The following is a 54,935-nucleotide window of genomic DNA, read 5'->3' on the forward strand; positions in this document are numbered from 1 at the left end:
TGAACCCGCAACCTCCCCATTAGGAGTGGAAGTAACCCGCGCCTTCGCACCTGGGACGCTTCAGAGCGTACGCGCGGACACCACACGGCGAAACCGGTTTTACCCCCGTCGCCCGCCCCCGCGGCGGGCGGGCGACAAAGCACTTGCACCGCCCCTCCCCCGCTCAGAATCATGCCGCCATGAGCGGCGACTACACGGTGAGACAGGTACGGGCGGACGACTGGCCCGCGGTGAAGGCCCTGCGCCTTGCCGCACTGCGGGACCCGGTGGCACCCATCGCCTTCTTTGAGACGTACGACGAGGCGGTGGCCCGCCCTGACGCCTTCTGGAAGGAGCGCACACTCGGCGGCGCGGAGGGCGGCCGGAACCGCCAGTTCGTGGCGGAGGCACCGGACGGCGAGTGGCTCGGCACGGTGACGGCCCTGCTCGAACAGGCGGGCACGGTGGACTTCATGGGCGAGGCCGTCGACCGCCCCCAGGCCCATCTGGTGGGCGTGTTCGTACGCCCCGGGCACCGCGGCGGCACGGTGTCGGCGGCCCTGTTCAGGACCGCGCTGGCCTGGACGGCCCCCCGCGCCTCCCGCACCCGCCTGCTGGTCCACCGCGACAACGGGAGGGCCGAGGCGTTCTACCGCAAACTCGGCTTCATCCGCGTGCGCGAGCTGACGGAGGAGTACGAGATGGTGCACCAGGGCTGAGGACCCCCGGGAGGGGCCCGAACAACTCGGCGAGAAGCCCCGTCCCCTCGGCCGGCGCCCGAACTTCGAGATGCACCACCCCGCCGTCGAGATGCACCCGAAAGTCGAAGAAGGGGCAGCACCGCTGTTCCGCGGCGGCCAACTCCACCACCCGGCCGACACGCCCGACGGGCAACGTCACCCGCACCCCGTCCAGAACAGCCCCCCGCCCGGCCCCCTCAAGCACCCGACGCCACTCCCCAGCCCTCTCGGCCACCCCCTCACCCCCCAACGAACAGACCACCGGGGCAGACCGCCACCGCTCCCCGGGCACGGACGCGGGGGTGGATGCGGACGCGGCGTCAACGAAACCGGAACCAAAACCGCCCCCCGGGCCGGAACCGGCGGATTCCCCACCGGCCCCCGCCCCACCGGGGAACCCGCACTCCGCATCACACCTGCCCGCCCGCTCGGGCAACGAGTCGAGCCGTCCCAGGGCGGCGTGCAGCGAGGCGGCGAACGCCCCAAGCTCCGCGTTCCTCCGCTCCGCCTCCGCGAGGCGCGCCACGACCCGTGGCCGTAGCCCCGCCTTCACCCGGGCACACACCCCGCCCTCCCACACCGCGAGCAGCTCCCCGATCTCCTCCAGCGCAAGCCCGAGCCGCTTGCCGGCCCCGATGAACGCGAGCCGCTCCACCGCGTCCTCGCCGTACACCCGGTACCCACCCGGCGTCCGCCCGGCGGACAGCAACCCGGCAGCCTCGTAGAACCGCAACGTCGTCGCCGGCACACCACACCGCTCGGCAAGCTGAGAAATCCGCATACGACAACGCTAGACATTCCACCCGACTGAAAGGTCAACCCCAAACCCGCAGCCCGCCGACGCACCGCAACCACCCACCCACCACCGCACCACACAACCCCCCGCACCCCACTTCACGCCACAACACACCTCAATCCTCATGCCCGAGCTGAAGATCCCGCTCCGTGCGCCCACCCCCCGCGACCTGCAACACGGTCGCCACCGGCGGATACCCCGCCGCGATCACCGTGTACTCCCCCGACGACAGATCCACGAACCGGAACGTCCCGTCCGCCCCGGTGGTCAGCGTGTCCACCACGTTCCCGGCCGCGTCCAGCAGCGTCACCCGCGCATCCTCGACGGGCCGCCCACCCCCCGCACGCACGGTCCCCCTGAGCACCGCTCCCCCGGCCAGCTCCACATCCTGCCGGGTCTCCCGCGCCGCCTGCACACTCACCGGAAGCGCCGCGGGCCGAAACGCGGGTGCGCTCGCCGCCAGCGTGTACTCACCGGCCACCAACTCGGTGATCTGGTAGCCCCCTTCGCGTGCGCTGCGGGTGGTGGCCACCACCTCCCCGTGCACGTTGGTGAGGGTGACCGTGGCGTCGCGGACGGGTGAGCCGTCCGCGGTGAGCACGGCACCGGCGAGCCGCCCGGCCCCGCCGAGGACGACGTCGAGTTCGACGGGCCGCTCGCCCACCGTCACGGACACGGCCTGCGGCTGGTGTCCGCCCGCCGCGGCGATGAGGACGTACGAGCCGGTGCCGGGCGTGGACAGGGCGTAGCGCCCGTCGTCGCCGCTGGCGCCGCGGCCGATCTGGCGCCCCGAGACGTCGATGAGGGTGAGCGCGGCGCGCGGCACCGCGGTGCCGTCCGGGTGCACCACTCCCCCGCACACCGGCACCCCGGCCGCGTAGGAGCTGCGGGCGGCGGGGATGCCGGGCTCCGTGAGGGAGTCGGTGTCGGAGGCGCTGTGGGGCACGGCACTGGACAACAGGGGTGTCTCCTTGAGGAAGAAGGCGATGAGCAGCCCGAGGGCGAGCACGGGGACGAGGTAGAGGAAGATGCGCGGCATGGCCGCGGCGTAGCCGCCGATGTAGCCGTCGCGCAGCGCGGGCGGCAACTGGTGGACGAGCTGCGGGGTGATGGACTCCGGGTCGGGCAGGTGCGCGCCCGCGGGGAGCCTGCCGCCGAGTTCGTGGGCGAGGCGGCTCGCGAAGAGGGTGCCGAAGACGGCGGCGCCGACGCTGCCGCCGATCTGCCGGAAGTAGTTGTTGGCGCTGGTGGCGGCGCCCATGTCGGAGGGGCGCACCGAGTTCTGCACGGCGAGCACCAGGACCGGCATGACGAGCCCGATGCCCGCGCCGAGCACCGCCATCCAGATGCTGTAGTGCAGCCGTGGGGTGCCGGTCTCCAGGCGGGACAGCAGCCACATGCCGAGGGTGGAGAGGGCGCCGCCGAGGATGGGGTAGACGCGGTAGCGGCCGGTGCGGCTGATGAGCTGGCCGGAGACCACGGAGGCGATGACGACGCCGCCCATCATGGGCAGCATCAGCAGCCCCGAGCCGGTGGCGCTCGCGCCGTCGACCATCTGGAGGTACGTGGGCAGATAGCTGGCTGCGCCGAAGAGGGCGATGCCGACGACGGCGCCGACGAGGCCGGTGACGTTGAAGACGGAGTCCCTGAACAGCCGCAGCGGGATGAGGGGTTCGGCGGCGAAGCGCTCGGCGAGCAGGAAGAGCACCGTGGCGACGACCGCGCCCGCGCCGAGGCCGAGGATGACACGGGAGCCCCAGGCGTACTCGGTGCCTCCCCAACTGGTGAGGAGGACGAGGCAGGTGGAGGCCGCGGTGAGCAGCAGGGTGCCGAGGACGTCGAAGCGGGGCCTGCCCGCGGGCCGCCGCCTCGGCAGGACGACGGTGACGACGGCGAGGGTGACCAGGCCGAAGGGGACGTTGACGTAGAAGCACCAGCGCCAGCTCGTGTGGTCGGTGAAGAAGCCGCCGAGCAGGGGCCCCGCGACGGAGGCGAGTCCGAAGGCGGCGCCGATGAGGCCCATGAACCTGCCGCGGTCCCGGGGCGGCACGATGTCGCCGATGATCGCCTGGACGCCGATCATGAGGCCGCCCGCGCCGACGCCCTGGACGGCGCGGAAGATGATGAGCTGGTCCATGGTGCGCGACCAGCCGGCGAGCGCGGAGCCGAGCACGAAGCACGCGATGGCGAACTGGAAGACGCTCTTGCGGCCGAGGAGGTCGCCGAGCTTGCCGTAGACCGGGAGGCCGATGGTCGAGGTGAGCAGGTAGGCGGTGATCGCCCAGGGCATCTTGTCGAGCCCGTGCAGCTCGCCGACGATCTTCGGCAGGGCGGTGGCGACGATCATCTGGTCGAGCGCGGCGAGCAGCAGGGCGAGCATCAGCCCCACGAAGACGAGCCGCACCCGGCGGGGGCCGAGGACGGGCGCCGGTTCCGGCTGTTCGTCCTGGAGCAGTTCGGCCAGCGGCACGGTCTGCTCCGGGTCGCCGGGCAGCGCCCCCTCGTCGGCCGTGCCGCCGGGGCCGTCGGCCCGCTCCTCACCCGGGGGCTGTGGCCGCTCGTCGTAGGGTCCCGCGCCCGGCGCCGCGGCCCCCTCCGTCGGCCCGCGTCCCGACGGCCCCTTCGCCGCCGGTTCCCGTGCCGTGTCCCGGTCTGCTGTTCCCGGTGCCGCCGCGCCATCGGCCAGCGTCGTCCCGCCCACGTACTGCTCCCCTCGTCACCTGCGGCGTAATTTTTCGCATTACGCGACAATGCGGAGCAACTTGGGCGAGGCGTGGTTTTCGGGCGTCGCCGCCGGTAGGAGCGTTGCGGCGTTCAACGCGCGCCTTTTGAAACCACCCGTACGGATGACGCGGGAGGGAAGGGGGGCGGCTGCCGCGCGCGGGGTGCGGAAGCCGCCGGGGGGCGGCCGGTCAGCCGCCGCTGACCTGCTGGGTTTTGGCCGCGAGATTGGCCAGAATCGCGTCGTAGATACGGCCGAGGCCCTTGGGCGCGAAGGTCTTCTCGAAGAATCCGCCGATGCCCCCGGCGCCGTTCCAGACCGTGGTGGCGGTGACGCGCGAGGAGCCCTCCCCCGCCGGGGTCACCCGCCAGGTGGTGACCATGGAGGAGTTGCGGTCCTTCTCGACGAGTTCGCCGTCGGTGGGCTCCGTGACGTCGAGCAGGCAGTCGCGGACCCGCTTGCTGGTGGCCTGGAGCCGCCAGTGCACGACGGTGCCCTCGCCGTCGCCGCCCTCGCGCACCTCGTACTCGCTGAACTGGCCGGGCAGCAGTCCCTGGCGGGTGCCGCTGTAGTCGGCGAGGGCGTCGAAGACCTCGTCGGGTGCGGCGGCGATCGTCCGTTCTGTGACTGCCTCGACCTGCGCCATGGCGCTTCCTCTCGCTTCTGGGGGCCCTGCGGGACAGGGCACAGCCAACCACCCCGCGCCGCGCCCGCCAAACCAGGGGTCGCACGATCAAGGGAACATGTGTTCTATTCTTTTGGGAGTACCACCGAGGAGGCGTCATGCGCTGGGAGAATCTGAGGGACCGGCCAGGTCAGGACGGTGCCGCGCTGTTCGGGACGGACGCGGTGACCACCCGCACGTACGACAGCCCGGAGTTCCGCGGCGTCACGTTCCACGAGATCCGGGCCAGATCCGTGCTGAACCGGGTGCCGGGCACGTCCCGGATGTCGTTCGAGTGGACGGTCAACCCGTACCGCGGCTGCACCCACGCGTGCGTGTACTGCTTCGCGCGCAGGACGCACAGCTATCTCGACCTGGACACGGGCCACGGGTTCGACTCCCAGATCGTGGTGAAGGTGAACGCGCCCGAGGTGCTGCGCCGCCAGTTGGCGTCGCCGCGCTGGGAGGGCCGGCACATAGCGATGGGTACCAACGTCGACTGCTACCAGCGCGCGGAGGGCAAGTACGCGCTGATGCCGGGGATCATCCGGGCGCTCACCGAGCGGGAGAATCCTTTCTCCATCCTCACCAAGGGCACCCTGGTGCTGCGCGACCTCGCTCTGCTGGAGCGCGCCTCGCGGGTCACGGACATCGGCGTCGCGGTCTCGGTGGGCTTCACCGACCCCGGGCTGTGGCGCAGCGTGGAGCCGGGCACGCCCGCGCCGCAGCGCCGCCTCGACGTGGTGCGGGCGCTCGGGGAGCGCGGCATCGGGTGCGGGGTGCTGATGGCGCCGGTGCTGCCGTTCCTCAGCGACGGGCCCGGGCAGTTGCGCGCGACGGTGCGGGAGATCGCGGCGGCGGGGGCGGCCTCGGTGACACCGCTGGTGCTGCACCTGCGGCCGGGTGCCAGGGAGTGGTTCATGGCGTGGCTCGGCCGTGAGCACCCGCACCTGGTGCGGCGTTACGAGCGGCTGTACGCGGGCGGCTCGTACTGCCCGCGCTGGTACCAGCGGCGGGTCACCCGCCAGGTGCACGAGCTGGCCGCCGAGTACGGGATGGGTCCTGCGCGCGCGGGCGAGAGCAGGGGCCTGGCGCCCGCGCAGGACGCGGGGCCCGCGGCGGGGGCGGCGGAGCCGACCCAGCTCACGCTGCTCTGAGGCGGGCGCCCGGTGGGTCCCCCGGGTGGGAGTGCCGGGGCATTCGGGTGGGCGGTGCGGCCGCTCGCTTGGCGGGGCCGGCTCCCCGGGGACGATGCGGGCTTGAACGTCCGGGCAGAACGCCCTCTAGCCCCGCCGGGAGGCCCCATGAAGAAACGCGCAGCCGCCCTCTGTTCGGTCGCGGCGGCCCTCGCCGCGGCGGTGAGCGCAGGGCCGCCCGCCGCGAGCGACGCCGGGCCCCTCACCCGCCCCGCCGCGCTCGCCTGGAAGGACTGCGGCACCGAGGACTCGCCCACGATGCAGTGCGCCTCGCTGCGGGTGCCGCTCGACCACCAGAGCCCGCGCGGCCGCCAGATCACCCTGGCGCTCTCCCGGGTGCCGCACACCGGCAAGGAGTTCCAGGGCCCGCTGCTGGTGAACCCGGGCGGGCCAGGCGGCAGCGGGCTCTCGCTCGCCGGTGTGGTGGCCGGGTCGCTGCCCGACGACATCACCTCGCAGTACGACGTGATCGGCTTCGACCCGCGCGGGGTGGGGCGCAGCAGGCCCGCGCTCGACTGTGTGCCCGGGCACTTCGACCCGGTGCGCCCGGCGAGCGTGCCGGAGGGCTACGAGACGGCGCGCGAGAACGTGCAGCGGGCCAGGGACTTCGCCGAGGCGTGCGGCAGCGAGTACGCGGGGCTGCTGCCGTTCATGGACACCGACAGCTCGGCGCGGGACATGGACGACATCAGGCACGCGCTCGGTGCGCAGCGCATCAGCTACTTCGGCTACTCGTACGGCACGTACCTCGGCGCGGTGTACGGGAAGCTGTTCCCGCACCGGGTGCACCGGATGGCGCTGGACTCGGTGGTGACGCCGCAGGGCGTCTGGTACCGCGACAACCTGGACCAGAACATCGCGTTCAACGCCCGCCACCAGGCGTTCCTCGCATGGGTGGCCAAGCACGACGCCGCGTACCACCTGGGCGCCGACCCGGCGCGGGTCGAGGACGAGTGGTACGCGATGCGGCGCGCGGTGACCGCCGAGCCCGCGGGCGGCACGGTGGGCGGCGCGGAGCTGGAGGACACGTTCCTGCCGGGCGGCTACTCCAACCTCTACTGGCCGAGGCTGGCGCAGGCGTTCTCGGCGTACGTGAAGGAGAAGGACACGGCGCCGCTGCTGCGCGCGTACCGTGCGCTCGGCGCGCAGGACGCGACGGGCGACAACAACTACAGCGTGTACACCGCGGTGCAGTGCAGGGACGCGCCCTGGCCGCGGGACTGGCAGACATGGGTGCGCGACGCCCGGCGCTCGGACCACAAGGCGCCGTTCAGCAGTTGGAACAACACCTGGTACAACGCGCCGTGCGCGTTCTGGCCCGTCAGGGGGCGCGAGCCGGTCGACGTGTCGACGAACGCGCTGCCGCCGGTGCTGCTCTTCCAGGCCACCGGGGACGCCGCGACGCCGTACGAGGGCGGTGTGGCGGTGCACCGTGCGCTGCGGGACTCCAGCCTGGTGGTGGAGGAGGGCGGCGGCAACCACGGCGTCACCCTCAGCGGCAACGCGTGCCTCGACGAGCGGCTCGCCGCGTATCTGCGGGACGGGACCGTGCCGCGCGGCGAGGGGACGGTGGACGCGGTGTGCCCCGCGCTGCCCGATCCCGAACCGGCGGGGACGCGGCGGGCGCTGCGGCCGGTGGACCGGCTGCACGAGGCGCTCGGCCCACGGGGGCACGGGCCCGGGGTCTGACGCCGCGGCCCGGCGGTCATAATCGGCCCATGGCTGAGCGACTGACCCGTGTCCACGCGCCCGAGGGCGTCTTCCCCGCGGCCCAGTACACGCACGTGGTGCACGGCACCGGGCGGCTCGTGGCGGTCTCGGGGCAGCTCCCGCTCGACGGGGACGGGAGGCTGGTGGGGGCCGGGGACCCGGCGGCGCAGGCCCGGCAGGTGTTCGAGAACCTGCGGCGGTGCCTCGCGGCGGCGGGGGCCGGCTTCGACGACGTGGTGAAGCTGACGTACTTCGTCACGGACATGGCGTACATGCCGGCGATCAGGGAGGCCAGGGACGCCGTGCTCGACCCGGCGCGGCTGCCGGCGAGTTCGGCGCTCCAGGTGGCCGCGCTCGTGGGTCCCGGGTTCCTGATGGAGGTGGAGGCGCTGGCGCTGGTGGACGGCTGACGGGGGGTCAGCCGGGCAGCCGGGCCAGCGCCGCCTCGGCGGCGGGGGCGAGCCTGGGCATCCCGGCGGCGGCCGTGAGGACGGGGCGCGCCCTGCGGTCGCCGAGGGCGCCGAGGCCCTCCACGCAGGCGAGGGCGACCCGCCAGTAGGGGTCGCGCGGCCTGAGGCGGCGCTCCAGCGCGGTGATCAGGGCGGGCGCCGACTCGGGGGCGCGCAGCTCGGTGAGCAGCCGTACCGGGTGCAGCGCGTAGGCGACACGCAGTTCGTTGGTGGCGAGGGCGGCGGCGGCGCGCGCGGTGCGGGGGTCGCGCAGCCGGGCGAGGGCGCGGGCCGCGGACGCGCAGCGCTGCGGGTCGCGGTGGTTGAGCAGCAGCACCAGGGCCTCGAAGGCGCGGCGGTCGCCCGCGGTGCCGAGCCGGAACGCGGCCAGCTCCCTCGCCCACAGGGGGCGTCCCGGGCCGGTCAGTACGGCGACGAGTTCGTCCTTGTCCCGGGTGGTCGCCATGCGGTCGAACTCGTGGTCGCCCGCGGCTTCCCGCCGTAAGCGCTCGGTGAGCGCCCGCAGCTCTTCGTCCATGGCGCGAGGGTAGTCGCGTGCGGATCACCGGGACAGACCGCGGACCGGATCACTCGGCGGCGGCGCCCGGCGGGCGCGGCGCGGGCGGGCGCTCGCGCAGGGCCCGTTCGATGGTGCGCATGATCTCGGGCAGCGGGGTGTCGGTGCGGGCGACGGTGACCAGCACCTCGCCGCCCTCGCCCGTGGGCGCGGCGGCGGCCTGCGGGCCGCGGCCCGCCCCCGCGCCGAAGGTGGCCCGTACGATCGCGAAGGCGTGGTCGAGTTGGGCCTCGACGTCGCCCTGGCCGTTGGCGCGCAGCCAGCGGCGCAGGACGTGGTTGTGGGCGGTGACGACGGCGGAGGCGGCGACCTCGGCGAGCAGCGGGTCGTCGAAGCCGGTGTCGTGGTGCGCGTGCTCGTCGTAGTGCCCGAGGAGGTAGCGGGTGAACAGCCGTTCGTAGCGGGCGACGGAGGCGATCTCGGCCTCGCGGAGGGTGGGGACCTCGCGGGTGAGGCGGTAGCGGGCGACGGAGATCTCGGGCTGCGCCGCGTACATCTTCATGACCTCCTTGATGCCGCGGCAGATCGTGTCGAGCGGGGGCTCGTGGGCGGGGGCGGCGTTCAGTACGGCCTCGGCGCGCACCAGGGTGTCGTCGTGGTCCGGGAAGATCGCCTCCTCCTTGGACCTGAAGTGGCGGAAGAAGGTGCGGCGGGCGACGCCTGCGGCGCCCGCGATCTCGTCGACGGTGGTGGCCTCGTAGCCCTTGGTGGCGAACAGCTCCATGGCGGCGGCGGCGAGTTCGCGGCGCATCTTCAGCCGCTGGGCCGCGGCCCGGCCGCTCGCGGTGCCCGCGGACGGGGTGCCCGGGGCCTCCGGTGCGTCGGTCGCCTGGCTGGTGCGGGAGGGCTTGGCGGGCTGCGGCATGACCCCGAACGTACTGCATGTGCGCACCCCGCCGTACACCGTGCCGGGGCCCGGGGCGGCGGCGCGTGTCCCGCGCGGCCCGGAACCGGATCTTCCTCCGCACCCGCGAGCGAGGATCGCTCGTCCGAGGCAGCCGCTGCCCGCAAGAGCGGCCCGGTCGGCGGCCGGGAGGGGGCGGCGGGCGCGCCCGCGAAGGGCGTGGGACCGCCCGCGACCGGCGGCCGTATCGTCGACGGGGCCGGGCACACCGCACGGCCCGACCCCGGGAGGTCCCCCGTATGAACGCGCCCGCAGCCCGCCCCGTGCGCCCGCGCCGCTCCGTGCTCGCGGTGCCGGGCTCCAACCCCCGCTTCCTGGAGAAGGCGCAGGGGCTTGACGTGGACGCCGTCTTCCTCGACCTGGAGGACGCCTGCGCGCCGTCGGCGAAGCCCGGCGCGCGGCACACCGTCGTGAAGTTCCTCAACGAGGGCGACTGGGGCCGCAAGACGCGGGTGGTCAGGGTCAACGACTGGTCCACCGAGTGGACCTACCGCGATGTGGTGACGGTGGTGGAAGGCGCGGGGGAGCACGTCGACTGCCTGTTGCTGCCGAAGGTGCGGGACGCCGGCCAGATCGGGGCGCTCGACCTGCTGCTGAGCCAGATCGAGCGGGCCATGGGCCTGCCGGTCGGCGGGATCGGCATCGAGGCGCAGATCGAGGACGCCACGGGGCTGGTGAACGTGGACGCGATCGCCGCCGCGTCGCCGCGCGTCGAGACCGTGGTGTTCGGGCCCGCGGACTTCATGGCGTCCCTCAACATGCGCTCGCTCGTGGTGGGCGAGCAGCCGCCGGGCTACCCGGCCGACGCCTACCACTACGTCCTGATGCGGATTCTGATGGCGGCCCGCAGCAACGGTGTGCAGGCCATCGACGGGCCCTACCTCCAGATCAGGAACGCCGAGGGGTTCCGCGAGGTGGCAGGCCGCTCCGCCGCGCTCGGCTTCGACGGGAAGTGGGTGCTGCACCCGGACCAGGTGGCCGCCGCCAACGAGGTGTACTCCCCCGCGCAGGAGGACTACGACCACGCGGAACTCATCCTGGACGCCTACGCGTACCACACCTCGGAGGCGGGCGGCGCCAGGGGAGCCGCGATGCTCGGCGACGAGATGATCGACGAGGCCAGCCGCAAGATGGCGCTGGTCGTCGCGGGAAAGGGGCGCGCCGCGGGCCTGCGGCGCACCACCTCCTTCGAACCTCCTCGGGCGTGACGCGCTCCGGTCACACTCCCGGACGAGGGTTTTACCAAATGATGGACGGAGCGGAGTGCGGCAGATGTGCGCGGCCGCGGTGTGCCCGCACACCCCCGCACACCCACGGACCGGACGTCGGCCACGCCGGGCGCCGTCAAACTTTCGGCAAACCCGCCGCGCACCACCAGGCGTTTCGGCGCACGCCCCGGGGATGGCCGCCACCGCGGAGGCGGCCCGTGCCATGATGGAGAGCGCGGCACACAAAAAGGACTCCGGGCGACGAAACGGCCCGGGGGTGCCGCTGCCGCCGATCGGCGAAGGCACCGCGGAGATCCAGAAGACGGTCATCGGGCGCAGGTGGCCCGACGAGTGTCGAAGTCCGGGGTAACTCCCGGAGTTGGGGGGACACACGGGAGGGAAACCCTGAGGCCCGGTCCACGCGCCCGGGGCGCCGACTCGGCTTCCCGGCTTGCCCAGTTGCGGCTCGTAACCGATACGATCGCCGCTAAGCCGCCGTCCCCTTCACTGCGCGGCATCATCTGCTACGAAGGTCATCCATGCCCCACAGCCAAACCTCTGCATCTCGCGGCCGGGTCCGCCTGGCCCGCGGAGCATCGCCGTGGCTCCTGCCGACCGTCGCCACCGCGGCCCTGAGCCTGGCCCGCTCCCGCAGCTCCCGGCGGGCCGCCGCGCTCGCCGTGCCCGCCACCGCTCTCGCGGCGGGCATGCTGTGGTTCTTCCGCGACCCCGACCGTGAGATCACCGAGGGCCGTGTGGTGGCGCCCGCGGACGGTGTGGTGCAGAGCATCATGCCGTGGCACGGCGGACGCACCCGCGTCGCGATCTTCATGAGTCCGTTGAACGTGCACGTCAACCGCGCCCCGCTGGCCGGGACGGTGACCTCGGTCGAGCACATCCCCGGGGGGTTCGTACCGGCGTTCAACAAGGAGAGCGAGAACAACGAGCGGGTCGTCTGGCACCTCGACACCGAACTCGGCGACATCGAGATGGTGCAGATCGCGGGCGCGGTGGCCCGGCGCATCGTGCCCTACCTGCCGAGGGGCAGCAAGGTGGAGCAGGGCGACCGCATCGGACTCATCCGCTTCGGCTCGCGGGTCGACCTGTACCTGCCCGAGGGTGTCGACGTGGCGCTGGAGGTCGGCCAGAAGACGGTGGCTGGGGTGACTCGCGTTGACCGTGGCTGACACCGAGACATCGGCGGACCCCGCGAACCCGGTCCGCTGGGCTCCCGAGACCGAGGCGGACGACGACGAGGGCGGCGACGACATCCCGCTGTCGCTGCGCCTCTCGATAGCGGACACCCTCACCCTCGGCAACGCGACCTGCGGCTTCATGGCGGTGTACTTCACCACCACGGGCATCCTGATCCCGCACCTCACCGGCAGTGACGAGTCGGGCATGGCGCGTCACTCGGCGGCGACCGCAGTGATCCTGATGCTCTGCGCGGCCGTGTTCGACCTCTTCGACGGGCTGGTGGCGCGCAAGCTGCGCAGCTCCCCGATGGGCGCGGAACTCGACAACCTCTCCGACCTGATCAGCTTCGGGCTGGCGCCCGCCTACTTCGTCCTCGTATACGGGATGGTGGCCGACGACGCGCACCAGCGGGTCGCCGCGGCGGGGGCGATCCTGGTGCTGCTCGCGGTGGTGCTGAGACTGGCCAGATTCTCCTGTGTGACGTTGAAGGACGGCATGTTCCAGGGCATGCCGAGCCCCTTCGGGGCGCTCACAGTGGTCTCCATCGTGCTGTTGGAGCTGCCGTTCGTGGCGACCCTGCTCGCCATCGTCGGCACCGCGTGGCTGATGGTGAGCCGGGTCGAGTACCCGAAGCCGCGCGGCAGGCTCGCGGTGGCGATGCTGGGCTGGATCGTGCTCAGCATGGGGCTGCTGGCGTCCTGGGCCTTCGAGGCGCCCGGCGGGCAGCTCCTGCTCCAGACCGGGTGTGCGCTGCAACTGGTGATGGGCGCCGTGATCCCGCTGTTCGCCACGGCCCGCCGGGTGAACAACTTCCGCGACAACCGCCGGGAGGCCAGGGCACAGCCCTGAGCACGCGGCCCGTACGACGCGGGGACGGGGCGGGACCGGAGGCCGGTTCCGCCCCGTCGGCGTCTCCCGCCCCGCCCCACGGCCGCGTTGTCCGCAGGACAGGGCCTAGGCCGGTGCCAGCCAGTCGTGGGCGATGCGCCCGGCGAGCCGCTCCAGCAGGGGGCCCGCCTCCGCGAGGCACCGGGACACGTCGGACTCCAGGTCGGTGAGCGCGTAGGCGCGCCGGATGCCCGCACCGGCCAGCTCCCCCGGGGTCAGCGCCAGCCGCCCGCAGACCGCGACGACGGGCGTGCCCACCGCGGTCGCCGCCGCCGCGACCCCCGCGGGGGCCTTGCCGTGCAGGGTCTGCGCGTCGAGCGAGCCCTCGCCGGTGACGACCAGGGTGGCGCGCTCAAGCTCGGGTGCGAACCCGAGGACATCGAGCATGATCTCGATGCCGGGGCGGAAGCCCGCGCCGAGCCCCACCAGCGCCCCGTACCCGATACCGCCCGCCGCGCCCGCCCCGGGCGCCGACGCGCACTCGCCCGCCCTCGGCCCGACGGCGTCCTCAAGGACGCGCGCGTAGTGCGCGAGCGCGGCGTCGAGGGCGGCCACGTCCTCGGGTCCCGCGCCCTTCTGCGGCCCGTACACGGCGGCCGCGCCCTTGGGCCCGGTCAGCGGGTTGTCGACGTCGCTCGCGAGCACCACGGTGGCGTGCGCGAGCCGGGGGTCGAGCCCGGAGAGGTCCGCGGTGGCGAGCCCGGCGAGGGCACCCCCGCCGGGGCCGACCGGGTCGCCCGCCGCGTCGAGGAAGCGGGCGCCGAGCGCCGCCAGCATGCCCGCGCCGCCGTCGGTGGTGGCGCTGCCGCCGACCCCGAAGACGACGGCCCCCGCGCCCGCGTCGAGTGCGGCGCGCAGCACCTCGCCCGTGCCGTACGTGGTCGCGGTCAGCGGGGCGAACTCGCCGGGCGGCAGCAGGTGCAGCCCCGACGCCTCCGCCATCTCCACCACCGCCGTGCCGTCCCGCAGCGCGAACGCGGCCGTGACCGGCTCGCCCAGCGGGCCCGTGACCCTGACCTCGCGGCGCTCGAAGCCCGCGGCCACCGCGGCGGCCACCGTGCCGTCGCCGCCGTCGGCCACCGGGAGCGCCGCCACCGCGAGGCCGGGGACCACGCGACGCAGCCCGGCCGTGACCCGCTCGGCGACCTGCACGGCCGTCAGCGAGCCCTTGAACTTGTCCGCGGCGATCAGCACCCGGGCCGCCTCCGGCGTGGCCGCGTTCCGTGCGGTCCCCGTCGCTCCAGCGTCCGCCACCTTGCACTCCCCTTGCTTCCGGCCTTGATCCCCAAGGCAGTCGCGCCACCGCGACCCTAACCGGAAGGGGCGCCCAGTGCCCATGCCGCCTCACGGGAGCCGTCGCACCCTCCGCACCGGGGCCCTGCGGTCCGCTGGCTACGCTGGGCGCGATGACTACTCCTTCCGACTACGCCACGTACATCGCCGGGCTGCCCCGCGTGCTCTCGGGAGCCGCCGTGCTGCTGCGGGACGCCGAGGGCCGGGTGCTGCTCGTCGAGCCGAACTACCGGCCCGGCTGGGGGCTGCCAGGCGGCACCGTGGAGTCGGAGGACGGCGAGACGCCGCGGCAGGGTGCCCGCAGGGAGACGGCGGAGGAGCTGGGCCTCGACCGGCCGGTGGGGCGGCTGCTCGCGGTGGACTGGGTGCCGGGCGCCGGGCGGCCGCCGCTGGTGGCGTACCTCTACGACGGCGGGGTGCTGGCGCCCGGCGAGGCGGAGCGCATCAGGCTCCAGGAGGAGGAGCTGCTGTCGTGGCGGTTCTTCGCCCCGGACGAGATCCCCGCGGCGCTGCCGGGCGCGACGGGCCGCAGGGTGCTGGCGGGGCTGCGGGCGCTCGCGGAGGACGCGGGCCCCTACGAGCTGGAGGACGGCCACCGCGCCGACGGGGGCTGAGCCGCCCGCCCGGCCGGTCGGCCGGCGGGGGCGATCCGCTTCTCGAACCAGTGGTGGGCGTAGGGCTCGTCGTTGAAGGCGGGCACCTCCTCGAAACCGTACGAGCGGTAGAGGGCGACGGCGGCGTCGAGGGTGCGGTTGGTGTCGAGGCGGAGCAGGCCGCGGCCGTGCGCCGCCGCGTGTGCCTCCAGTTCTGCGAGGAACCTGCGGCCGAGGCCGAGCCTCCTTGCGGCGGGCGCCACCCACATGCGCTTGATCTCGGCGGGCGCGTCCACGGGCAGTTTCAGACCGGCGCAGCCGACCGGTTCGCCGCGCAGCCGTGCCACGAGGAAGAGTCCGGCGGGCGGGCGCAGCGCCCCGGGGTCGGGCAGCAGGCTGCGCGCCGGGTCGAAGCCGGTGTCGAAGCTGTCGGCCAGCTCGGCGAAGTAGGCCCGCAGACAGCTCTCGGCGTCGGGGTGTGCCGGGTCCTCGGTGTCGAGGGTGACGGCGGTCGCCGTCAGCAGCCGCTCGACCTCGGCCATCGCCGCCACAAGACTGGCCCGCCCGGCGGTGTCGAGCGGGGCGAGCAGGGAGCCGGCGAGTTCGTCACTGCGGGCGTCGAGCGCGGCGTGCTCGGCCTCGCCCGCGGGGGTGAGCCGTACGGTGCGCACCCTGCGGTCGCCCGGCAGCGGCTCCACGGTGACGAGCCCGTCGGCCTCCAGGGCGCGCAGCAGCCTGCTGAGGTACCCGGAGTCGAGGCCGAGGCGCTCGCGCAGCCGCCGCAGGTCCTGGCCCTGCGGGCCGGTCTCCCACAGCAGCCGGGCCTCCCCGATGGGCCGGTCGAGGCCCAGGTAGCGGTCGCTCAGCACACCGACCCGCTCGGTGACGGTGCGGTGGAAGCTCCGCACCGTGGCGATCTCCCCGGGGTCGGCGGGGCCGGGCCGCCCGGCGGGTGTGACGTGTCCCTCTGGCTCTCGCGCACGCATCCTCTGACTTTAGTCAGGCAATACGGCGGGGGTCCAGCCGCCTCCGTGGCTCCCGCACGGCCCCGTGCCCGGCGGGCCGCTCAGTCCTCGGGGTCCGGCCGCCGTGTGTCGAAGGTGAGGGTGTCGCCCGACACGGCGACGCGGAGCCGGCTGCCGCGCGGGACGGTGCCGTCGAGGAGCATCCGGGACACGGGGGTGTCCACCTCGCGCTGGATGGTGCGGCGCAGCGGGCGGGCGCCGTACTCCGGCTCGTGGCCGCGGCGCGCCAGCCAGTCGACGGCCTCGGGGCTGAACTCGACCGCGATGTCCTGGGCGTGCAGCCGCCTGCGGGTCTCCTCCAGGAGCAGGTCGGTGATGCGCCTGAGCTGGTCGGCGGTGAGCGGCCGGAAGACGACGATCTCGTCGATACGGTTCAGGAACTCGGGCCTGAAGTGCTCGCGCAGCGGGCGCAGCACCCGCTCGCGGCGGTCCTGTTCGTCGGCCTCGCCGCCGCCCGCGCCGAAGCCGGGCGGTGGCCCGCCGGAGACCCGCTCGGAGCCCAGGTTGCTCGTCATCACCACGACGGTGTTCGAGAAGTCCACGGTGCGGCCCTGGGCGTCGGTCAGCCGCCCGTCGTCGAGCACCTGGAGCAGCGTGTTGAACACGTCGGGGTGCGCCTTCTCGATCTCGTCGAAGAGCAGCAGCGAGTACGGGTGGCGGCGCACCGACTCGGTGAGCTGGCCCGCCTCCTCGTGGCCCACATAGCCGGGCGGCGAGCCGACCAGGCGGCTGACGGTGTGCCGCTCCTGGTACTCGCTCATGTCGAGGCGCACCATCCGGTCGTCGCTGCCGAACAGCGCCTGCGCGAGCGCCCTGGCCAGCTCCGTCTTGCCGACGCCTGTGGGGCCGAGGAAGAGGAAGCTGCCGGTCGGGCGCTCGGGGCTGGACAGTCCCGCGCGGGAGCGCAGCACCGCGTCGGCGACCACGCCGACCGCCTCGTCCTGGCCGACGACCCGCTCGTGCAGATGGGCCTCAAGGCCGAGGAGGCGGTCCTTCTCCTCCTCGGTGAGGGTGCTGACGGGGATGCCGGTCTGCCGCGACACGATGTCGGCGATGTCCTCCGCCGTCACCTTGACGACATGGCTCTCGCCGCCCGCCGCGTCGCCCGACTCCCCGGACTCCTCGTCGATCCGCCCGGTCAGCTCGGCGACGAGGTCGCGCAGCTCGCCCGCCCGCTCGTACTGCTCGGCGGCGACGGCCTGGTCCTTGTCCCGGGTCAGCCGCTCCACCTCGCGCTCCAGGGCGCGCACGTCGGTGCCCTTGGTGCGGGTGCGCAGCCGCACCCGGGCCCCGGCCTGGTCCATCAGGTCGATGGCCTTGTCGGGCAGGTAGCGGTCGGTGAGGTAGCGGTCGGACAGTTCGACGGCGCCGAGCAGCGCGTCGTCGGTGTACCTGACCTGGTGGTGTGCCTCGTAGGCGTCCCGGAGGCCGCGCAGGATCTGCACGGCGTCCGCGGTGGTGGGCTCGGGGACGAGCACCGGCTGGAAGCGGCGGGCGAGCGCGGCGTCCTTCTCGATGGAGCGGCGGTACTCGTCGAGGGTGGTGGCGCCGATGACGTGGAGTTCGCCGCGGGCGAGCGCGGGCTTGAGGATGTTGCCCGCGTCCATGGAGCCGCCCTCGCCGCCGCCTCCCGCGCCGACGACGGTGTGGAGTTCGTCGATGAAGACGACGAGCCGGTCGGAGTGGTCGCGGATCTCCGCGACGATGCTGTTCAGACGCTCCTCGAAGTCGCCGCGGTAGCGGGTGCCCGCGACGACGCCGGTGAGGTCGAGGGCGACGACGCGGCGCCCGGTGAGGATGTCGGGCACGTCGTCGTCGGCGATGCGCTGGGCGAGGCCCTCGACGATCGCGGTCTTGCCGACCCCGGCCTCGCCGATGAGGACGGGGTTGTTCTTGCCGCGGCGGGAGAGGATCTCGATGGTCTGCTCGATCTCGCCGTCCCTGCCGATGACGGGGTCGATACGGCCCTGTGCGGCCAGCGCCGTGAGGTCGCGCCCGTAGCGGTCGAGGGTGGGGGTGGCCGAGCCGCCCGCGCCCCGGGCGGTCCGCTGCTCGGGCCCCGCGCCCTGCATGCCGCCCGCGGCTCCTGCGCCCTGCGGCGGTGCCTGGCCGGGGGCGAAGTGCGCGGAGCCGAGGATGTGCCCGGCCGCCGAGTCGGGGTTGGCGGCGAGCGCGGCCAGTACGTGCTCGGGGCCGATGTAGCCCGCGCCGCCCGCCCTGGCGAGTTCCCTGGCGTCCAGCAGGGCGCGCTTGACGGCAGGTGTCACCGCCAGGGACGTCTGGGGGCCGCCGGGCCCGGGGCCCGCGGGGCCCGCGCGCTGGTCGATGTCCTCGGCGATGCGGTCCGGGTCGGCGCCCGAGCGCTCCAGCAAATCGCGCGTGGGCTCGGCGGCGAGGGCGGCCCGCAGCAGGTGCTCCGTGTCGAGGTCGGTGCTGCCGTGCTCGGCGGCGTAGCTGGCGGCCTGCGCCACGAGCTGGCGCGCGGGCTCGCTCATGAGCCGCCCGAGGTCGATGGGCTGCGGCCCCCGCTGGGGGCCGCCCCCGAAGAAGCGCGAGAGGAAATCCCCGAACGGGTCAGGACCGTACCCTTCAGGACCCGAGAAACCGTTGCTCATGGCCGTCCCATCCGTCGTCTGCGGTGTGTGCCGCGCGCCCCGGCGGGCGACGGGCACCGGCTACGCGTTCCCTGGAATGGGGCGTGCATACCCGCCGATACCGGCCGGCGGGTGTGCGGGCGGTATCGGCGGGTGACGGGGCGGGGCGCGGGCGGGGTCAGGCCGGGGCGTCCCAGTCGATGAGGTGGCGCTGGGTGGGTCCGAACGCCTTCTCCGGCCGCATCGCCGTCCGCATCAGCAGCCGCATCAGCAGGGGCAGCACGGCGCTGGTGAGGGGCCCGGGCGCCTTGACCTGGTTGATCCTCCCGGCGCGCGCCGCGATCTCCTCCGTACGGGCGCGGCGGCGCCGCTCGTAGGCGGTGAAGGCGGCCTCGGGGGTCGGGTGGTCGCGCAGCGCCCTGGCGAGTTCGACGGCGCTCTCGACGGCCAGCGAGGCGCCCTGCCCCGAGCTGTTGGAGGGCGCGTGGACGGCGTCGCCCACCAGGGCCATGCGGCCGCGGTGCCAGTGCGGCACCGGCGGCATGATGTACAGGGCGCCGGTGGTCGCGAGCCCGTCCGGGTCGATGTGGCGGACCAGGTCGCCCGCGGGGTCGTCGTCCCCGTAGGTCGCGCGCAGTTCGCGCAGCCACTCCCCGGGCGGCACCGCGCGCGCCTCGGTGAGCGTCATCGGCCGGGGGCGCGGCAGGTTGGCGCCCCAGTGGGTACGGCCGTCGGGGCGCCGCCAGTACAGGTAGTAGGCGCGCCTGCCGAAGGCGAAGTGCATGACGCCGGTGTCGCCGGGCACCGGCCGGTCCACGACGGCCTCGAAGCCGAGCAGGCCGGTGTAGTCGGGGCCCGGGGCGGCCGGGTCGATCATGGTGCGGACCGTGGAGTGGATGCCGTCGGCGCCGATGAGGACGTCGGCGGTGGCGGTGGTGCCGTCGGCGAAGCGGGCGGTGACGGTGTCGGGGCCCTCGTCGGCGCCGACGAGCCGCTTGCCGTGCTCGACGCGGATACCCCGCGCCACCGCGATGTCGTGCAGCGCGCGGTGCACGTCCGCGCGGTGCAGCAGGCGCATCGGCGGCAGCCCGGCGAGCTGCGGGAGTTCGACGTTCCTGGCGCCGAACGACATCACCGTGCGCGGGATCGGCAGGGTGTCGGCCACCACGGCCTCGCGGGCGCCGACCACGTCGAGGGCGGCCTGCCCGTTGGGCGCGAGCGCGAGGCTGCCCCCGATGCCGTCCGCGGTGCCCGGGTAGGACTCGTACACGGTCGCCTCGATGCCGGCCCGGTGCAGCGCGAGGGCGGTGACCGGGCCCGCTATCCCGCCGCCGATGACCAGTGCGGTGCGTACTGCTGTCATGGTTCTCCCTGGGAACGTGGCACCGGAGGGGTCCGGTGCCGGCTGTCGCACCCGGTGCGGGGTGCGGTGAACCGTTCCGTGCGGGGAGCCCGGCTATCCTTGTGCTCGCCATCTCGTGGCCGGATTCGCCCGTCATGGGTGTCGGTTCGAGGTCACGGCCCCGGCGGCGGTGCGGCAACACCCCGCCGGGGCCTTCTCAGTCCGTGCTTCCGCGCTCCGCGAGATCGGCCAGCTCGCCCGGCATCTCGCCGGTGGCGTGCCACTGCCGCCACAGCGCCAGGTCGGGGAAGGTGCCGTCGGCGAGTTCGCCGAGCAGCGTGCGCAGCCATGCCGACTCGGCGTCGCGGACGGCGAGTTCGTACTCGTCCTCGATGAGGAACAGCCGCGGGACGTCGGCCGCGTCGCGCGCCAGTGAGGTGCGCAGCGCGACCGTGGCGCGCTCCAGCGCTTCGAGGCGGTGCCGCAGCAGGGCCGCGGTCTCCTCGGGCGACAGGATCGCGAGCACCGAGAGGCCCGCCTTGAACTTCGGGTGCTCGGGCTGCGGGGTGGAGACGAGTTCGCGCACCCAGTCGACCAGTTCCGCGCGCCCCGCGTCGGTGATCCGGTAGACGGTCCGCTCGGGGCGCGCGCCCTCCCGCGCGGTGTCGGCGACTTGGAGGAAGCCGTGCTTCACCAGGTTGCGCACCACGGTGTAGAGGGAGCCCCACTTGATCTCCATGTCGTCCTCCTTGCCGCGCGACCGCAGCAGGGAGGCCATCTCGTAGGGGTGCATGGGCCGTTGGACGACGGTGGAGAGCACCGCCAGGGCGAGCAGGTTGCCCACCTTGCGCCGTTTGGCCATAACCCGCCTTCTCCCCTCCGTCGCCGCGCGCCGGGCACCGTCTCCGCCCGCCGCAATACTCGTTTACGAGTACTCGTGTACGAGCATAGCGCATGCGGTGGCGCTCACTCGGGGGCCGGGCGCCAGGCGGTGGGCAGGACGTCGTCGAGCGGACCGCGGCGCACCGGGCGGCCGCCTTCGAGGAACAGGGCCTCCTCGGTGAGGGCGCGGACCGCCGGCAGGTCGTGGCTGATGAACAGCAGGGCCGTGCGCCCGGGTGCGAGCAGCCGCGGCAGGGCGTCGAGCATCCGGGCCCTGGAGACGGTGTCGAGGGCCGACGTCACCTCGTCGCACACCAGGAGCGCCGGGTGCGCGGTGAGCGCCCGTACCAGGGCGCAGCGCTGGAGCTGGCCGCCGGAGAGTGTGCCGGCGGTGCGGTGCAGCAGCTCCTCGTCGAGCCCGAGGGCGGCGGCCGCCGCGATCGCCCCCGCGGCCGAGGCGTCTGGGGACAGGCCGCGCAACAGTCTTGCGGTGTCAGCGAGTTGGTCGAGCAGGGGGCGATGGCGTTCGAAGGTCCCCGCGCTGCTCTGGTGCACGTACTGGACGGCGCGGCGCTGGGCGGGGGTGCGGCGGCCGACGCGGTGCGGCAGCGGTCGGCCGTCGAGGTGTGTCCCGCCCCCGGTCGGGGTGGTGAGCCCGGCCAGCACGCGCGCGAACGTCGTCTTGCCCGAGCCTGAGGGGCCGAGCAGGGCGGTCCTGCTGCCGGGCGGGAAGGCGGCCGACACCGGCACCGGGAGCGGGTCACCCGCGCGTCGGCGCACGACGATGCCCCGGGCCGCCACCCCGGTTCCCGACGCGTCGGGGGCGGCGGTGTGCGGGGCGGGGTCGCCGGTGCCGGGTACGGGACCGGTGGCGGGGCCACTGACGAGGCCGGTGCGCGTCGGGGCCCGGTGTTCCGCGGCCAGCAGTTCCCGGGTCGCGCGGTGGCGGTCCGCCGCGGTGTCCTTGCGGGGCGGTCCTGGGCCTAGCAGGTGCCCGGTGGGCCCGTGGTCCACGGCCCTGCCGTGTTCGAGCACGGTGACACGGTCGGCGGTGGCGCGGACCAGGGGCAGGTCGTGGCTGAGCAGCAGTACGCTCGCGCCGCCGTCCGCGAGGGCCCGCACGGTGCGGCCGAGGGCGTGGGCGAGCGCCGGGTCGAGGCCGCTCGTCGGCTCGTCCAGCACCAGCAGGCGCGCCCCCGTCACCAGCGCAGACGCCAGCGCGAGGCGCTGCTGCTGGCCGCCGGAGAGCTGGTGGGGGAAGCGGCGGCGCACGGTGTCCGGGTCGAGGCCCGCCAGGGGCAGCGCACGCGCCGCGGCGGCGTGCCGCGCGGTGCGCGCCGCCCCTCCGAGGGCCGCGAGTTCCGCGAGCGCGCCGCCGATCCTGCGGACGGGGTCGAGCACGGTCTCCGGGTGCTGGGGCAGATGTGCGGCCCGGCCGCGGCGCAGCGCGGCCCGCTCGGCGGGGGCGGCCCGCAGCAGGTCGGTGCCGTCGAGGAGCACCTGTCCGCTCAGCCGTACGCCCCGGGCGGCGGCGCCGAGCGCGGCCAGGCCCAGGGTCGTCTTGCCGCTTCCCGAGGGGCCGACGACGGCCGTCACGGTGCCGGGCGGCGCGGTGAGCCCGACCCCGTCGAGCAGGGGCCGCGCGGCCCCCTCGGCGTGTGCGCGGAGCCCCGTCAGACGCAGCGCCGGGACGCCTGGCCCGGTCACGGCGCCGTCCGGCGTCGGGCGAGCGCCCGGTCGACGAGCAGGTTGCCGCCGACGCAGAGGGAGGTCAGCAGCCCGGCGGGCACCAGCACCACGGCGGGCTGGGTGAACAGGGCGTCACGGTTGCGTTCGATGAGCACCGCCCAGTCGGGCGAGGAGGCGGGCAGCCCGAGGCCGAGGAAGTTGGCGGACGCGAGCAGGTACAGCACGACGGGCAGCCGCCCGCCCGCGTCGGTGGCCAGCGGCGCCGCCAACTCCCGCGCCAGGTGCCGCAGATGGACGTACGCCCAGCCGTGTCCCTGCATCCGCAGGGCCTCGACGACGGTACGGGAGCCGGGCGCGAGCGCGGCGGCGCGCACCAGGCGGGCGACGGCGGGGACCTGGAGCACACCGGCGACCGCGACCAGCCACAGCCGGTCGCGGTGTCCCGTGGCGGCCAGGGTCATCAGGACCAGCAGGCCGGGGAAGGCGAGGAAGAGGTCGAGGGTGCGCATGACGGCCTCGTCGACACCGTGCCGCGCGCCCGCGGCGAGCAGCCCCAGCGGAACCCCGGCGGCGAGGCCGACCGCGAGCGCGGCCAGGGCGCTGCCGACCACGGAGGCGCCGCCGTGCAGCACGAGCGCGAGCACGTCGCGCCCCAGCACGTCCGTGCCGAGCGGGTGGCCGCCCCCGGGCGGCCTTGAGGGCAGCGCGCCCTCCCCCGGCCCGTCGTCCCCCGCCGTCCACGGCCCGGCCAGGGCGGTGAGCAGCGGCACGCCGAGCAGCACCAGGGCGGCCCAGGGGCGCCACCGCCGTGCGGTGGCGGCGGTGCTGGCGGGCGTGGCGGTACGTCGCGGGGTCACGCGGCCGGCTCCCTGCGGGGTGCCAGGCGGTGCGCGACGAGGTCGCCCGCGAGGTTCACGGCGATCGCGGTGCCGGTGAACAGCAGCGCGTACGCCTGCACTTCGGGCAGGTCCCGGTTCTGCACGGCGGTGACGAAGCCGTCGCCGAGGCCGCGGAACCCGAACACCGCCTCCACCAGGACGGCGCCGCCGAGCAGCCCCTCCACACACCGCGCGTACTGCTGCGCCGCCGGTCCGAGGGCGTTCGGCAGCACATGGCGCAGTACCACCGTCCGCCGCCGCATGCCGAGGAGTTCGAGGTGCGCGGCGACGGGACCGTGCCGCTCCGCCGCCACCCCGGCGCGTATCTGCCGTGCCAGATCGCACATATGACGGGCCGTCAGCACGGTGACGGGCAGTACGAGCACGGACGGGCGGGCGAGCAGCGCGGCGGTGTCCATGCCGACGGCGGTGGCGGGGAGCAGCCCGGCGGCCAGTGACACGGAGGCGACGAGCAGCAGTCCGAGGACGAACTCCGGTACGGCGTGCAGCACCACGGCCGCCGTGGTCAGCAGCCGGTCGGCGCGGCTGCCCTCGCGCAGGCCCGCGGCGGTGCCGAGCAGCGGGGCGAGCACGGTGACGAGCAGCAGCGCGGGGGCGCCGAGGAGCAGGGTCACGCCGACGCGGCGGCCGATGTCGTCGGCGACGGGCAGCCCGGTGGTGAGGGAGGTGCCGGGGTCGCCGGTGAGCAGGTGCCCGAGCCAGTGCCAGAAGCGGGGCCATGCGGGCCGGTCGAGGCCCAGCCGGGTGCGCAGCGCGCTGACCTGCTGCGGTGTGCCCAGTTCGCCGCGGAGCACGTCGGCGGTGTCGCCGGGCAGCAGTGAGCCGACGGCGAACACCGCGACGAGCACGACCAGGCACTGGACGAGGGCGAGCAGGCAGCGCCGCAGGACGTAGCGGCGCACGTCAGGAGAGGCGGGCGCGGTCGAAGCGGGCCCAGGCGTGTGAGTTCGGGGGTGCCGCGCGCAGCCCCGTCACACCGCTCGCGACGGCGTCGGTGGCGTCGGAGAAGGCCCACACCAGCAGGCCCGACTCGTCGCGTGCGAGCTTCTGGGCGCGGCCGAGCAGGGCGAGGCGGTCCTTCTCGTCGCGTGCGGTACGGGCCCGGTCGAGCAGGGTGTCGAACTCCTTGGAGGCGTACTGGGTCTGGTTGCGGGCGGCGCCGCCACGGACGCGCTGCTGGAGGAAGTCGGAGACGGGCAGGGTGGAGGTGGTGTTGAAGGCGGCGACGCCCTGGGTCCTGATCTCGCTGAAGTAGGTGCTGGAGGCGCGGGTGTTGACGGTCATCCGCAGCCCCACGTCCCGCAGTTGACGGGCCATCAGGTCGGCCGCGGGCTCCCAGGCGGCGTCGACGGAGCTGGTCTCCACGGTGAAGTGCAGCCCCTCGGCGCCCGCCTCGCGCACCAGCCTGCGTGCCTCGTCGACGTCGCGCTCGCGCGGTGGCAGGCCCTCGGGGTAGCCGCGCAGGCCCCTTCCGAAGAGGTCGTCGCCGGTCTCGCCGTGGCCGGCGAGCGCGATCCTCACCAGTGCGGCACGGTCGATGCCGCACTGCACGGCGCGCACGAGGCGGTGGTCGTCGAAGGGGGTGCGGCCGGTGCGCAGCAGGAGCTGCTGGGCGGTGGCGCGCCTGCTGGTGAGCAGCCGGGTGGCCCGGTTGCCCTTCAGCCGCTCCACGGAGGCTCCGGCCATGTCGGCGGCGTAGTGGACCTGCCCGGAGAGCAGGGCGTCGAGGCGGGCGGACTCCTCGTCGGCGGGGACGATCTCCAGCTCGGCGATGTGCGGGGCGCCGTCCCAGTGGTCGGCCCAGCGCCGGTAGCGGGCGGTGCCGCCCGGGGTGAACGACACGTAGGTGAAGGGGCCGGAGCCGACCGGTTTCCTGAAGTCCGTGGTCCCGTCCGGGACGATCTCGGTGCCGGGGCCCGCGAAGACGGTGGGGAACTCGAAGTTGGGCGCCTTCAGCCGCAGCACCAGGGACCGGGCGCCGTCGGCCCTGCTGGCCTCGTAGTCGATGGCGGAGAGCAGGACCTGTGAGGGCGATCCGGTCTCCGGGTCGGCGGCGCGGCGGTAGCTGTAGAGGACGTCCTTTGCGGTGACGGGGCTGCCGTCGTGGAAGTGCGCCTCGCGCAGGCGTATGCGCCACCGGGTGCCCGAGGCGTCGCTCTCCCAGGAGAGGGCGAGCCGGGGGCGGACGGACATGTCGTCGGCGTAGGTGGCGAGGGTGTCGTAGAGGGCCTTGGCGCGTGCCTGGTCGACGAAGTTCGGTGCGACGTGCGGGTCCAGGGTCTCCTGGGAGCCGCCGGAGGTGAAGGCGGCCCTGAACCGGTCGCCGTCTCCTCCGTCGCGGGTGTCGCCGCCGCAGCCGGCGAGCAGTCCCGACGCGGAGAGCGCCAGGGCTCCCCCCGCGGCAAGTACGCCGCGTCTGCCGGGCTCCGGGCGGCGCGGTGTCCCCTTTCGGGCATGCGTCGTCACGTCGATCCTCTCCGGGGTGTCCTCGCCCCTGCTGTTGGACCGGCGACGGGTCAGTCTCCTGGCTCCCGGCTCTTCGCTCGCCTCCGCCTTCCCGGCCGCGGGCAGCGGTCGGTGGCGTGCGGGAGGGTCGCTCCCCGGTCACAGTGGCGGGACCGCGCCGGATTCGCACCGGCTTCCTGGTCCCCGTCGCCTCGTGCACTCATTGTGGCGCACGGGGCGACGGGCGCGTGACCCCGGCCCGTGGCCGCGCCCGCGCGCCGCGGCGCCGCCGGAAATATCCGCCGCACGCCTCTTCCGTTGACTTTGGTCCGTGTACAACGATGTGAACAAACATCAAGCGACAGAATCGCTCATAACCCTGCGGTCTGCTCCAGCAATGCGAACGCCTCTGCACAGCTCCGGATAGCCGGTGCCGCGACAGGCGGCACCCACCCCCCATGAGTAGGGAGCCGCCATGCATCCGAGACCGTCCGCACCCTCGCCCCTGCGCTCTTTGGGCGCGCTGCTCGCCGCCCTCGCCCTGCTGGCCTTCGGGGCCGTGACGCTGGGCGCGGGGAGCGCGCGGGCCGCCACCGGCACGCCGCTGCGCGACGAGGGCCTGTACCCGCGCGCCGTACGCCTGGAGCACAACGGCGCCGCCGACGGCCGCATCCTGACCTCCGTGGTGACCTTCGACGCAGGTGACGGGGTCGGGACCATCCAGGAGTCCACCGACGACGGCGCCACCTTCACCGAGGTCGGGCAGGTGCGGGCGCCCGACGCCGCCGCCGGCAGGGGCCTGTGCTGCTCGACCCTGTTCGAACTCCCCCAGCAGGTCGGCGACCTGCCGGAGGGCACCCTGCTGTGGTCCGCGTCCATCGGGCAGGACAGCTCGCCCCGCCGGATGGCGGTCGAGGTCTTCAGGAGCAACGACGTGGGCCGCACCTGGCAGTACCTCTCCACGGTGGCCACGGCCGCCAACGACCTCGGCCTGTGGGAGCCCGAGCTGTCGGTGGCCGCCGACGGGCAGCTCGTCGCGCACTACTCCGACGAGACGGACGGGGTGCACAGCCAGAAGCTGGTGGCCGCCAGGTCCGCCGACGGCGTCCAGTGGAGCGGCCACCACGACACCGTCGCCAGCGGCCTCGGCACGGACCGCCCCGGGATGGCGGTGGTCCGCAGGCTGCCGAGCGGCACGTACGTCATGACGTACGAGATCTGCACACCGGGCGGCCAGTACTCCTGCGTGGTGCACTACCGCACGTCGCCGGACGGCTGGGACTGGGGCGACCCCGCCTACCTCGGCATCCGCCCGGAGACCGCCGACGGCCAGTACTTCCGGCACACCCCCACGCTGGCCTGGTCGCCGCTGGCCGGATCGCCCGAGGGGCGGCTGTTCCTCGTCGGGCAGGAGCTGGCGAACGCCGACGGCTCACGCGCCGCGGGCTCCGGGCGCACGGTGTGGGTCAACGACGCCGGGGGCACGGGGGCCTGGCGCGCGGTGAACGCCCCGGTCGCGGTGGACTCGACGGAGCTGGACTTCTGCCCCAACTACAGCTCGGCCCTGCTGCCCTCCACCGACGGCACCTCGCTGTTCGAGATCGCCACCGACTGGGACGGCGACGTCTGCCGCCCCTACTACGCCCACGGCGCCGTATAGCGCGGCCGTCCGCCACACCGCACCGCGGCGCCCGCCCCGCGCGGGCCGGGCGCCGCGGCACCCCGAAGGTCCGCCCCGCGGGGGGCGCCAACGGGAGCCCCGCACCGCCGTATTGACATGTCCAGGACCGAACCGGAAGCTGAAGAAGGTCGTTTGCAACGATGCACAACGCAGGGAGGAAAGGATGACGATGGGAATCCTGCGAAGACGAGCCCGCGGCCTGGCGCTCGCGGCGGCGGCGCTGCTCGCCGCCGTGTTCTCCGTGCTGTCGACCGGGCCCGCGCAGGCCGGCGAGACACCGCTGCGCGCGGCGGACCCGAGCGTCCTGCGGGTCGGCGGCACCTATGTGGGGGTGCAGTCGACGGGCGGCGGGATCGTCGTGCGGCAGGCGTCGTCGCCGGACGGGCTCGCCACGGCGACGGCGCGGCAGGTGTGGTCGGACACGGCGGGGCGCGGCGAGGTGTGGGCCCCCGAGATCGTGACGGACGGCGGCCGCTACTACATCTACTTCTCGTCGGGCACCGGCGCCGCCCACCGGATGTACGTGATCAGCTCCGCGAGCCCGGACAGCGGGTACGGCGCGGAGACCCGGCTCGCGCTGCCCGACGACAAGTGGGCGATCGACGGGACGATGTTCACGTTCAACGGGCAGCGCTGGTTCGTCTGGTCGGGCTGGGCCGGGGACACCAACGTGGAGCAGAACCTCTACATCGCCCGGATGAGCAGCCCCACCACACCCACGGGGGCGCGCTACGTCATCTCTCAGCCGCGGGAGAGCTGGGAGCGCGTGGTGGGCGACCCGTACATCAACGAGGGTCCCGAGGCCATCATGGACCCGAACGGGCAACTGCACATCGTCTACTCCGCCAACGGGAGCTGGAGCGAGCAGTACTGCCTGGGGGACCTGCGGCTGCGCGCGGGCGGCGACCCCACCTACGTATGGGACTGGTACAAGTCCAACGGCTGCCTGTTCGGCTCCAACCAGGCCACGATGATGCCCGGTTGGGACGCCACGCTCTATGCCGACGGTCCCGGCCACCACACCTTCGTGCTGCTCGACGGCGACATCGCGACAAGTCCGCCGGCCGGGCCCACGTTCCCGTTCATGTACCACGCGGTCGCGAAGGGGACGCCGTACTCGTGGGAGAACCGCCACTGGTACACGGGCACGTTCTGCTGGTGGGGCGACACCACCTACAGCCGGGCGAACGTGCCGGGTCCGAACACCGACACCGGGTGGAGCCTGAAGTTCTTCGAGTAGCGCCACGGCGTCCGGCCGGGGCCGGGCGGCGCCGTCCCGTCGGCGGCCCCCGGCCGGGCGCTCAGGCGATGCGCACCACGGTCCCGGCCGCGTCCACCGGGAAGCGTTCGAGCACCCGTGCGTCGTGTCCTGGGACCACCACCGCGTCCCGGCCGCGCCCGCGCAGCCACCGCAGCCCCTCGTACATGTCGGGGAGGCTTGAGGCGATATGGAACGGACGCTCCTTCTCGAACTCCTCGTAGAGGTGGGAGGCGTCGGACGCGAGGAGGACGGGACGGCCCGCCGTCCCGACCTCGACCACGAGCTGCCCCGGGGTGTGTCCCGGCACCTCGTGGAACACGACGCCGGGGATGCCGGGGTCCCGCTCGGGCACCAGGGTGAGCCGGTGCTCGGCCTCCGCCCTGCGGACCGCGTCGACCTCGGCGGCCTCGACCGCGGTGCTGAAGAGGGGCTGGCGGGCCGTCTCCCCCGTCCAGAACCGGTACTCGCGGCCGCCCGCGACGAGTTGGGCGCGCGGGAAGAGGTCCACATTGCCGATGTGGTCGTAGTGGAAGTGCGTCAGCACCACGTGGCCGACCGCGTCCGGGTCCACACCGGCGCGCCGCAGCGCCTCGGGCACCGGGGTCAGCAGCTCCCGGCCGCGGCGCTCGGCCACCTCGGGGCGGAACCCGGTGTCGACGACGACCGTGCGCAGGGCGTTGCGCAGGACCCAGAAGAAGTAGTCGATGCGCAGGGGCTCGTTCTCCTCCCCGTACACCTCGAAGGAGTGGTACGCCTTCCTCTTGTCCGTGTGCCAGGTGCCGTACCGCACGGCGAGCACCTCGTAGGCGTGCGACGCCGGTCCTTCCTGTCCTGTCACGGGGCCGGCTCCCTTTCCTCGGCCTCGGCGGCCTTCCGCATCGTCAGCGCCACGTCGACGATCATGTCCTCCTGGCCGCCGATGAGCTTGCGTTTGCCCACCTCGACGATGAGGTCGCGCATGTCGACGCCGTAGTCGCGGGCCGCGCGCTCGGTGTGCCGCAGGAAGCTGGAGTAGACGCCCGTGTAGCCCAGGGTCAGGGTCTCGCGGTCGACCCGGATCGGCCGGTCCTGGATGGGGCGCACCAGGTCGTCCGCCGCGTCCATGAGGGCGAACAGGTCGCAGCCGTGCTCCCAGTCCTGGAGGTCGGCCACCGCGACGAACGCTTCGAGGGGGGTGTTGCCCGCGCCCGCGCCGTGGCCTGCCAGCGAGGCGTCGACCCGCAGCACCCCCTCCTCGACGGCCGCCACCGAGTTGGCGACGGACAGCGACAGGTTCTCGTGCGCGTGGATGCCGATCTCCGTGCCGGGGTCGAGCACTTCCCGGTAGGCCCGCACCCGGTCGCGCACCCCGTCCATGGTCAGCCGTCCCGCGGAGTCGGTGACGTAGACGCAGTGCGCGCCCGCGCTCTCCATGAGCTTGGCCTGCGCGGCCAGTTCCGCCGGGGTCAGGTAGTGCGACATCATCAGGAACCCGGAGACGTCCATCCCCATGGCGCGGGCCCGCTCGATGTGCTGGGGTGCCACGTCCGCCTCGGTGCAGTGGGTGGCCACCCGTACCGACCTGACGCCGAGTTCGTGGGCGCGCTCCAGGTCCTGGACGGTGCCGATGCCGGGCAGCAGCAGGGTGGTCAGCCTGGCCCGCTTCACCACGGAGGCGACGGCGGCGATCCACTCGTCGTCGGTGTGGCTGGCGGGCCCGTACGTCAAAGTGGAGGCGGCGAGCCCGTCGCCGTGGGCTATCTCGATGCCGTCGACTCCCGCGGCGTCGAGCGCGGCGGCGATCTCGACGAGCCGGTCCATGCCGATACGGTGCCTGATGGCGTGCATGCCGTCGCGGAGTGTGACGTCCTGGATGAAGACCTTGGTCATGTCAGGCCACCTCGCTGCGGGCGGGGGCCGCGGCGCCCGCGGCCAGCCGGTCGGCGACTTCGAGCGCCGCGGACGTCATGATGTCGAGGTTGCCCGCGTAGGCGGGCAAGTAGTGTGCGGCGCCCTCCACTTCGAGGAAGACGGACACCTTCCAGCGCCGCTCCGGCCCGTCGGGGACCAGGGTGCGCAGGGGTTCGTCGGGTTCGATCGCGGTGAACTGCACGTCCTGCTTGAGGCGGTAGCCGGGCACGTACCGTGCGACCTCGGCGACCATCGACTCCACCGACTCGGTGATACGGGCGCGCAGTTCGTCGTCCAGGTTCTCGATCACGCAGAACACGGAGTCGCGCATCAGCATCGGGGGCTCGGCGGGGTTGAGGACGATGACGGCCTTGCCGCGCACCGCGCCGCCGACGACCTCGATGGCCTTGGAGGTGGTCTCGGTGAACTCGTCGACGTTGGCGCGGGTGCCGGGGCCCGCCGACTTCGAGGCGATGGACGCCACGATCTCCGCGTAGAGCACGGGGGTCGTCCTGGACACGGCGTGCACGACGGGGATGGTGGCCTGCCCGCCGCACGTCACCATGTTGATGTTCGGGGCGTTCAGATGCTCGTCGGCGTTGACGACCGGTATCACGTACGGGCCGATCGCGGCCGGGGTCAGGTCGATGAGGCGTTTGCCGTACGGTGCCAGGGCCTCGGCGTTGGCGAGGTGCGCCCTGGCCGAGGTGGCGTCGAAGACGATGTCCGTCTCGTCGAAGTCCGCCATCCCGATCAGCCCCGCCACTCCGCGGTCGGTGGCGGCGACCCCGAGGCGGCGGGCGCGCGCGAGGCCGTCGGAGGCGGGGTCGATGCCCACCAGGGCGGCGGGTTCCAGCTCCGGGTGGCCGCGCAGGCATTTGATGAGGAGGTCGGTTCCGATGTTTCCCGACCCGATGATCGCGACTTTCGTCGTCATGAGGGCTCCTTGTGCGTCGCTGGGGAGGGCGGGGGGACGGCCTCAGCCGCGGCCCATGAACGGCATGTGGGTCGCCATGAGGGTCATGAAGGGCACGCTGACGGTGGGGGGCATCGCCGCGATGAAGGCGATGGTCTCGGCGACATGGGCGACGTCGATGGAGGCTTCCGGTCTCACCGAGCCGTCGGGCTGGAGGGCGCCGGTCTCGTGCACCCGGCTCATGGGGGTGGAGGCGTTGCCGATGTCGAGCTGGCCGACGGCGACGTCGACGTCGCGGCCTTCGAGGGCGAAGGAGCGTGTCAGGCCGGTGAGGGCGGCCTTGCTCGCGGTATAGGCGGCGGCGTGCGGGCGCGGCACCTGGGCGGACACGGAGCCGAGGTTCACTATGCGTCCGCCGCGTGGCCGCCCCGCCGCCATGACGCGCAGGGCGGCGCGCGAGGCCAGGAAGGTGCCGGTGAGGTTGACGTCGAGGATGAGTTTCCACTCGTCGGGCGGGGTGTCGGGGATGGGCCGCTGCACGCCGAAGAGCCCCGCGCAGTTGACGAGGAGGTCCACCCGGCCGCGTTCGCCGTGGACCGCGTCGAAGACGGCGTCCACCTCGTCCGCGTCCGTGACGTCCATCGCGCGTGCCTCGCCCGAGCGTGCCTCGGCCGCGGCCTCGTCGAGCGGGTCCTCGGCCCGTCCGGTGAACACGACGTGGAAGCCGCGCTCCGCCAGCAGTGCCGACGTCCTGCGGCCGATGCCGCTGCCCGCTCCGGTGACGATGGCGACCGGTGGTTCAGTGACCGGCACGGGGTACCTCCGATCCGCGCTTGCCGCGCAGGAAGTCCAGGTCGGCGCCGGTGTCGGCCTGGGTGACGTGGTGCAGGTAGAGCTGTAGGTAGCCGCCGGTCGCCGGGGCCTGCGGTGTGCCGAGCGCCGCGCGGCGCCGGTCGAGTTCCGCGTCGGCGACCTCCAGGTTCAACCGGCGGCCCGGTACGTCGAGTTCGATGACGTCGCCGGTCTCGACGAGGGCGAGGGGGCCGCCCGCGGCCGACTCGGGGACGACGTGCAGGACGACCGTGCCGAACGCCGTGCCGCTCATCCGGGCGTCGGAGATGCGCACCATGTCGGTGACCCCGGCCCGCAGCAGCTTGGCGGGGATGGGCAGGTTCCCCATCTCGGGCATGCCCGGATAGCCCTTGGGGCCCGCGCCCTTGAGGACCAGCACCGAGTCGGCCTCGACGTCGAGTGCGGGGTCGTCGATGCGAGCGCGCAGGTCGTCGATGTCCTCGAAGACCACGGCCCGTCCGCGGTGGGTGAGCAGTTCGGGGGTGGCCGCCGACGGTTTGACGAGGGCGCCGCCCGGGGCCAGGTTGCCCCGCAGGACGGCGATGCCGGCGTCCTCCTGCAACGGGTCCGCCAGGGTGCGGATGACGGGTGAGCCCCAGCCCTTCAGCCCCTCGATGTTCTCGCCGAGGGTGCGTCCTGTGACCGTGAGGGCGTCCCGGTGCAGCAGGTCGCCGAGTTCGCCGGCGACGACGGGCACGCCTCCGGCGTCGAAGAAGTCCTCCATCAGGTACCTGCCCGAGGGGACCAGGTCGACGAGCAGCGGGACTCCCGCGGCGACCCGGTCGAAGTCCTCCAGTGTCAGGTCGACTTCGGCGCGGCCCGCGAGCGCGAGCAGGTGGACCACGGCGTTGGTGGAGCCGCCGATGGCGGCGTTGGTGCGGATGGCGTTCTCGAACGCCTCCCGGGTGACGACCTTCGACATCAGCAGGTTCTCGCGGACGAGTTCGACCGCCCGGAAGCCGGTGTCGTGGGCGAGGGTGCGGCGGCGGGCGTCGACGGCGGGGATGGCGCCGTTGCCGGGCAGCGCCATGCCCATGACCTCGACGAGGGAGGCCATCGTGGAGGCGGTGCCCATAGTGTTGCAACTGCCGTTGGAGCGCCACATGCACGCCTCGGCGCCCACGAAGTCCTCGGGCGTCATCGTCCCCGCGCGCACCTGGTCGTACATCTCGTACGTGCCGGTGCCCGAGGGGAGTTGCCTGCCCTCGCGCCGCCCGGTGAGGGTCGGGCCGCCGGAGAGCATGATGCTGGGCAGGTCGACGCTGGCCGCGCCCATCAGCAGGGCGGGGGTGGTCTTGTCGCAGCCGGCGAGGAGGACAACACCGTCGAGGGGGTTGGCCCGCAGCGCCTCCTCGACGTCCATGCTCGCGAGGTTGCGGTACATCATGGTGGACGGCCGCATCAGGGTCTCGCCGAGCGAGGACACCGGGAACTCCAGGGGCAGCCCCCCGGCCTCGTACACGCCTCGGCTGACGTACTCGGCGAGTTCTCTCAAGTGGGCGTTGCACGGCGCCAGTTGGGACCAGGTGTTGCAGATCCCGATGACGGGCCTGCCGTCGAACATGCGGTCGGGCACGCCCATCGCCTTGATGCCCGAGCGGTGGAAGAAGCCGGTCTTGTCGGTGCCGCCGAACCAGGTGCCCGAGCGGCTTCGTGCGGCACCGCCGTGCGGTGTGTGGCCGTCCATCAGAACATCACCATCGATTCGCTGATCGCGCGCGCGGTCTCGATCACGGCCTGGACGATCTGGTCGCCCGACTTGGCGAAGGTGCTGCGGATGGTCGTCACGGAGACGGCGGCCACGGCGTTGCCGTCCCCGCCGATGACGGGGGCCGCGGCGCAGCACACCTCCTCGACGAGTTCGCCGTCGTCGAGGGCGTAGCCGTCGGCCCTGGCGCGGTCGAGGCGCTGCCGCAGCTCCGCCACGCTGGTCGCGGTGAAGCGGGTGAAGGGGACGGGGCGGACGTCGCGCAGGTACCGGTCGCGCTCGGCCTCCGGGGAGTGCGCGAGGACGGCCTTGCCGAGCGCGGTGGCGTAGGCGGGGACCTCGGAGCCCGGCACCGGCTCGATGCGGAAGAGCTGCTGGGAGGGGATGGTGGCGGCGTACACGATGGAGCCCTGGTGGAGGGTGCCGAGGTTCACCGTCTCGTGGAACGCCTCGGCCAGCTCCGCCAGCCGGGGCCTGGCCAGCTCGATCAGTCCTGTGCGGTCCTTCACGGAGTTGGCGATGGCCACCAGCTTCATGGTCAGGTGGTAGCGGCGGGTCTGCTCGTCCTGCTCCACGTAGCCGGAGCTCATCAGGGTGCTGAGGAGCCGGTCGACGGCGGGCTTTGACAGCGCGAGGTCCCGTGCCAGGTCGGAGACGCCGCCCGTCGGCTGCCTCCCGAGCGCTTCTATGAGGCGCATCGCGTTGGCGACCGAGGTGATCTCACGGTCACTGCGGGCGGATGCCAGCCCGCTGCCGGGCGACTCGGACGGCATGGTTTCCCCTTCATCGACACCAGTGCTTCGCTATACGAGAAGTCGTTTCGCTGGAAAATTAGCTCCGCGCTCCTGACGCCGTCAAGGTCATCAGACCCCGGTCCAGGATCGGGCAACCGGACTGCACCACTCCGGATCAGCGTTTCGCACTGCGAACTTATCACTCACCCTACACAGGAAGAGCGCCGCCCCGGGGAACCCGCCGACACCCGCTCGACAGCGGGTATATCCCCGCTCGCCGCCCTTCGGACGGCCGGACGGCGGCGGAGTCCAGACCTCACAAGCGACTCACGCTGGCGAACCTCAAGTTCGCCATACGATACATTTACCCTCAGCGGTTCACTCACCGGCATTGACTTCCCCAACGCCACGCCTTAGCTTGACTCGCCATACGAACTGCTGTTTCGCTGATCGAGTGGACAGGGTTCGGCACCGGCCCCCAGGGGCCCGGTGGACTCGGAAGTACGGCACATGTGTGCGGAGGGAGATGTGGTGAAGTACGAGATCGCCACGCTGCGCGGCGACGGAATCGGTCCCGAGATCGTCGACGAGGGCGTGAAGGTGCTTCGGGCGGCGGCCGCCGCCGTCCCCGGCCTCGACCTGGAGTTCAACCAGCTCGCGGGCGGCGCGAACCACTACGCGGAGCACGGTGAACTCGCCCCGGAGAGCACCTGGAAGACCATGGAGAGCGCGCACGCGATCCTCCTCGGCTCCATGGGGCACCCCGACATCCGGATGCCGGACGGCACCGAGGCCCAGGGGCACTTCATCGTGAACGCGCGCAAGAAGCTCGGCCTCTACGCCGGGGTGCGCCCGATCAAGCTCTATCCGGGGGCGAGGGGCGTCGACCCCGAGCAGACCCAGGTGGACCTCGTCCTGGTCAGGGAGAGCACGGAGGGGCTGTTCGCCTCCTTCGGCGGCGGCGCCGAGATCCCCGGCGAGGTCTACGCCGACACCATGATCGTCACGCGGAAGGGCACGGAGCGGGTCGCCCGCCACGCCTTCGACCTCGCGCGCACCCGCCCGGGGCGGCCGCTGGACGGCGAGCGCCGGGTGACCTGCGTGGACAAGGCGAACATCTTCCGCTCGCTGGCGTTCTTCCGCGAGGTGTACGACGGGGTCGCCGCCGAGTACCCGGACATCACCGCCGACCACGCCCTGGTCGACTCGTTCGCGATGCTGCTCGTCCAGCATCCGGAGCGCTATGACGTGCTGGTCACCGAGAACATGTTCGGCGACATCCTGTCCGACCTGGCCGCCGCGCTCGTCGGCGGGCTCGGGCTGGCACCGTCCGGGGACATCGGCGACGACCACGCGATGTTCCAGCCCGCCCACGGCTCGGCACCGGACATCGCGGGGCGCGACCTGGCCAACCCGGTGGCCACCATCGTCTCCGGCCGGATGATGCTGGACTGGCTGGCGCGGCGGCACCGGGACGACAGCCTGCACGCCGCGGCCGACCTGGTCGAGCGCGCCGTCGTACGGACCATGGAGTCCGGCGCGCTCACCGCCGACCTCGGGGGCGACCTGAGCTGCTCGCGGTTCGGCGACGAGGTCGCGGCCACCGTACGGCGGCTCGCGGCAGCGGCCGGCTGACGCACCTCACGGCCGCGGTGGCGGCCCGGGAGAGGGATTTCGATGGGTATGCAGGACAGGGTGGTCGTGGTGACCGGCGGCGCGGGCGGCATCGGCCGGGCGTGCGTCGAGGCGGTGGCCGCCGCGGGCGGCGTCCCCGTGGTGGTCGACGCGGCCGAGGGCGGCCCGGGGCAGGACGCGGTGCCGTACCACCGGGCCGACGTCACCGACGCGGAACGGCTCGCCGAGGTGATGGCGGACATCGCCGCCCGGCACGGCCGGATCGACGTCCTCGTGAACAACGCCGCGGTCGTCAGGGCGGGCGGGATCGAGGAGACGACGCTCGACGAGTGGGCCCTGCTCTGGGACGTCAACGTGCTCGGCTATGTGCGGTCGATCAGGGCCGCCCTGCCGTATCTGCGGGCGTCACCCGCGCCCGCCGTCGTCAACATGTCGTCGTTCACCGCGGGCGCGGGCTTCGGACGGCGGGTGGCCTACGCGACGACCAAGGGCGCGATCGAGGCCATGACCAGGGCACTCGCCGCCGACTTCGCCGTCGAGGGGATCACGGTCAACGCCGTACGCCCCGGTACGGTGGACACCGCGCTGCTGGCCTCACTCGCGGCCAGGGCGCCCGACCGGGACGCCGCCCGCGCCACCTACGCCGCCCGGCAGCCCACCGGGCGCATGGTCGGGGCGGCCGAGATCGCGCACACCGTGCTCTTTCTCGCCGACTCGGTCAACCGCTCCACCACCGGGACGGTCATCGCCGTCGACGGGGGCATCACGGGCACCCGCAGCACCCCGATGGACTGACCGGCAGACCGGACAGCCGGGCGCCACCGGCAGGCCTACCGGGCGGGGAAGAACTCCAGAGCGATACGGCCCGTGTAGCCGCGGGCACGCAGCCGGGACAGGTGCCGGGCGAAGTCGATCCGGCCCGTCCCCGGCTCATGGCGGCCCGGGTGGTCGGCGAGCTGGACGTGCACGATCCGGCCGCCGTGGGCGTCGATGTCCGCGTCGATGTCGGAGCCGACCGCCGCCAGGTGGTAGAGGTCGGCCAGCAGGCCGACGGAGCCGGGGACCCCGGTCACCCCGTCGACCTCCTCGATCACGGCGACCGCGTCCGCCGCCGTCACCAGCGGGTAGGACGGCAGCCCGCTGAGGGGTTCGAGCATCGGGACCCCGCCGAGGGGCCGGAGCCGCCGGTGCGCGTGCGCCAGGTTCGCCACCGCGGTGGCGCGCTGGTCCCGCTCCGCCAGACCGGGACGGCGGTCCCCGAAGGGCACGCAGAACAACCGCACACCGAGCCGCAGCGCAAGACGGCGTACAACCTCGACGTGGTCATGGAACTCTGCGGCACGTTCCGGATGGGAGAGGATTCCCCGTTCACCGGCGGCGGGGTCACCGAGGAAGAAATTCAGGGCGACCAGTTCCACACCCGCCGCCTCGATGGAACCGGCAAATTCGTCGATTTCCGTCCCGGACGGCACCGGCCGCTCGAAAGGCCACCAGGATTCCACGGCCCGATAACCGTCACGGGCCGCGGCACCCGGCCGATCGCCCACCGGGAGCGCCGAGTAGAGGGTCGAGAGATTGGCGACCGCCGTGAGCGGATCGAGCACGTCGAGCACGGAGACTCCTCGGACGGAAACGGAACTGCTCGCCAAATCAAAGAGGCGCGCCGGTCACACAATGCCATACGCGTACGGGAAAAGGCAGGGCCTATTCTTCGGCCCTCACCATTCCACTCCCTCCAACCCCATTCCGCCGACACAAACTCCACGGTGAAGTCAGCTTCGCCATTCGAAACACTTACGGAGCCTCAATGAGGAAGCTACGTCTCGCTTGTCTCGGTCTCGCGGCGCTCGGGGCCGTGGTGTTGGTCGTCGGCCTCGCCATGGGGGCACCGTCCGTCTGGCAGCCCGCCCTGGTGGTCACCGGCTTCGGGATCTCCATCGGACTCGGCGCCGTGCCCGCGCTGGCCGGCTACCAGTACACCGGCTGGGTCATCGCCTGCGCCTGTGTCGCGCTGGTCTACCCCCGCGGGTTCACAAGCTGGGGCGGTGTCGAGCTGACCGACAAGCTCCTGATCAACACCATCATCCAACTGGTCATGTTCGGCATGGCGATCCATATGCGGATCACCGACTTCAGGGGGGTGGCGCGCCAGCCCCGCGGGGTGCTCGTGGGCCTGCTCGGCCACTACCTGGTCATGCCGACCATGGCGTTCGTCCTCATCCACATCTTCGACCTGCCGTCCGGGGTGGCGCTGGGCGTCCTGCTGTACGGCAGCGTCTCCAGCGGGCTCGCGTCCAATGTGATGAGCCTGCTCGCCCGTGCCAACCTGGGGCTCGCCGTCACCATCACCGCCATGTCGACCATCCTCGCGCCACTGGCCACCCCGGCCCTGATGAAGCTGTTCGCGGGGCGCATCGTCGAGGTCGGCTTCGTGAGCACCATGTTCGACGTCATCCAGATCACCCTGGTGCCGGTGGGCGCCGCCCTGCTCGTCGACTTCCTGCGCAACGCCACCCCGCGCGGCACCAGGGTCGTCGACTGCACGGCGCTGACCGCCGCGGCCTGGCTCGTGGTCGCCGCGGCCCTCTGGGACCCGCTGACCTCCGGCATCTCCGCCAACGGGACCCGCGCGCTCCAGCAGGTCTGCTATGTGGCAGGCGCCGTCATCCTGGCCCGTGTCTACTACGCAGGGGAGCGGCGGTACGGGGCCGTGGGCCGCGCCATGCCCTATGTGTCCATGTTCGGCATCATGTACTACAACACGGTGGTCACCGCGGCGGCCCGGGACACCGTGCTCGCGGTGGGCGGGGTGCTGCTGCTGATCGGCCTCATCCACAATCTGACGGGCTTCACGTTCGGCTACTGGGGGGCGCGCGCCTCCCGTCTCGACGTGGCCTCGTCGCGCTCTGTCGCCTTCGAGATCGGTATGCAGAACGGCGGCGCGGCCAGCGGTCTCGCCGCCTCCATGGGCATGATCGCCACCGCCGGGGTTCCCGCCGCGGTCTTCAGCCCGCTGGGGAACGTCACCGGCTCCCTCCTGGCCAACTACTGGTCGCGGCGCCCCGTGGAGGAGGGGCAGGAGGAGGAGCGGGACCGTGAGGAGCCCGCGAGCGCCCAGGAGCCGGAACCAGCCGCCCGGGAGAGGGCCGCGGGATGACGCCGCCGGGCGGGCCCGGGTCGCGGGGCCTCGCCCCGGCCGTAGAACCGCCTCTTTAGGCCGTGTCGGCAGGATGCCGGGGACCCCCGACTCCCGGGCAGACGAAGGGCCGATGCCTCGTGAGGACCTTGTTCGACCAAGTGGCACTGGGTGGCCTGTGCCTGTCCAACCGCATGGTGATGGCGCCGATGATCCGCGGCAGGGCCGACGACGACGGTGTGCCGGGACCCGCGGTGGCCACGTACTACGGCCAGCGGGCCTCGGCGGGGCTGATCGTCACGGAGGGCACCTGCCCGAGCCCGACAGGACGCGGCTACCGCTTCATGGCGGGGCTGCACTCCGAGCCCCAGGTCACCGCCTGGCGCGAGGTCACGGACCGGGTGCACTCGGCGGGCGGAAGGATCTTCGCCCAGTTGATGCACGGCGGCCGCATCAGCCACCAGGACCTGCACGGCGGCGCGCTGCCGGTCGCGCCCTCGGCGGTACGGGCGGCGCGGGCGGTGCTGGACTACGAGGGCCGCAGGGAGTTCCCCACGCCACGGGCGCTGGCCACCGGCGAGATCGCCGGCACGGTGGAGGAGTTCGCTGCCGCCGCGCGGTGCGCCGTGCGGGCGGGCTTCGACGGCGTGGAGATCCACGGTGCCAACGGCTATCTGCTGCACCAGTTCCTGGCCGAGAACACCAACCGGCGCACGGACGCGTACGGCGGCACCGTGCCCCGCCGCGTCCGGCTGGTGGTGGAGGTCGCCGAGGCGGTGGCGGCGGCGATCGGCCCGCGGCGGGTCGGGCTGCGCCTCTCCCCCGGCAGCGTCTTCAACGACATCACCGAGGGCGACTCCGCCGCCCTCTACCGGGAGTTGCTCGGCGCCCTGGCCCCCCTGGGCCTGGCCTACGTCCACACCATGGAGAACGGCGGCCGGCCGCTGACCCGGATGCTGCGCGAGCTGTGGCACGGGCCCCTGGTCGTCAGCCCGCGCGGCGGCCAGCTCGTGCATCCGCGTACCGGGGAGCTGGCCCCGCCGGTCGGCCGCGAGGCCGCCGACGAGGTGATCGGCGAGGGCGTCGCCGACCTCGTCGCCTTCGGCCGCAACTTCCTCGCCAACCCGGACCTGCCGCACCGACTGGCCACCGGCGCCCCCCTCAACACACTCGACCCGGCCACCTACTACCCCGGCGGCGCCCCCGGCTACACCGACTACCCGACGCTCGCGGAGGCGGTGGGCCCCGTAGAGGCGTCGGGTTCCGTCTAGGTCGTGTCGTTTGGATCTTCGTGGGTCAGGGTGCGGCGTCAGATGCTGGGGGTACCTCCCACGCCCTTCGGGCTGTGGGGGAGCATCGCAAGGCGGAGGATCGTCCTCGTACTGGGCGTACGTGGACGTTCCGACAACGCGGCGTGGGGGTACCTCCCGGCCGAAGGCTGGGGGAGTGCCGTAGCTGGCGTCGCACCCCCGCGAAGATCCAAACGACACGGCCTAGCCGCCGGGCGGCCGGTGCGGGCCGAAGGGGCGTTCAGCCGGGTCGCGCATGGGTGTCCTCGTGGCCGCCCGTGCCGAGCAGGCCGGTCGGCTCGAAGCGGGTGCGGCGGGCGAGGCGGGGCAGTTCGCGCGCGGAGAGCCGGGTGACCAGCGGGGGCAGGGCGGCCCTGGCGGCCTGGGCGGCGCGCAGCCAGCGGGGCACATAGATCGCGCGGGAGCGCCGCTCCACCGCGGTGGCCAGGCGTGCCGCCACCCACGGCGCCGAGTACACCCCGCGGGCCGGGCGCGGCATGTGGCCGCGCAGTTCGCGCAGGACGGCGTGCCGGTCCAGATCGCGGATCATGTCCGTCTCGATCCAGTTGAGGTACGCGATGCCGACGGCGGTCCCCCGGGGCGCCATTTCCGCCTGCAACGCGTGCGCGAAGGACTCCACGCCCGCCTTCGAGGCGCAGTAGGCGCTCATCAGCGGCGCCGCGCCGATGGAGGCGAGCGAGGCGATCTGCAGGAAGTAGCCGCGCGTGGCGAGGAGGTCGGGCAGGAAGGCGCGGGCGGTGACCGCGCTGCCCACGAGATTCACCTCGACGACCCGGCGCCAGAGGGCGGGGGCGGACTCCTCGAAGGGGCCGCCCTCGGCGACGCCCGCGTTGGCGACGACGACCGCCACCGGCCCGAGCCGGTCGCGTACCGCGTCCGCGGTGCGTGCCATCGCGGCGTCGTCGGTGATGTCGGCCTCCCACCAGGCCGCCGGGCCCGGCAGCGCCGCGGCCCGCGCGGCGAGCGCGTCGGGCCCGTGCCCGACCAGCGCCACGGTCGCACCGCGCCGGGACAGCTCGGCCGCGACGGCCGCGCCGATTCCCCGCGCCGCGCCGGTGACGACGGCGACCCGGCCCGCAAGGACCCCGCGTGTGGCAGCACCCATGCGCTCCACGGTACGCAGCCCACCGCCGCGGCGCCGCCCGGCGAGTACGGGGGGGGCGGGGCTCAGCGGCCGAGGAGGGTGCCCAGGGGGCCGAGGTCGAGGTTGAGGTCGTCGCGGGTGAGGCCGTGCCGCTCGCACAGCTCGTCCATGCACGCGTCGAGCCGCATCAGCGTCGTACCGATCTGCTCCACCTGGGTGTCGTCGAGGTCGTCCTGCTCGCAGCGGCGCAGCGCCTGGCGCTCCATGAGCTGGCGCAGCAGCTCCACCACCGTCAGCACCAGGCCGACCAGGTCGCGGCCGACGTGGTCGGCGTCGAGGTCGAGCCTGCCCTCGGGGGCGGGCCGGGGCACGGGCTCGCCGCTCACAGCGGGCCGCCGTCCGCCCAGGGGGCAGGGACCCGTTCGTTGACGGAGGACAGCAGGGCGTTGAGCGAGAGCCGTACGAGCGGCACCTCGGCGACGGCGATGACCAGGTCGCCGCTGACGACCACCCCGGCCGCGAGCACCCGGTCCAGCAGGTCGACGAGCGGCACCCCGAGCGGTGCGCCGCTCTCCCCGCCCTCCCAGGCGACGGTGTCGCCGACGTGCTCACCGACCGGCATCGGGCGCCTCCTCCTCCACGAACGAGTACGGCACCCACGGCCCCGTGACCCGCATCTCCACCCCCCGGCACGCGTCGCTCCCGCGCAGCCGCTCCACCAGCGCGGCCAGTTCCTCCTGGCGCTCCCTCGGCACCAGATAGGCCGCGTTGAGCAACTGGGCGCCCAGCTCCGGGTGCCGCGACGTGTCATGGGTGCGCAGCCTGCGGCAGGCGACCGCGACGGCGCGCAGCGCGCGGTCCACCGTCTCGGCGGCGCGCACCCCGGCCTCCTGCCGCCGCTCGCGCTCCTGGCGCGCCCCGCGCAGCCGCTCCAGGTAGGCGTGGCCGGGACGCGCCTCCCGGCCGGCGGCCGGGGCCGTCGCGGGTACGGGTCCCGGGGTGCGGAGGGCGTGGAGCTTGACGCCCCACTCGACGCGGTCGGCGATGCGCTCAAGCGCGCCGCGGAAGCGGTCCTCCTCGCCGCCGAGCGCCGCCGCGGCGCGCGCGTCGCCCAGGTAGAGCGTGGCGAGCGGCAGCGGCAGCGTGGGAGCGACCGCGGCCGCCGCCGTGACGACGGCGTGGTGGGCGCGGGCGCACTCTTCGAGTCGGGCGGGGTCGGCCAGCCGCTCCGGTAGCGCCCGCTCCCCGAAGCCGTCCGCGGGAACGTCCTGGACGACCGCCGCGAGGCCCCCGAACGGGAGCAGCCGCAGGTGCCCTCCCCCGGGCTGGCCCGCGGTGGCGGCGAGGGCGGCGGGGTCGCAGCCGCGGCAGACGGCGAACACATAGGTGGCGGTGGGCGCGTCGGTGCCGGGCGCCGGTGTGTGCCGCGGCAGGGTCCTGGTCATCGGGGGTGCGCCTCCTTCACATGGCGCCAGGGCCCCGGCATGCCCCGGTCGCCGTCCGCGCCGCCGTCCCCGGCCGCCTCAAGCTCGGCCAGGCGTCGACGCAGCCGCTGGTTCTCCTCGTCGACGGCCTCCCGGTGGGCGCGGGTGGACAGCGCGGGGTCGGTCTCCCACCAGTCGATCCCGGCCCTCTTCGCGGTCTCCACGGAGGAGACGAACAGCCGGAGCCTGATGGTCAGCAGCTCGATGTCCAGCAGGTCGATCTTGATGTCCCCCGCGATGACGATGCCCTTGTCCAGCACCCGTTCGAGGATGTCGGCGAGGTTCGCGGGCCCCGAGGGGGTGGAGGGGGCGTGGCCGAGGGGACGCTCGGCGAGGTGGTCGCTCACCGCCGTCCCCTCTTCGGGCCACGGACCGCGCCTCCGGAGCGCTCCGCCCCGGCTTCCGCCCCGTCCTCGTCCTGCGCGTCCTCGTCCTCTCCGTCCTCTCCGTCCTCTTCTTCGCCCTCGCCGTCGTCCCGGTCGCCTCGGTCGTCCTCGCCGTCCGGGTCGTCGCCGCGCTCGTCCTCGTACCCGCCCTCCCCGTCCTCGCGTTCCTCCTCGCGCGCCCGCTCCTCCTCGACCGCCTCGTCGTGGCCGCGTACCACCTCGCCGTCGCGGATCTCGCCGCGCCAGCCGTCCACCTCGTCCTCCTGGAGGGTGACGTAGCGCTGGAAGTGCTTCAGGTCCAGGCGCAGGCGCCGTCCCTGGGCGCGCCAGATGTTGCCGGTCTTCTCGACGAAGCCGGACGGGTAGTACTCGACCACCACCGTCACGCGCGTCAGGCACTCGTCGAGGTAGTGGAAGCTGACGACGCCGTTCGTGGTGCCCTTGGAGCCCTCGGAGGTCCAGGCGATCCGCTCGTCGGGAAGCTGCTCGTAAACGGTGGCGTCGTAGCTGCGTGTGGAGGGCCAGACCCGGACCTTCCAGGTGGACTTGGTCTCGTCCTCGTCGTCGCGGCTGACGCTGCTGACGCCGTTCATGAAGCTGCCGAACTCCTCGAACTCCGTGAAGTGGTCGTAGACCCACCGCAGCGGCCTGCCGATGTCGACATGCTCGATGATGTTGATCGCCTTGAGGTCGCCCGCCTTGCCGCCGCTGTCCATGCCGACGGCTCCCTTCACGGCGCCGACCGCCTTGTCGCGCGCGTCCTTCGCCTTGCCCTTGGCGAAGGCCGCGACCGGGTTCTCGCCCTGGGCGCTGCGCTTCAGCGCCTCGCCCACGCCACCGCCGCTCCCGCCGTCGCCCGGCAGCAGCTTGCCGGGGTCGGCGAGGCTGCCGAGCCGGTCGGTGGCCTTGCCGACGACATGCCTGCCGAGCGAACCCAGGTACTCAAGAAGCTCGCTGCGCAGGTCCTCCAGGGGGGACGCGGCCTCCGCCGCCTTCTTCCGCTCAGGCATGGCGGCCGCCCTTGTGTCCGGCGCGCTCGGCGGGCTTCCCGCTCTTGCCGCCCGGGGACTTCTTCCTGCCGTTCCCGCGGTGCGCGGACGAGGGCCGCCGTGAGGCGCCCTTCTCCCTGCGCGCCGCGTGTGCGTCGCGGGGCTCGTCCCCGTCGCCGCCGTCGCCGTCATCGGTGTCGCCACCGCCGTGCCCGTCTCCCCCGTCGTCGGCGCCGTACTCGTCGGCGGCGTCCTCCCGACCGTTCTGGTCGTCCGCGCTGTCCTCGCCGCCCTCGCCGTTACGGCCGTTCTCGCCATTGAGCCGGGCCGAGCGCTGGCGGAGGGAGTCGGTGAACGTGTCGATACGGCGGTCGGCGACCGCCCTGACGGCGCTGCGCGCGGCCGTCACGAGTTCGTCCCTGATCTGTTCCGACAGCTCCTCGAACTGCGGTGTCTCCGCGACCTTCTGCGCGCCCTTGCGGAGCAGTTCCTGGGGGTCGAGGCCGATCCTGCGGCCGGCCAGGAGCGAGCCGAGGACCAGGGCGAGCTTGGCCTTCTTCGTCCGGCCCAGCAGATATCCGCCCGCCACTGCGACGAGCACGGCGGTCTTACAGCTTTCCTTCATCACTTGCCCCTCGGACTCGCTGTTCCTGGTCGTCGTGTCCTTCGTCGGCGCCGCGCGCCGTGTCGGCCGTGGTGGACGCGGTGTACGCGGTGTACGCGGTGTACGCTGCCGCGGCCGTCGGCGTTCCGCGCTCCAGCAGGTCGAGCAGGTGCTCTTCCTCCCGTTCGAAGTCCTCCTCGGAGATCTCCCCCTGCTCGTAGGCGTGGTTGAGCGCCGCGAGCCTGGTCCGCAGCACCGCGGGGTCGCAGGTCTCGCGTTCCGCCACGTCGAGCAGCCGCTCCCCGATCCAGCCCACCCCGCGGACCGGGGCGAGCGGCAGCAGCAACAGGCCGGTGAAGAGCCCCATGTCAGGCCCCCGGGGTCCCGGAGGCGACGGCGGTGCGGCCCGGCTCGGCGGCGCCCGCCTCCCGTGCCGCGTCGCCGGTGAAGCTGTAGCAGGGCAGCGGACCCGTCAGCCGCAGCTCGACGCGGTCCCGGTGCGCGGCGGCGAGCCGGTCGGCGGTGGCGCGGAAGCGTTCGAGCCGGCCCTCCCTGACGAGGAACGACACATTGAGCACACAGCCGGGCACCTCGGGCCCCCGGGTGGACTCCACCGCCTCGGCGGCGAGCGCGGGCAGCGCCTCCCGCGCCGCCTCGGCCGCCCTGCGGTCCAGGCCCTCGGCCACCGCCCGGCCGAGGCGGATGTTGCCGTCGTACGAAGGGCGGCGCCGCACCGCCGCGAACAGGTGCCGTACGTCGGCGTCCTCACGCATCAGCGCCGCCACCCCGGACTCCACCGGGGCGGCCTTGACGTTCATCTCCACCCGGCGCCCGAGGCGGTCGAGCGCCGCGCGGTGCGCCGTCGCCGCGGCGCCGACCGCGTGCCGTACCGCCGCCTCGTCCTCGGCGACCATGCCGAAGCGCATCGGCAGCACCGGGCCGCGCGAGCCCAGGGCCAGCAGCAGGTCCTGATGGGCCGTCAGATCGCGGCGCCTGGCGCGCAGATCGCGCGGGACGTCGCTGACCACGGCCGCCAGTTCGCCGACGGGCAGCAGCCGTACGGGGAGCGGGGGACGGCCGACTCCCCCGGTGCGCGGCGGGAGTTCGCGGCCCGCGTGGACGACGCCGTAGACGTAGACCCGGCCGCTCATGTGTCGCGCTCCCGGGTGCGCCGGGACCGTGCCCCGACACCCCGTCCCGCGGCGCGGGAGGCGGGGGCCGCGCGGCGGCGCGGCGCGGGCTCGCGCTCGCCGCGCTCGTCGTCGGTGTCCGCGTCGTCGGCGGCACTGTCGTCGTCGGCGGCGTCGTCGTCCATCCCGACGGCCTCCTTGATCTTGCCACCCACCGAGCGCGCCGTCCGCTTCGCGCCGTGCCCGGCGAGCCTGCCCGCCGCGCCGCTCGACGCGCCGAAGAACAGCTCGGGCACGGTCCTGCTGCTCGCGTCCTCGTTGAGGTCGAGCCGGTTGCAGACCTCGGCGAACCGCAGATAGGTGTCGACGCTGGCGACCACGATGCGCGCGTCCACCTTCAGGATCTCGATGCCGACGAGGGACACCCGGACGAACACGTCGATGACCATGCCGCGGTCGAGGATCAGTTCGAGGACGTCGTAGAGGGTTCCGGCGCGCGGCACACAGACGGCGGCCTCGTTGTACGTGGTGGTCGTCATGGTCGACTCTCTCTGGCGGGCGGCGGCAGCGGCCGCGCCGGGAAGGGGAGGGCGCGGTCAGTCATCGCTCGCGCCCCGCCGGTAACGCCTGACCCTGCGGTACTGCACCAACTCGCCCTCGTCGTCGAGGTCCACCTCGTAGGTGGCGAGCAGGCTCGTGGTGTCGGGGATGCGTGCGACCTCCAGGACGTCCACGTGGACGCGCCAGCCCGCCTCGGTCCTGCACACGGCGGACACACCCTCCGTGTCATGGCGGATCAGCGCGCCGAGGCCGCGGCAGGCGCGCCGTGCCGCCTCCTGCGGGCCGTCCCCGCGGACCGCGGAGGACTTCGCCGCCCCGGAACCGTCCTTCTTGGAACCGGTCCTGCCGGAACGGGTCTTCGTGGCGGCCTTGGAGCTTCCCGAACGTGACTCAGGCATGCCGCCAGTCTGTCCAGGCACCGCGCGCACGGCATGCGGAGGTGAGCCGTTCGGGCGCCCTGCCGTGGGCCGCCCCTTAGCCTGGGGCCATGCAGGTGACCAGGGAGCTTCCGGTCCTCGCCGCGGGCGAGGTGGACGTGCCTTTCGTGATCAAGGGGTACGGGGAGGTCGTCGCGACCGACACGGTGTGGAACGAGCACTCCCACTCGTGGCACGAACTGCTGTGGAACGAGGAGGGCGCTTCCATGGCGGTGGTGGGGCCGCGGGCGTGGTGCATCACACCGGCGCTCGGGCTGTGGATGCCGGCGGGGCAGTTGCACTCGGCGTCCGCGGTGGCGGGCACCACCTACCGCGCCCACTTCTTCCGGCACGGCACCACGTCGGCGCTGCCCGACGTGCCGGTGGCCGTGGAGATCACCCCGCTGCTGCGGCTGCTCCTCGACCGCCTGGAGGAGCCCGGTCTGCCGCCGGGCTCCCGGGCCGTGACCGAGGCGATGGTGCTCGACGTCCTGCGGCCCTCGCCGCGGGCGCTGCTTGTACAGCTCCCCACCTCAAGCCTGTTGCGGCCGATCGTGGAAGCGGTGCGCGCCGACCCCGCCGACCAGCGCACCCTGACCGGCTGGGCCGCCCTGCTCGGATGCAGCGCGCGCACCCTCACCAGGGCGTTCCGGGCCGAGACCGGCACCAGTTTCGCCCGCTGGGTCGCCTCGGTCCGCGCCCAGCACGCCGTGCGGCTGCTCTCCCGCGGCCTGGAGGTCGACGTGGTGGCCCCCGCGGTCGGCTACCGCTCGGCGAGCGCCTTCGGGGCGGCCTTCCGGCGCACGACGGGGCTGACCCCTGGCACCTTCCGGACCCACTGAGGGTCCGGCCCCGCACCCCCGTGCCGCAGGGCCGGGTGTCCCGATCGCTACACCCGCTGTCAAAAAGGCTCGATTGATACGCGGGCACTCTCTGCATAAGCTGCGAAGGTAAGCCTTACCTAACTTGCCAACGCAAGTGTGGTGCCCGCTCCACGCTTCGTACCCCACGGCCCCCGGCCCGCGGTCCCGGCGTGTGAGTCACCGGCGCCCCGAACCGAAAGTGAAACACGGGTCGATGAGAACCCCACGTCTTCGTGTGCTCGCCCTCGTGGCGGCCCTCCTGTTCGGGCTCGCCGCCTGCGGCGGCCAGTCCGGCGACAAGGACGACAGCGGTACCGCCGGCGCCGGCGGGTCCGAGCAGTTCCCCGTCACGGTCAAGCACGCGCTCGGTACCACCACCATCCCCTCCAAACCCCGGCGCGTCGCCACCGTGAACTGGGCCAACGAGGAGGTGCCGCTCGCCCTGGGCGTCGTCCCCGTCGGCATGGCCAAGGCCAACTTCGGCGACGACGACGGGGACGGCGTACTGCCCTGGACCGAGAAACGCCTGAAGGAACTGCACGCCAAGACGCCCGTCCTCTTCGACGAGACCGACGGCATCGACTTCGAGGCCGTCGCCGACACCAGGCCCGACGTCATCCTCGCCGCGTACTCGGGCCTGACCAAGCAGGACTACGAGACCCTGAGCGAGATCGCCCCCGTGGTCGCCTACCCGGAGGCCGCCTGGGCGACCCCCTGGCGCGACATCATCCGCGTCAACAGCAAGGCCATCGGGCTCGCCGACAAGGGCGACCGGCTCATCGGCGACCTGGAGACCCGAATCGCCAAGACCGTCGCCAAGTATCCCCAGTTGAAGGGAAAGTCGGCGATGTTCCTGACACACGTGTCGTCCAAGGACGTCAGCCAGGTCGGCTTCTACACCACCCATGACACCCGTACGCAGTTCTTCACCGACCTCGGCCTGAAGATCCCCGACAGCATCTCCCAACCGTCCGCGTCGACCGAGAAGTTCGTCCTCACCAAGAGCGCGGAACGCATCGACGACTTCAACGACGTCGACATCATCACCGGCTACGGGGACGACAAGGGCGAACTGCTCAAGGCGCTCAGGAGCGACCCCCTCACCTCCAAGCTGGCCGCCGTCAAGCGGGGCTCCATCTACCTGCTGCCCGGCAGCGCCCCGCTGGCCACCGCGGCCAACCCGACCCCGCTGTCCATCCCGTACGTCCTGGACGACTACGTGGCGGCGCTCGCCAAGGCCGCGGACAAGGCCGCGTGACCGTCACCACCGCCCCGCACGCGCCGGAAGCCGCCCCGCCACGGCGCCCGGCGCGTGCGCGCATGGCCTGGCTGCTCGTCCTCGCCGCGGTGCTGGTCGCGGTCGCCGCCGCCTCCCTCGCCTTCGGCTCCCGCGACGTCGCCTGGAGCGACGTGTGGTCGGCGCTCGGCGGTGCCGACCACACCCTGGGCGAGGCGGCGGTCGCCAAGCGCGTCCCGCGCACCCTGCTCGCCGTCGCCGTGGGCGCGTCGCTGGGGCTCTCCGGCGCGGTCATGCAGGGTGTGACCCGCAACCCGCTGGCGGACCCCGGCATCCTCGGCGTCAACATGGGCGCCTCGCTCGCCGTGGTCACCGCCATCACCTACTTCGGCCTCGCCTCCGCGTCCGGGTACATCTGGGTGGCGCTGGGCGGGGCGGGCCTGACCGCGGGGTTCGTGTACGCCGTCGGCTCGCTCGGGCGCGGCGGCGCCACCCCGCTGAAGCTGGCGCTCGCCGGTGCCGCGATCTCCGCCGCCATCGCGTCACTGGTGAGCGCCGTCGTCCTGCCGCGCAACGACATCGCCGACACCTTCAGGCTGTGGCAGATCGGCGGCGTCGGCGGCGCCTCCTACGGGCAGCTCGGCAGCGTCGCGCCGTTCCTCTGCGCCGGCCTGGTGATCTGTCTGGCCTCCGCCCGCTCCCTCAACTCCCTCGCGCTGGGCGATGAACTGGCCGCGGGGCTCGGGGAGCGGGTGGCCCTGGTGCGGGCCACCGCCGCGCTCGGCGCGGTCGTGCTGTGCGGCGCCTCCACCGCCGTCGCGGGCCCGATCGGCTTCGTCGGCCTCGTCGTACCGCACGCGTGCAGGCTGCTGGTGGGGGTGGACCACCGCTGGCTGCTGCCGTTCTCCGCGCTCGGCGGCGGGGCCCTGCTGACCGCGGCCGACGTGGTGGGGCGGGTCGTGGCGCGGCCGTCCGAGATCGACGTGGGCATCGTGACCGCGCTGGTCGGCGCCCCGTTCTTCCTCCACATCGTCCGCCGTCAGAAGGTCAGGTCCCTGTGAGCGCCCCCGCGGCCCCCGCCCCGTCCGCGCTGCGGACCGTGACCCGTGCGCGGGTACGGCGCGCGTACCGGCGGCGGCTGACCGTGCTGGTGCTGCTGCTCCTGGTCGTCGCAGCGTTCCTGACGACGCTGATGGCGGGGCACACCTACTATCCGGCGCGTGACGTGCTGCGCGTCATCGTGGGCGAGCAGGTGCCCGGGGCGTCGTTCACGGTGGGCAGGCTGCGGCTGCCGAGGGCGGTACTCGCGCTGACCTCGGGGTTCAGCTTCGGCATGGCCGGTGTCACCTTCCAGACGATGCTGCGCAACCCGCTCGCGAGCCCCGACGTCATCGGCATCAGCACCGGCGCGAGCGCGGCCGCCGCCGTCGCCATCGTGACCCTCTCGCTGAGCGGGACCGCCGTCTCGGCCCTCGCGATCGCCGCCGCGCTCGGGGTGGCGCTGCTCGTGTACACGCTGGCGTTCCGCGACGGTGTCGCCGGCACCAGGATCATCCTGATCGGCATCGGGGTGGCCGCGCTGCTCGACAGCGTCACGTCGTACGTGCTGTCGCAGGCGGGCGAGTGGGACCTCCAGGAGGCGATGCGCTGGCTCACGGGCAGCCTCAACGGCGCCACCTGGGAGGAGACCGCGCCCACCGCGCTCGCGCTGCTCGTGCTCGGCCCCGTACTGCTGTGGCGGGCCCGCGCGCTCAGCGCCCTGGGCCTCGGCGACGACACCGCGTCCGCGCTCGGCGTCCGCGTGGAGCGCACTCGTATCACGGTGCTCGTCGCGGCCGTCGGCCTCGTCGCGTTCGCGACGGCCGCCGCGGGTCCGATCGCCTTCGTCGCGTTCCTCTCCGGGCCCATCGCCGCCCGCCTCGTGGGGACCGGGGTCTCGCTGCTGGTGCCGGCGGGCCTGGTCGGCGCGCTGCTGGTGCTCGCCGCCGACTTCACCGGGCAGTACGCCTTCGGCACCCGCTATCCGGTGGGTGTCGTCACCGGCGTCCTGGGGGCGCCGTACCTCGTCTATCTGATCGTCCGCACGAACCGGGCCGGAGGCTCACTGTGACCGCGTCCCACACCCTCGCCACCGAAAGCCTGACGCTCGGATACGGCGACCGCACCGTCATCGAGGGCCTCGACCTGACGCTGGCGGCCGGGCGTATCACGGTGATCGTCGGCGCCAACGCGTGCGGCAAGTCGACGCTGCTGCGCTCGATGTCGCGGCTGCTCGCGCCGCGTGGCGGCCGGGTCACCCTGGACGGCAGGGAGATCCACCGCACCCCCGCGAGGGAACTCGCCCGCACCCTGGGCCTGCTGCCGCAGTCGCCGGTCACCCCGGAGGGCATCACCGTCCTCGACCTGGTGGGCCGCGGGCGCCACCCCCACCAGCGGGCCTTCTCCCGCTGGACGGCGCGCGACGACGCCGCGGTGGCCGCCGCGCTCGAAGCCACCGGAACCACCGACCTCGTGGACAGGTCGGTCGACGAACTCTCCGGCGGCCAGCGCCAGCGGGTGTGGATCGCGATGGCACTCGCCCAGCGGACCGATCTGCTGCTGCTCGACGAGCCCACCACGTTCCTCGACGTCAGCCACCAGGTCGAGGTGCTCGACCTGCTGACCGACCTCAACCGGAACCGGGGCACCACCATCGTGATGGTGCTGCACGACCTGAACCTGGCCGCGCGCTACGCGGACCGGCTCGTCGCCCTGGCGTCCGGGCGGCTGCACGCCGCAGGCACCCCCGAGGAGGTGATGACCGAGGAGACGGTCCTGGCCCTCTACGGCATGGAGAGCCGTGTCGTCGAGGACCCCGTCTCCGGCAAGCCCCTCGTGCTGCCGATCGGCCGCCACCACTCGCCGGGCGGGGCCACGGGTGCCGGGGCCGCGGTGGCGTCCGCTGCCGCGCGGGAGGCCGTCGGCGAGTGAGGCGACACCCTCCCGCCCCTCCCCCGGGCCGCGCGTTGTTATGGTGCGGCGATGTCACCGATCAAGCAGTTCCAGGTCACCTTCGACTGCGCGGAGCCCGAGCGCGTGGCGCGCTTCTGGTGCGAGGTGCTTGGGTACGTCGTACCGCCGCCGCCACCGGGGTTCGCCTCGTGGGACGAGTTCAACCGCTCCCTGCCCCCCGAGGACCAGGGCTCCGCGTTCGCCTGCGTCGACCCCTCGGGAGTCGGGCCGCGGCTCTTCTTCCAGCGCGTCCCCGAGGGGAAGGTCGTCAAGAACCGGGTGCACCTCGATGTGCGGGTCGGCACAGGACTCGTCGGCGACGAGCGCCTGGCGGCCCTCGAAGCCGAGTGCGCACGCCTCGTCGCCCTCGGCGCGGTCCATGTGCAGACGATGGTCGCGGACGGGTTCAACGAGTCCTGCATCGCGATGCAGGACATCGAGGGCAACGAGTTCTGCGTCGACTGAGCATCCGCCGTCCCCTGGCCCGCCTCCCTTCCGGCAGGCGGGTGGACGCTCTCCGTCCTGGTTTACCGCCGCCGCGGCCGGGATATCCGTCGTCGCATCGGGCCGCACGAGCGGTCCCGAACCGCCCCTGGATGGATCGGGCACGATCGTCACTCAGGGCAAGGGAGCGCGATGCGGCGGAACGTCCCGGCCGGGGCCGCACAGGCGCCCACCCGCACACCCGCGTCCCGCGCCCCCTTCCCCGGTGTGCCGTCGTCCTCGGCCCTCCAGAGCGTCCCGGAAAGGGTCGAACGGGTACTCGACGGCTTTCTCTCGGAGCGCAGGGCGGCGGGCGAGGCCCTCGCCCCCGCCTTCGCCGACGAGATCGTGGAGCGGCTGTCCCTGCTGGTGCTCGGGGGAGGCAAGCGCCTGCGGCCCGCGTTCCTGTGGTGCGGCTGGCGCGCTGCGGGCGGCCACGGCGCCGACGAGGCGGCCGTCTTCCGGGTCGGCGGGGCGCTGGAACTGCTCCAGGGCTGCGCGCTCGTCCACGACGACCTGATGGACGCGTCGCCGTCCCGCCGCGGCAGGCCCGCCGTGCACATCGCCTTCCGCGACCTGTACCGCGACTGGCCGGGCGGCGACACCGCCGCGTCGCTCGGCTCGTCCGCCGCCCTGCTCGTCGGTGACCTGGCGCTGGCGTGGGCCGAGGACCTGTGGGAGGAGGCGGAGCTGCCGCCCGACGCCAGGGGCCGCGCGCGGCCCCTGTGGCAGGCGATGCGCACCGAGATGGTGGCCGGGCAGTACCTGGAGCTGCGCGCGCAGGCCACCGGCGGCTGCTCGCCCCGTGAGGCGCTGCGCGTCGCCCATCTGAAGGCCGGTCTCTATACGGTGCAGCGCCCCCTCACCCTCGGCGCGGCGCTCGGCGGGTCGTGCTCGCGGGTGCGGAAGGGCCTTGAGCGTGCCGGGCGGTGCGCGGGTCTTGCGTTCCAGCTCCGCGACGACCTCCTCGACGTGTTCGGCTCGCCCGCCCGCCTCGGCAAGCCCGTGGGAGAGGACGTCAGGCAGGGCAAGCCGACCTACCTCATGACGGTGGGCCTCGACAGGGCGCGCCTGGGCGGCCACCGGACGGCGGAGGAGGTGCTGGCCGGCGCGCAGGGCGACCGGGCGCTGACGGACGAGGGCCTGCGGCGGGTACGGGACGCGCTCGGGGAGGCGGGTGCCCGTGGGCACGTCGAGGATCTGATCGGGGAGCTGGCGGGGAAGGCCGCGCGGGCGGTGGCGGACTCGGGCATGGACGGCGCGGCGGCCGACGACCTCACCGCCCTGATCGGCGGCGCCCTCGCCCTCGACCCGGCTGCGCCCCTGCGCCCGCCGCCGGGTGCGCCTGCCGGGCGGGAGGTACCGGAATGAGGACGGTGCCGGGCCGCAGCGACCATGTCGTGGTGGTGGGAGCGGGGCTCTCCGGGCTGTCGGCCGCGCTCCATCTGCTGGGCGCCGGGCGGTCGGTGACGGTGGTGGAACGGGAGCGGGTGCCGGGCGGCAGGGCGGGCTTGGAGCTGGCGGGTGGCTACCGCATCGACACCGGGCCCACCGTGCTCACCATGCCCGACCTCGTCGAGGAGGCCCTGGGGAGCGTGGGCGCCCGGATGGGCGACCACCTCGACCTGGTACGCCTCGACCCGGCCTACCGGGCGTGGTTCGCGGACGGCAGCCGCATCGAGGTGCACACCGACCCCGCCGCCATGGAGGCCGAGATCGAGCGGGTGGCCGACGCCCGCGAGGCGGCAGGGTACCGGCGGCTGCGCGGCTGGCTCGAACGGCTGTACCGGGT

General features: G+C 73.6%; 54 protein-coding genes, 1 tRNA gene and 1 riboswitch (2 of these 56 only partly in view). Of the genes, 22 read left to right on the top strand and 33 right to left on the bottom strand.

The window, feature by feature from the left end; all coding sequences use genetic code 11:
- A tRNA-Leu gene (locus ACIBIW_RS21750) sits at positions 1–54 on the bottom strand; it reaches 16 nt to the left of the window's first position.
- 125 nt (positions 55–179) lie between these two features.
- On the opposite strand from ACIBIW_RS21750, the gene ACIBIW_RS21755 reads away from it, so the two are divergent.
- Positions 180–698 (top strand): GNAT family N-acetyltransferase, encoded by a 519-nt coding sequence (locus ACIBIW_RS21755; protein WP_399338587.1) that lies wholly within the window; start codon positions 180–182, stop codon positions 696–698.
- Here ACIBIW_RS21755 and ACIBIW_RS21760 read toward each other — a convergent pair.
- The 3 genes from ACIBIW_RS21760 to ACIBIW_RS21770 all read right to left on the bottom strand — a co-directional run bounded on the left by ACIBIW_RS21760 (position 646) and on the right by ACIBIW_RS21770 (position 4,883).
- Complete coding sequence (locus ACIBIW_RS21760; protein WP_399338588.1) at positions 646–1,500, bottom strand: MerR family transcriptional regulator; 855 nt, start codon at positions 1,498–1,500, stop codon at positions 646–648. The genes ACIBIW_RS21755 and ACIBIW_RS21760 overlap by 53 nt on opposite strands.
- 130 nt (positions 1,501–1,630) lie before the next feature.
- A complete protein-coding gene (locus tag ACIBIW_RS21765) occupies positions 1,631–3,985 on the bottom strand; it encodes an MFS transporter (protein WP_399338879.1) in 2,355 nt (784 codons plus the stop codon).
- Between the two features lie 442 nt (positions 3,986–4,427).
- Complete coding sequence (locus ACIBIW_RS21770) at positions 4,428–4,883, bottom strand: SRPBCC family protein (RefSeq protein ID WP_399338589.1); 456 nt, start codon at positions 4,881–4,883, stop codon at positions 4,428–4,430.
- 137 nt (positions 4,884–5,020) lie between these two features.
- Between ACIBIW_RS21770 and ACIBIW_RS21775 the strand changes: the two genes are divergently transcribed.
- The 3 genes from ACIBIW_RS21775 (at position 5,021) to ACIBIW_RS21785 (ending at position 8,217) form a co-directional block, all read left to right on the top strand.
- Positions 5,021–6,058 (top strand): Rv2578c family radical SAM protein, encoded by a 1,038-nt coding sequence (locus tag ACIBIW_RS21775; protein ID WP_399338590.1) that lies wholly within the window; start codon positions 5,021–5,023, stop codon positions 6,056–6,058.
- Between the two features lie 147 nt (positions 6,059–6,205).
- The gene (locus ACIBIW_RS21780) at positions 6,206–7,786 is read left to right on the top strand and encodes an alpha/beta hydrolase (protein WP_399338591.1); all 1,581 of its coding nucleotides are present in this window, start codon (positions 6,206–6,208) and stop codon (positions 7,784–7,786) included.
- 29 nt (positions 7,787–7,815) lie between these two features.
- Complete coding sequence (locus tag ACIBIW_RS21785) at positions 7,816–8,217, top strand: RidA family protein (protein ID WP_399338592.1); 402 nt, start codon at positions 7,816–7,818, stop codon at positions 8,215–8,217.
- A 7-nt stretch (positions 8,218–8,224) separates the two neighbouring features.
- On the opposite strand, the gene ACIBIW_RS21790 is transcribed toward ACIBIW_RS21785, so the two are convergent.
- The gene (locus ACIBIW_RS21790) at positions 8,225–8,794 is read right to left on the bottom strand and encodes an adenylosuccinate lyase (RefSeq protein WP_399338593.1); all 570 of its coding nucleotides are present in this window, start codon (positions 8,792–8,794) and stop codon (positions 8,225–8,227) included.
- A 49-nt stretch (positions 8,795–8,843) separates the two neighbouring features.
- Complete coding sequence (locus ACIBIW_RS21795) at positions 8,844–9,698, bottom strand: TetR family transcriptional regulator (protein ID WP_399338594.1); 855 nt, start codon at positions 9,696–9,698, stop codon at positions 8,844–8,846.
- Positions 9,699–9,976: 278 nt separating this feature from the next.
- Here ACIBIW_RS21795 and ACIBIW_RS21800 point away from each other — a divergent pair, with 278 nt between their 5' ends.
- The 3 genes from ACIBIW_RS21800 (at position 9,977) to pssA (ending at position 12,991) form a co-directional block, all read left to right on the top strand.
- Complete coding sequence (locus tag ACIBIW_RS21800) at positions 9,977–10,945, top strand: HpcH/HpaI aldolase/citrate lyase family protein (RefSeq protein ID WP_399338595.1); 969 nt, start codon at positions 9,977–9,979, stop codon at positions 10,943–10,945.
- Between the two features lie 539 nt (positions 10,946–11,484).
- A complete protein-coding gene (locus ACIBIW_RS21805) occupies positions 11,485–12,132 on the top strand; it encodes a phosphatidylserine decarboxylase (RefSeq protein WP_399338596.1) in 648 nt (215 codons plus the stop codon).
- Positions 12,125–12,991, top strand: coding sequence for a CDP-diacylglycerol--serine O-phosphatidyltransferase (gene pssA / locus ACIBIW_RS21810; protein WP_399338597.1), 867 nt, complete (start codon positions 12,125–12,127; stop codon positions 12,989–12,991). Before ACIBIW_RS21805 ends, pssA begins: the two co-directional genes overlap by 8 nt.
- Positions 12,992–13,096: 105 nt before the next feature.
- Here the strand turns inward: pssA and ACIBIW_RS21815 are convergent, their stop codons facing one another.
- On the bottom strand, positions 13,097–14,284 hold the full coding sequence (locus ACIBIW_RS21815; protein ID WP_399338598.1) for a glycerate kinase: 1,188 nt from the start codon (positions 14,282–14,284) through the stop codon (positions 13,097–13,099).
- A gap of 152 nt (positions 14,285–14,436) precedes the next feature.
- Between ACIBIW_RS21815 and ACIBIW_RS21820 the strand changes: the two genes are divergently transcribed.
- Positions 14,437–14,937, top strand: a complete 501-nt coding sequence (locus ACIBIW_RS21820) for an NUDIX domain-containing protein (RefSeq protein ID WP_399338599.1) — start codon at positions 14,437–14,439, stop codon at positions 14,935–14,937.
- On the opposite strand, the gene ACIBIW_RS21825 is transcribed toward ACIBIW_RS21820, so the two are convergent.
- The 8 genes from ACIBIW_RS21825 to ACIBIW_RS21860 all read right to left on the bottom strand — a co-directional run bounded on the left by ACIBIW_RS21825 (position 14,898) and on the right by ACIBIW_RS21860 (position 25,813).
- The gene (locus ACIBIW_RS21825) at positions 14,898–15,902 is read right to left on the bottom strand and encodes a GNAT family N-acetyltransferase (protein ID WP_399338600.1); all 1,005 of its coding nucleotides are present in this window, start codon (positions 15,900–15,902) and stop codon (positions 14,898–14,900) included. The genes ACIBIW_RS21820 and ACIBIW_RS21825 overlap by 40 nt on opposite strands.
- 80 nt (positions 15,903–15,982) lie before the next feature.
- The gene (locus ACIBIW_RS21830) at positions 15,983–18,556 is read right to left on the bottom strand and encodes an ATP-dependent Clp protease ATP-binding subunit (protein WP_399338601.1); all 2,574 of its coding nucleotides are present in this window, start codon (positions 18,554–18,556) and stop codon (positions 15,983–15,985) included.
- 157 nt (positions 18,557–18,713) lie between these two features.
- Positions 18,714–19,898, bottom strand: coding sequence for an FAD-dependent oxidoreductase (locus ACIBIW_RS21835; RefSeq protein ID WP_399338602.1), 1,185 nt, complete (start codon positions 19,896–19,898; stop codon positions 18,714–18,716).
- A gap of 196 nt (positions 19,899–20,094) precedes the next feature.
- The gene (locus tag ACIBIW_RS21840; protein WP_399338603.1) at positions 20,095–20,739 is read right to left on the bottom strand and encodes a PadR family transcriptional regulator; all 645 of its coding nucleotides are present in this window, start codon (positions 20,737–20,739) and stop codon (positions 20,095–20,097) included.
- A 104-nt stretch (positions 20,740–20,843) separates the two neighbouring features.
- Entirely contained in the window at positions 20,844–22,466 is a 1,623-nt protein-coding gene (locus tag ACIBIW_RS21845; protein WP_399338604.1) for an ABC transporter ATP-binding protein, read from the bottom strand.
- Complete coding sequence (locus ACIBIW_RS21850; RefSeq protein ID WP_399338605.1) at positions 22,463–23,305, bottom strand: ABC transporter permease; 843 nt, start codon at positions 23,303–23,305, stop codon at positions 22,463–22,465. The genes ACIBIW_RS21845 and ACIBIW_RS21850 overlap by 4 nt, the downstream gene beginning before the upstream one ends.
- Positions 23,302–24,249 carry an ABC transporter permease gene (locus tag ACIBIW_RS21855; protein ID WP_399338606.1) on the bottom strand — a complete coding sequence of 316 codons (948 nt, stop codon included), beginning with the start codon at positions 24,247–24,249 and terminating at the stop codon, positions 23,302–23,304. Before ACIBIW_RS21855 ends, ACIBIW_RS21850 begins: the two co-directional genes overlap by 4 nt.
- 1 nt (position 24,250) lies before the next feature.
- Positions 24,251–25,813: an ABC transporter substrate-binding protein gene (locus tag ACIBIW_RS21860; protein ID WP_399338608.1), complete on the bottom strand. Its 1,563-nt coding sequence runs from the start codon at positions 25,811–25,813 to the stop codon at positions 24,251–24,253.
- Between the two features lie 51 nt (positions 25,814–25,864).
- A riboswitch (cobalamin riboswitch) is annotated at positions 25,865–25,994 on the bottom strand.
- A 273-nt stretch (positions 25,995–26,267) separates the two neighbouring features.
- Between ACIBIW_RS21860 and ACIBIW_RS21865 the strand changes: the two genes are divergently transcribed.
- Together ACIBIW_RS21865 and ACIBIW_RS21870 are read left to right on the top strand one after the other, a co-directional pair.
- Positions 26,268–27,452 carry an exo-alpha-sialidase gene (locus ACIBIW_RS21865; RefSeq protein WP_399338609.1) on the top strand — a complete coding sequence of 395 codons (1,185 nt, stop codon included), beginning with the start codon at positions 26,268–26,270 and terminating at the stop codon, positions 27,450–27,452.
- 190 nt (positions 27,453–27,642) lie between these two features.
- Complete coding sequence (locus ACIBIW_RS21870) at positions 27,643–28,713, top strand: glycoside hydrolase family 43 protein (RefSeq protein ID WP_399338880.1); 1,071 nt, start codon at positions 27,643–27,645, stop codon at positions 28,711–28,713.
- 61 nt (positions 28,714–28,774) lie between these two features.
- Here the strand turns inward: ACIBIW_RS21870 and ACIBIW_RS21875 are convergent, their stop codons facing one another.
- The 6 genes from ACIBIW_RS21875 to ACIBIW_RS21900 are packed head-to-tail and all read right to left on the bottom strand — an operon-like array spanning position 28,775 to position 34,873.
- Positions 28,775–29,572, bottom strand: a complete 798-nt coding sequence (locus ACIBIW_RS21875) for an N-acyl homoserine lactonase family protein (RefSeq protein ID WP_399338610.1) — start codon at positions 29,570–29,572, stop codon at positions 28,775–28,777.
- Positions 29,569–30,603 carry a 4-hydroxy-2-oxovalerate aldolase gene (gene dmpG, locus ACIBIW_RS21880; protein ID WP_399338612.1) on the bottom strand — a complete coding sequence of 345 codons (1,035 nt, stop codon included), beginning with the start codon at positions 30,601–30,603 and terminating at the stop codon, positions 29,569–29,571. Before dmpG ends, ACIBIW_RS21875 begins: the two co-directional genes overlap by 4 nt.
- Before the next feature lies 1 nt (position 30,604).
- A complete protein-coding gene (locus ACIBIW_RS21885) occupies positions 30,605–31,561 on the bottom strand; it encodes an acetaldehyde dehydrogenase (acetylating) (RefSeq protein WP_399338614.1) in 957 nt (318 codons plus the stop codon).
- Positions 31,562–31,603: 42 nt separating this feature from the next.
- Entirely contained in the window at positions 31,604–32,353 is a 750-nt protein-coding gene (locus tag ACIBIW_RS21890; RefSeq protein WP_399338616.1) for an SDR family oxidoreductase, read from the bottom strand.
- A complete protein-coding gene (locus ACIBIW_RS21895) occupies positions 32,340–34,079 on the bottom strand; it encodes an IlvD/Edd family dehydratase (protein ID WP_399338618.1) in 1,740 nt (579 codons plus the stop codon). The genes ACIBIW_RS21890 and ACIBIW_RS21895 overlap by 14 nt, the downstream gene beginning before the upstream one ends.
- Positions 34,079–34,873, bottom strand: a complete 795-nt coding sequence (locus ACIBIW_RS21900; RefSeq protein WP_399338619.1) for an IclR family transcriptional regulator — start codon at positions 34,871–34,873, stop codon at positions 34,079–34,081. Before ACIBIW_RS21900 ends, ACIBIW_RS21895 begins: the two co-directional genes overlap by 1 nt.
- Positions 34,874–35,365: 492 nt before the next feature.
- Here ACIBIW_RS21900 and ACIBIW_RS21905 point away from each other — a divergent pair, with 492 nt between their 5' ends.
- On the top strand, positions 35,366–36,469 hold the full coding sequence (locus tag ACIBIW_RS21905; RefSeq protein WP_399338620.1) for an isocitrate/isopropylmalate dehydrogenase family protein: 1,104 nt from the start codon (positions 35,366–35,368) through the stop codon (positions 36,467–36,469).
- A gap of 48 nt (positions 36,470–36,517) precedes the next feature.
- Positions 36,518–37,264: an SDR family NAD(P)-dependent oxidoreductase gene (locus tag ACIBIW_RS21910; protein ID WP_399338621.1), complete on the top strand. Its 747-nt coding sequence runs from the start codon at positions 36,518–36,520 to the stop codon at positions 37,262–37,264.
- 35 nt (positions 37,265–37,299) lie between these two features.
- On the opposite strand, the gene ACIBIW_RS21915 is transcribed toward ACIBIW_RS21910, so the two are convergent.
- On the bottom strand, positions 37,300–38,082 hold the full coding sequence (locus ACIBIW_RS21915) for a hydroxypyruvate isomerase family protein (protein WP_399338622.1): 783 nt from the start codon (positions 38,080–38,082) through the stop codon (positions 37,300–37,302).
- A 194-nt stretch (positions 38,083–38,276) separates the two neighbouring features.
- Here ACIBIW_RS21915 and ACIBIW_RS21920 point away from each other — a divergent pair, with 194 nt between their 5' ends.
- Together ACIBIW_RS21920 and ACIBIW_RS21925 are read left to right on the top strand one after the other, a co-directional pair.
- Positions 38,277–39,626: a bile acid:sodium symporter family protein gene (locus tag ACIBIW_RS21920; protein ID WP_399338623.1), complete on the top strand. Its 1,350-nt coding sequence runs from the start codon at positions 38,277–38,279 to the stop codon at positions 39,624–39,626.
- A 119-nt stretch (positions 39,627–39,745) separates the two neighbouring features.
- The gene (locus tag ACIBIW_RS21925; RefSeq protein ID WP_399338624.1) at positions 39,746–40,876 is read left to right on the top strand and encodes an alkene reductase; all 1,131 of its coding nucleotides are present in this window, start codon (positions 39,746–39,748) and stop codon (positions 40,874–40,876) included.
- Between the two features lie 259 nt (positions 40,877–41,135).
- Here ACIBIW_RS21925 and ACIBIW_RS21930 read toward each other — a convergent pair whose 3' ends face one another.
- From ACIBIW_RS21930 to ACIBIW_RS21980, 11 genes are all read right to left on the bottom strand, one after another.
- The gene (locus ACIBIW_RS21930; RefSeq protein ID WP_399338625.1) at positions 41,136–42,020 is read right to left on the bottom strand and encodes an SDR family oxidoreductase; all 885 of its coding nucleotides are present in this window, start codon (positions 42,018–42,020) and stop codon (positions 41,136–41,138) included.
- Positions 42,021–42,082: 62 nt separating this feature from the next.
- Entirely contained in the window at positions 42,083–42,385 is a 303-nt protein-coding gene (locus ACIBIW_RS21935) for a gas vesicle protein K (RefSeq protein ID WP_399338626.1), read from the bottom strand.
- A complete protein-coding gene (locus ACIBIW_RS21940) occupies positions 42,382–42,621 on the bottom strand; it encodes a gas vesicle protein (RefSeq protein WP_399338627.1) in 240 nt (79 codons plus the stop codon). Before ACIBIW_RS21940 ends, ACIBIW_RS21935 begins: the two co-directional genes overlap by 4 nt.
- Entirely contained in the window at positions 42,608–43,444 is an 837-nt protein-coding gene (locus ACIBIW_RS21945; RefSeq protein WP_399338628.1) for a GvpL/GvpF family gas vesicle protein, read from the bottom strand. Before ACIBIW_RS21945 ends, ACIBIW_RS21940 begins: the two co-directional genes overlap by 14 nt.
- Positions 43,441–43,830 carry a gas vesicle protein gene (locus ACIBIW_RS21950; protein ID WP_399338629.1) on the bottom strand — a complete coding sequence of 130 codons (390 nt, stop codon included), beginning with the start codon at positions 43,828–43,830 and terminating at the stop codon, positions 43,441–43,443. Before ACIBIW_RS21950 ends, ACIBIW_RS21945 begins: the two co-directional genes overlap by 4 nt.
- Entirely contained in the window at positions 43,827–44,879 is a 1,053-nt protein-coding gene (locus ACIBIW_RS21955) for an SRPBCC family protein (RefSeq protein WP_399338630.1), read from the bottom strand. Before ACIBIW_RS21955 ends, ACIBIW_RS21950 begins: the two co-directional genes overlap by 4 nt.
- Positions 44,872–45,483, bottom strand: a complete 612-nt coding sequence (locus ACIBIW_RS21960) for a hypothetical protein (RefSeq protein ID WP_399338631.1) — start codon at positions 45,481–45,483, stop codon at positions 44,872–44,874. Before ACIBIW_RS21960 ends, ACIBIW_RS21955 begins: the two co-directional genes overlap by 8 nt.
- A complete protein-coding gene (locus tag ACIBIW_RS21965; protein ID WP_399338632.1) occupies positions 45,467–45,829 on the bottom strand; it encodes a gas vesicle protein GvpG in 363 nt (120 codons plus the stop codon). Before ACIBIW_RS21965 ends, ACIBIW_RS21960 begins: the two co-directional genes overlap by 17 nt.
- Position 45,830: 1 nt before the next feature.
- A complete protein-coding gene (locus ACIBIW_RS21970; protein ID WP_399338633.1) occupies positions 45,831–46,613 on the bottom strand; it encodes a GvpL/GvpF family gas vesicle protein in 783 nt (260 codons plus the stop codon).
- Complete coding sequence (gene gvpJ, locus ACIBIW_RS21975; RefSeq protein WP_399338634.1) at positions 46,610–47,131, bottom strand: gas vesicle protein GvpJ; 522 nt, start codon at positions 47,129–47,131, stop codon at positions 46,610–46,612. Before gvpJ ends, ACIBIW_RS21970 begins: the two co-directional genes overlap by 4 nt.
- A 57-nt stretch (positions 47,132–47,188) precedes the next feature.
- Positions 47,189–47,551 carry a gas vesicle protein gene (locus ACIBIW_RS21980; RefSeq protein ID WP_399338635.1) on the bottom strand — a complete coding sequence of 121 codons (363 nt, stop codon included), beginning with the start codon at positions 47,549–47,551 and terminating at the stop codon, positions 47,189–47,191.
- Between the two features lie 89 nt (positions 47,552–47,640).
- On the opposite strand from ACIBIW_RS21980, the gene ACIBIW_RS21985 reads away from it, so the two are divergent.
- The 8 genes from ACIBIW_RS21985 to crtI all read left to right on the top strand — a co-directional run.
- Positions 47,641–48,411 (top strand): AraC family transcriptional regulator, encoded by a 771-nt coding sequence (locus ACIBIW_RS21985; protein ID WP_399338636.1) that lies wholly within the window; start codon positions 47,641–47,643, stop codon positions 48,409–48,411.
- A 235-nt stretch (positions 48,412–48,646) separates the two neighbouring features.
- Entirely contained in the window at positions 48,647–49,690 is a 1,044-nt protein-coding gene (locus ACIBIW_RS21990) for an ABC transporter substrate-binding protein (RefSeq protein ID WP_399338637.1), read from the top strand.
- Between the two features lie 62 nt (positions 49,691–49,752).
- Positions 49,753–50,730, top strand: coding sequence for a FecCD family ABC transporter permease (locus ACIBIW_RS21995; protein ID WP_399338881.1), 978 nt, complete (start codon positions 49,753–49,755; stop codon positions 50,728–50,730).
- Positions 50,727–51,779: a FecCD family ABC transporter permease gene (locus ACIBIW_RS22000; RefSeq protein ID WP_399338638.1), complete on the top strand. Its 1,053-nt coding sequence runs from the start codon at positions 50,727–50,729 to the stop codon at positions 51,777–51,779. The genes ACIBIW_RS21995 and ACIBIW_RS22000 overlap by 4 nt, the downstream gene beginning before the upstream one ends.
- Positions 51,776–52,639: an ABC transporter ATP-binding protein gene (locus ACIBIW_RS22005; protein ID WP_399338639.1), complete on the top strand. Its 864-nt coding sequence runs from the start codon at positions 51,776–51,778 to the stop codon at positions 52,637–52,639. Before ACIBIW_RS22000 ends, ACIBIW_RS22005 begins: the two co-directional genes overlap by 4 nt.
- 51 nt (positions 52,640–52,690) lie before the next feature.
- A complete protein-coding gene (locus tag ACIBIW_RS22010; protein WP_399338640.1) occupies positions 52,691–53,125 on the top strand; it encodes a VOC family protein in 435 nt (144 codons plus the stop codon).
- A 171-nt stretch (positions 53,126–53,296) separates the two neighbouring features.
- Positions 53,297–54,514 (top strand): polyprenyl synthetase family protein, encoded by a 1,218-nt coding sequence (locus ACIBIW_RS22015; RefSeq protein ID WP_399338641.1) that lies wholly within the window; start codon positions 53,297–53,299, stop codon positions 54,512–54,514.
- Positions 54,511–54,935, top strand: partial view of a phytoene desaturase family protein gene (gene crtI / locus ACIBIW_RS22020; RefSeq protein WP_399338642.1) — the start only. Its footprint extends 1,150 nt past the window's final position; the window shows 425 of its 1,575 coding nt (coding positions 1–425); the start codon lies at positions 54,511–54,513; its stop codon lies off the right edge, out of view. The genes ACIBIW_RS22015 and crtI overlap by 4 nt, the downstream gene beginning before the upstream one ends.

The organism is Streptomyces sp. NPDC050560 (genome assembly GCF_044457285.1).
Taxonomy (GTDB): domain Bacteria; phylum Actinomycetota; class Actinomycetes; order Streptomycetales; family Streptomycetaceae; genus Streptomyces.

What these genes read in the sequence shown, in the direction of transcription:
- ACIBIW_RS22015 (WP_399338641.1), top strand. Translation starts at nt 53,297, where the DNA reads ATGCGGCGGAACGTCCCGGCCGGGGCCGCACAGGCGCCCACCCGCACA.
- ACIBIW_RS21795 (WP_399338594.1), bottom strand. Translation starts at nt 9,698, where the DNA reads ATGCCGCAGCCCGCCAAGCCCTCCCGCACCAGCCAGGCGACCGACGCA.
- ACIBIW_RS21920 (WP_399338623.1), top strand. Translation starts at nt 38,277, where the DNA reads ATGAGGAAGCTACGTCTCGCTTGTCTCGGTCTCGCGGCGCTCGGGGCC.
- ACIBIW_RS21910 (WP_399338621.1), top strand. Translation starts at nt 36,518, where the DNA reads ATGCAGGACAGGGTGGTCGTGGTGACCGGCGGCGCGGGCGGCATCGGC.
- ACIBIW_RS21805 (WP_399338596.1), top strand. Translation starts at nt 11,485, where the DNA reads ATGCCCCACAGCCAAACCTCTGCATCTCGCGGCCGGGTCCGCCTGGCC.
- ACIBIW_RS22010 (WP_399338640.1), top strand. Translation starts at nt 52,691, where the DNA reads ATGTCACCGATCAAGCAGTTCCAGGTCACCTTCGACTGCGCGGAGCCC.
- ACIBIW_RS21785 (WP_399338592.1), top strand. Translation starts at nt 7,816, where the DNA reads ATGGCTGAGCGACTGACCCGTGTCCACGCGCCCGAGGGCGTCTTCCCC.
- ACIBIW_RS21900 (WP_399338619.1), bottom strand. Translation starts at nt 34,873, where the DNA reads ATGCCGTCCGAGTCGCCCGGCAGCGGGCTGGCATCCGCCCGCAGTGAC.
- ACIBIW_RS21790 (WP_399338593.1), bottom strand. Translation starts at nt 8,794, where the DNA reads ATGGACGAAGAGCTGCGGGCGCTCACCGAGCGCTTACGGCGGGAAGCC.
- dmpG (WP_399338612.1), bottom strand. Translation starts at nt 30,603, where the DNA reads ATGACCAAGGTCTTCATCCAGGACGTCACACTCCGCGACGGCATGCAC.
- ACIBIW_RS21820 (WP_399338599.1), top strand. Translation starts at nt 14,437, where the DNA reads ATGACTACTCCTTCCGACTACGCCACGTACATCGCCGGGCTGCCCCGC.
- ACIBIW_RS21800 (WP_399338595.1), top strand. Translation starts at nt 9,977, where the DNA reads ATGAACGCGCCCGCAGCCCGCCCCGTGCGCCCGCGCCGCTCCGTGCTC.
- ACIBIW_RS21780 (WP_399338591.1), top strand. Translation starts at nt 6,206, where the DNA reads ATGAAGAAACGCGCAGCCGCCCTCTGTTCGGTCGCGGCGGCCCTCGCC.
- ACIBIW_RS21965 (WP_399338632.1), bottom strand. Translation starts at nt 45,829, where the DNA reads ATGGGGCTCTTCACCGGCCTGTTGCTGCTGCCGCTCGCCCCGGTCCGC.
- ACIBIW_RS21945 (WP_399338628.1), bottom strand. Translation starts at nt 43,444, where the DNA reads ATGACCAGGACCCTGCCGCGGCACACACCGGCGCCCGGCACCGACGCG.
- ACIBIW_RS21755 (WP_399338587.1), top strand. Translation starts at nt 180, where the DNA reads ATGAGCGGCGACTACACGGTGAGACAGGTACGGGCGGACGACTGGCCC.
- ACIBIW_RS21955 (WP_399338630.1), bottom strand. Translation starts at nt 44,879, where the DNA reads ATGCCTGAGCGGAAGAAGGCGGCGGAGGCCGCGTCCCCCCTGGAGGAC.
- ACIBIW_RS21760 (WP_399338588.1), bottom strand. Translation starts at nt 1,500, where the DNA reads ATGCGGATTTCTCAGCTTGCCGAGCGGTGTGGTGTGCCGGCGACGACG.
- ACIBIW_RS21835 (WP_399338602.1), bottom strand. Translation starts at nt 19,898, where the DNA reads ATGACAGCAGTACGCACCGCACTGGTCATCGGCGGCGGGATAGCGGGC.
- ACIBIW_RS21770 (WP_399338589.1), bottom strand. Translation starts at nt 4,883, where the DNA reads ATGGCGCAGGTCGAGGCAGTCACAGAACGGACGATCGCCGCCGCACCC.
- ACIBIW_RS21840 (WP_399338603.1), bottom strand. Translation starts at nt 20,739, where the DNA reads ATGGCCAAACGGCGCAAGGTGGGCAACCTGCTCGCCCTGGCGGTGCTC.
- ACIBIW_RS21775 (WP_399338590.1), top strand. Translation starts at nt 5,021, where the DNA reads ATGCGCTGGGAGAATCTGAGGGACCGGCCAGGTCAGGACGGTGCCGCG.
- ACIBIW_RS21960 (WP_399338631.1), bottom strand. Translation starts at nt 45,483, where the DNA reads ATGAAGGAAAGCTGTAAGACCGCCGTGCTCGTCGCAGTGGCGGGCGGA.
- ACIBIW_RS21995 (WP_399338881.1), top strand. Translation starts at nt 49,753, where the DNA reads ATGGCCTGGCTGCTCGTCCTCGCCGCGGTGCTGGTCGCGGTCGCCGCC.
- ACIBIW_RS21930 (WP_399338625.1), bottom strand. Translation starts at nt 42,020, where the DNA reads ATGGGTGCTGCCACACGCGGGGTCCTTGCGGGCCGGGTCGCCGTCGTC.
- ACIBIW_RS21885 (WP_399338614.1), bottom strand. Translation starts at nt 31,561, where the DNA reads ATGACGACGAAAGTCGCGATCATCGGGTCGGGAAACATCGGAACCGAC.
- ACIBIW_RS21870 (WP_399338880.1), top strand. Translation starts at nt 27,643, where the DNA reads ATGGGAATCCTGCGAAGACGAGCCCGCGGCCTGGCGCTCGCGGCGGCG.
- ACIBIW_RS21865 (WP_399338609.1), top strand. Translation starts at nt 26,268, where the DNA reads ATGCATCCGAGACCGTCCGCACCCTCGCCCCTGCGCTCTTTGGGCGCG.
- ACIBIW_RS21940 (WP_399338627.1), bottom strand. Translation starts at nt 42,621, where the DNA reads ATGCCGGTCGGTGAGCACGTCGGCGACACCGTCGCCTGGGAGGGCGGG.
- ACIBIW_RS21825 (WP_399338600.1), bottom strand. Translation starts at nt 15,902, where the DNA reads ATGCGTGCGCGAGAGCCAGAGGGACACGTCACACCCGCCGGGCGGCCC.
- ACIBIW_RS21830 (WP_399338601.1), bottom strand. Translation starts at nt 18,556, where the DNA reads ATGAGCAACGGTTTCTCGGGTCCTGAAGGGTACGGTCCTGACCCGTTC.
- ACIBIW_RS21895 (WP_399338618.1), bottom strand. Translation starts at nt 34,079, where the DNA reads ATGGACGGCCACACACCGCACGGCGGTGCCGCACGAAGCCGCTCGGGC.
- ACIBIW_RS21985 (WP_399338636.1), top strand. Translation starts at nt 47,641, where the DNA reads ATGCAGGTGACCAGGGAGCTTCCGGTCCTCGCCGCGGGCGAGGTGGAC.
- ACIBIW_RS21980 (WP_399338635.1), bottom strand. Translation starts at nt 47,551, where the DNA reads ATGCCTGAGTCACGTTCGGGAAGCTCCAAGGCCGCCACGAAGACCCGT.
- ACIBIW_RS21970 (WP_399338633.1), bottom strand. Translation starts at nt 46,613, where the DNA reads ATGAGCGGCCGGGTCTACGTCTACGGCGTCGTCCACGCGGGCCGCGAA.
- ACIBIW_RS21990 (WP_399338637.1), top strand. Translation starts at nt 48,647, where the DNA reads ATGAGAACCCCACGTCTTCGTGTGCTCGCCCTCGTGGCGGCCCTCCTG.
- gvpJ (WP_399338634.1), bottom strand. Translation starts at nt 47,131, where the DNA reads ATGACGACCACCACGTACAACGAGGCCGCCGTCTGTGTGCCGCGCGCC.